Source organism: Variovorax sp. J31P207, assembly GCF_030316965.1.
Taxonomy (GTDB): Bacteria; Pseudomonadota; Gammaproteobacteria; order Burkholderiales; family Burkholderiaceae_C; genus Variovorax; species Variovorax ginsengisoli_B.
Genome location: NZ_JASZYN010000003.1, coordinates 55989 through 111970, shown reverse-complemented (window position 1 = coordinate 111970; position 55982 = coordinate 55989). Strand labels below are relative to the sequence as shown.

Sequence of the window (55982 nt, the reverse complement as noted above, 5' to 3'; positions counted from 1 at the left end):
TCATGTAGAACGAGCCGCCGACACCCACCAGCAGCAGCAGCACGCCGAGCCAGCGGCCAGCGCGGTCGAGCAGGCCGCGCGCGTTCCACGCGGGCAGCGCGCGCCGCAACCCCTCGGCCAGGCGGGCCAGCAACGCCTGCCAGCCGACCACCGACACCAGCGCGATCAGCGGCACCGATGCGGCCAGGTAGCGCGGATAGCGCGAGGTCAGGGCCCAGACGCCCAGCGAGTAGAGGCTGAACACGGCCGCCGCGCGCACCGCCGGCGAGCGCTTCCATGCCAGCGCGAACGGCACGAACAGCACGCCCCACAGGAAGCCGTTCGGCCACGCGGCATGGGCGCGCACGTCGTCGAACTGGTTCTTGTAGTCGGCCGCGTTCCAGTTGGTGAAGCCGAACAGGCGCGCGCCGATCGGATTGAACGGGTCGCCGGTCATGACCGCGTTGCGCGCATACCAGTAGATGCAGGGGACCAGGAAGCAAACCAGCGCCAGCGCCCAGACCTTGAGCCGGCGCTCGCGCCGCACCACGAACACGGCCACCAGCGGCAGCACCGTCAGGGCCTGGTACTTGGAGCCCGCCGCGACGCCGAGGAAGAAGGCGGCCAGCGCCAGCCAGCGCGGCCCGCGCGCCGGATCGTCGGACTCGCGCCACCACCACAGGGCGGTGCAGGCGGCGAGCACGAAGAGGGCGACGCTGATGTCGATCAGCGCGCTTTCGTAGTCGCCGATGCCAAGCCAGATCGCGGCCGCGACCAGCCCGGTCAGGCGGCTCGCATGCTGCGCGCCCAGCCGGTAGACCATCGCCACCGACAGCCAGCCCGCGAGGGCGCTCAGCAGGTGCGGCAGGACATCGTCGCCGACCGCCAGCGCGCCGGCATGGATCAGGTTGTAGTTGTACGGAAACCAGGGATAGCGCAGCCACTCGTGGACGCCGAGCCGCCCGCTCTGCGCCACTTCGCGCGCATAGGGCAGGTGGTACATCAGCTCGTCGAACGCGGCCGGCGGCGCCAGCGGTTCGACCAGGGCCGGCAGCGCGGTCAGCACGAAGGCCAGCAGCGCCAGCTTCTCGACGAAACCGAACGGCTCGGACGGCAGCCGCGGGCCGCGTTCGCGCCGCCAGGCCGGCCACTGCAGCACGGCCGCCAGCAGGCCGAGCGCCACCGTGCCGACGACGGCGCCGCGGCCGAACAGCCCGGCGATCGCGATCGCCTGGAAGGCGCAGACATAGAGCCCGAGCCCGGCCGCTGCCGCCATCGCGGCTTCGAGCGCGGCGTCGCGCCGCCCCGGCGCGCCGATGCGCGCCAGCAGCGCACGCCCGAACCCCCAGCAGGCGACCGCGAAGACCGCCATCGCCGCGTAGTGGGCGGCCCCGAACATCAGCTTTTGAATAGGAACTCCCGCTGGCCGGCGGTGCTCGCGACGGCGCTTCGTGTCACAGGTTCGGCGCCAGCAGGCGTTCGAGTTCGGCCTCGCTCTGGTGGCGGCGCGCTGCCTGGTCCTGCAGCTGGTCGTGGCCGATCTTGCCGACGTTGAAGTAGGTCGAGTCGGGGTGGCTCAGGTAGAAGCCGCTGACGCTGGCGGCCGGCATCATCGCCAGGCTTTCGGTCACGCTCATGCCGATCTCGGCACAGTTCAGCAGGTCGAACATCGGGCCCTTGACGCTGTGGTCGGGGCAGGCCGGGTAGCCGGGCGCGGGCCGGATGCCGCGGTACTTCTCGTCGATCATGTCGGCATTGCTGAGCGTCTCGTCGGGCGCGTAGCCCCACAGGTCGGTCCGCACGCGGTGGTGCATCGCCTCGGCGAAGGCCTCGGCCAGCCGGTCGGCCAGCGACTTCAGCATGATCGCCGAGTAGTCGTCGAGGTCGTCGATGAAGTACTTCTCTTTCTTCTCGATGCCGATGCCCGCGGTGACCGCGAACATGCCCACGTAGTCCTTGAGGCCGCTCTCGCGCGGCGCCACGAAGTCCGCCAGGCAGCGGCTCGGCCGGGTCACGCCGTCGATCACCTGCTTCTCGGCCTGCTGGCGCATGCCCCACCAGGTGAGCGCGGCCTCGCTGCGCGACTCGTCGGTGTAGAGCACGATGTCGTCGTCGCGCTCGGTGTTGGCGGGCCAGAAGCCGATCACGCCGCTGGCCGTGAGCCAGCGGCCTTCGATCAGGCGCTTGAGCATGCGCTGGCCGTCGGCGTAGACCCGCACCGCCTCGGTGCCGACCACCTCGTCCTTGAGAATGGCGGGGAACGGCCCCGCCAGGTCCCAGGTCTGGAAGAAGGGCCCCCAGTCGATGTACTTGGCGAGTTCGGTCAGATCGAAGTTCCTGAACACGCGCCGTCCGATGAACTTGGGCACCGGCGGCACATAGCCGGCCCAGTCGACCGGCGTCTTGTTGGCACGCGCCTTGGCCAGCGGCCACAAGGTCACTTGCTTCTTGTTGGCGTGCTGGTGGCGCACCTTGTCGTAGTCGGCGTTGAGCTCGTCGATGTAGCTCGCCGCCTGGTCCGACAGCAGCGACTGCGCCACGCTCACGCTGCGCGAGGCATCGGGCACGTAGACCACCGGGCCTTCGTAGTGCGGCGCGATCTTCACGGCCGTGTGGACCCGGCTGGTGGTGGCGCCGCCGATCATGAGCGGAATCTTCTTGATGCGGAAGTGCTCGTCCTTCTGCATCTCGCCGGCGACGTACTGCATCTCCTCGAGGCTCGGAGTGATCAGGCCCGAGAGCCCGACGATGTCGGCGCCCTCGACCTTGGCGCGCGCCAGGATCTCGTGGCAGGGCACCATCACGCCCATGTTCACGACCTCGAAGTTGTTGCACTGGAGCACGACCGTGACGATGTTCTTGCCGATGTCGTGGACGTCGCCCTTGACCGTCGCGATGACGATCTTGCCCTTGGTGCGGACGTCGCGGCCGGCGGCCTCGTCCTGACGCTTTTCTTCCTCGATGTAGGGAATGAGGTGTGCCACCGCGGACTTCATCACGCGGGCCGACTTCACCACCTGCGGCAGGAACATCTTGCCCTGGCCGAACAGGTCGCCGACGATGTTCATGCCGGCCATCAGCGGGCCTTCGATCACGTGCAGCGGACGCCCGCCGGTGGCCAGGATCTGCTGGTAGGCCTCTTCCGTGTCTTCCACGATGAAGTCGGTGATGCCGTGCACCATGGCGTGCGACAGGCGCTGGTTCACGTGCACCGGATGCTCGGGCGTGCCGCGCCATTCGAGCTTCTTGCTCTCGTCCTTGGCGCCGCTCTTGGCGGTCTCGGCGACCTCCACCAGGCGCTCGCCGGCATCGGGGCGGCGGTTGAGCACCACGTCCTCCACCCGCTCGCGCAGCTCGGGCTCGAGGTCGTCGTAGACGCCGACCATGCCGGCGTTGACGATGCCCATGTCCATGCCGGCCTTGATCGCGTGATACAGGAACACGGTGTGGATGGCCTCGCGCACCGGGTCGTTGCCGCGGAAGCTGAAGCTCACGTTCGACACCCCGCCCGACACCTTGGCGCCGGGCAGGTTCTGCTTGATCCAACGCACCGCGTTGATGAAGTCGACCGCGTAGTTGTTGTGCTCCTCGATGCCGGTGGCGATCGCGAAGATGTTCGGGTCGAAGATGATGTCCTCGGGCGGGAAGCCGATCTCGTCGACCAGGATGCGGTAGGCGCGCTCGCAGATCTCGATCTTGCGCTCGTAGGTGTCGGCCTGGCCCTTCTCGTCGAAGGCCATCACGACCGCCGCGGCGCCGTAGCGGCGCAGCAGCCGGGCCTGGTGGCGGAACTGGTCCTCGCCCTCTTTCATGCTGATCGAGTTGACGATTCCCTTGCCCTGGATGCAGCGCAGGCCGGCCTCGATCACGTCCCACTTCGAGCTGTCGACCATGATCGGCACCCGCGCGATGTCGGGCTCGCTCGCGATCAGGTTCAGGAAGCGCACCATCGCGGCCTTGCTGTCGAGCATGGCCTCGTCCATGTTGATGTCGATGACCTGGGCGCCGTTCTCGACCTGCTGGCGCGCCACCGCCAGCGCTTCCTCGAACTGGCCGTTCAGGATCATCCGCGCGAAGGCCTTGGAGCCGGTGACGTTGGTGCGCTCGCCGATGTTGACGAACAGCGCGCCGTCGCCGATCTGCACCGGCTCGAGGCCGGACAGCTTCATCGGGGGCGGAATCTGGGACGCGGAAGAATCGATTGGCATGGGGCTCACCTGTGGAAACGGGGTCAGGCGAGCGTCGTTGCACTCCAGTGCCTGGAAGCCCAAGCCTGACGCGGCCGGCCAGACGGCCGGCGGCGCTGCAACGCTCCTTGGGAGCCGCGGATTTTACGCTGGCTGGACGGCGCCGGCGGCCGATGCCGGCAAGCCGAAGATGGCGTCGAAGGCCCAGTTGAAGATGAAGGTGTAGACCAGGAAGAAAACCACCAGGCCGAGGTCCATCACCAGCGCCTCCCAGAGACTGACGCCGAGCCACCAGGCGAACACCGGCACCAGGAAGGCGACCAGGCCGCCTTCGAAGCCGATCGCGTGGGCGATCCGGCGGCGCAGGCTGCGGCCGCGCACCGCCTGGCCGGACTCCCAGCGCTCGAACAGGGCGTTGAACGACAGGTTCCAGAGCACGGCGATGACCGAGGCGATGACCGCCAGCACGCCCGAATGGCCCAGCCCCTGGCCGGACATGAGTGCCAGGCCCGCGCTCGCCGCGACGATGGCGATGCCCTCGTAGAGGCTGATGTAGACGACGCGGCGCTTGAGCCCTTGCATGAAATCGATCCTGTGTTGGTTGGCGTTGGGATGGACTTTATGTTGTTTTATCTGATATAAAAAGTCATCTTCTTTCAGTTTTAATGATAGATCGGGGCGGCCGTGGGATTTTCCAGCGACAGCGTGGCGGTGTTTCTCGCGGTGGTCGATCACGGCTCCTTCTCGGCAGCGGCGCGGGCGCTGGGCCGGGTGCCCTCGGCGGTCAGCATGGCGATTGCCAGTCTCGAAGCCGAGCTCGACCTCAGCTTGTTCGACCGCAGCGGCCGCGAGCCGCAGCCGACCGCGTCCGCGCGATCGCTGGAGCCGCAGGCGCGACTGCTGGCGGCGCAACTCAAGCAGCTTCAGGTCCAGGCGCTGGCGCTGACCCAGGGGCTGGAGAACCGGCTGACGCTGGCCATTGCGCCCGAGTTGCTGGCCGCGCCCTGGAGCGGGCCGCTGGCCGCTCTGGCGGCCGAATACCCGCTGCTGGAGGTCGAGGTGCTGGCGGCGCCGCAGGCCGATGCGCTGGCGCTGCTGCACAGCGGCCGGGCGCAGCTGGCCCTGGTGTTCGAGCGCCCCAGCCTCGACGGCCGCGAGGGTTTCCAGGAAGTGGCCAACGACACCATGGTGGCCGTGATGGCGCCCGACCATCCGGTGCTGGCCGCGGCGGGAGGACGGTTGCGCGAAGAACACCTGACGACCACGCGGCAGATCGTGGTCGCCGGACGCGACCTCGCCACCAGCGACCCGCGTTTCGTCTTCGCGCGCCATGTCTGGCGCACCGACAACGCGCTGGCCGCGCTGAGCCTGATCACCGCCGGCCTGGGCTGGGGCTGGCTGCCGCGCAACTTCGCGCGGCCGCACGTGGCGGCCGGCGCGCTGGTCGAGATTCCGTTCGAGAACCTGTCTAATGGGCTCGACCTGTGGGTCGATGTGGTGTGGTCGCGCGAGCGGCCGCTGGGCCTCGGGGCCCAGCGCTTCGTGGCGCTGATCGCCCGCAAGAAGGACTGAGGAAGGCGCCGGCTAGCGGTCGCGACCGCCGCCCCCGCCGCCCCCACCATGGCCGCCTCCGTGGCCACCGCCACCTCCGTGGCCGCCACCGCCGCCTCCGTGGCCCCCGCCATGGCCCCCGCCATGGCCATTGCCACCGCCATTCCCGCCGCCGCCATGGCCACCTCCATGGCCGCCTCCGCGGCCGTGGTCACCCCCGCCCTGCCCCGGCGGCCGGCCGCCGGTCTGGAAGCCGGGCGGACGCGCACCGGGCGGCGGGCGCCAACCGGGTGCCGGCGGCGGCCGGAAACCGGGTGATGGCGGCGGACCGAAGCCCGGCGCCGACGGCGGACGGAAGCCCGGCGGATGCGGCGCATAGCCCGGCCACGGATTGGGACGCCAGCCCGGCACCGGCGGTGGCGGCGGACGCCAGCCCGGGCCCGACGGCGGCGGCGGGCGGCCGCCCCACCAGCGCGGCTGGTTGTACCAGGGGCGGTCGCGGTAGTAGTTGGACCAGTAGCTGCCGATGGCGAAGGTCACCAGCGGCACGCCGATGATCGCGCCATAGGTCGCCAGCGGGACGCGCTGCTCCTGGTAGGCATATTCGAGGCTGGCCGCATAGGACCAGCCTCGAAGGCCGTCCGGCAGCACCACGTCGCACCAGCCGTAGCCGGCGGTGCAGCCCATCACCTGCAGCGACTGCCCCGGCCCCAAGGTGGCCACCAGCGGATAGCTGTCGCCAGGACCGGCACGCAGATTGACCGGCCCGCGGGTGAATGCCTGCTGGGCCGAGGCGGCCAACGGCACCGCCAGGGCGATGGCGGCCAGGCCGAACCATCGCATTGCCTTGTTGTTCATGAAGATTTCCTTTGCGGTCCAGGGTAGAGGGGGCGTCTGCCCGATGTCAATCAGCCACGGCCTTCAAACGAGAACGCCGCAGCGCGCGTGTTCGCGCACACGCGGAACGTCTGGAGACTTTCTTCATCCCGGCTTCACATGCGCCGGGCGCGGCGGCCTCAAGCGGCTTCGCTGTAGAAGGCCGCGCGATGCAGGCTGCGGCCGGCGAGCGGTGCCACCGCCTGGCCGATGGCCGCGATGTGCTCCGGCGTGGTGCCGCAGCAGCCGCCGACGATGTTGACCAGTCCCTCGGCCGCGAACTCGTGCAGCAGCCGCGAGGTGACGTCGGGGGTCTCGTCGAAGCCGGTCTCGCTCATCGGGTTGGGCAGGCCGGCGTTGGGGTAGCAGCTGATGAAGGTGTCGTCGGCGACGCGCGCCAGCTCCTGGATGTAGGGCCGCATCAGCGCCGCGCCCAGCGCGCAATTCAGGCCGATGGCCAGCGGCCGTGCATGGCGCACGCTGTGCCAGAAGGCGGTGACGGTCTGGCCGCTCAGGATCCGGCCCGAGGCGTCGGTCACGGTGCCGCTGATGATCAGCGGCAGCCGCTCGCCGCTGGCCTCGAAGTACTCGTCGATGGCGAACAGCGCCGCCTTGGCGTTCAGCGTGTCGAAGATGGTCTCGACCAGCAGCACGTCGGAGCCGCCTTCGACCAGGGCCTCGACCTGCTCGTAGTAGGAAGCCCGCAGCTCCTCGAAGCTGACGTTGCGCGCGCCGGGATCGTTGACGTCGGGGCTGATGCTGGCGGTCTTGGGCGTCGGGCCCAGCGCGCCGGCGACGAAGCGGGGCTTGTCGGGGGTGCTGAACTTGTCGCAGGCGGCGCGCGCCAGCTTCGCGGACTCGAGGTTCATCTCGCGCGCCAGCTCGGCCATCTTGTAATCCTCCTGCGCGACACGGGTGGCGCCGAAGGTGTTGGTCTCGACCAGGTCGGCGCCGGCCGCGAGATAGCCCTCGTGGATGTCGCGGATGACGTCGGGCCGGGTCAGCGAGAGCAGCTCGTTGTTGCCCTTGACGTCGCGCGGGAAGTCCTTGAAGCGCTCGCCGCGGTACTGCGCCTCGGTCAGCTTGAAGCGCTGGATCATGGTGCCCATCGCGCCATCGAGGATGGCGATGCGTTGGGCCAGGATGGCGGGAAGTTGCTGGGCGCGGGTGTAGACGACGGGCTTCATGACCCGATTGTAGAAAGCGCCGCCGCGCCCGCCGCGGCGTCGGGTCTTGTCAGGCCCGCGCGCCGGCGATCTCCGCCAGCGCGCCGAGGAAGCGCGCGTTCTCATCCGGCGTGCCGATCGACACCCGGATGAAGCTCTCGAAGCCGGGCTCCTTCCACGGCTTGACGATGATGCCGCGCGCCAGCAGCGCTTCATTGACCGGGCCGTTCGGACGCGCCAGGTCGATGAACAGGAAATTGGCCGCCGAAGGCGCGACGCGCAGCCCCGGCCAGGCCATCGCCCGCAGCGCCTCCGCCATCGCGTCGCGTCGCCGCACCGTTTCGGCCACCGCATGGACCATGTAGCCCTCGTCGCCCCACGCCGCCAGCGCGGCCGCCTGCGCCGCCAGGTTGACGTTGAAGGGCGTGCGCACCCGGTCCAGCAGCTGGACCAGCGCGGCATCCGATGCGATGCCGTAGCCAACCCGCAGGCCCGCCAGCCCCCAGGCCTTGGAAAACGTGCGCAGCACGATCCAGGGCCGCTGCTGCGCGCGCAGCGCGGCCAGCGCATCGGGAAAGCCGGGCGCGGTCCGCGCGTATTCGTAGTACGCCTCGTCGAGCACCAGCAGCGTGGCCGGCGGCATGGCGGCGAGCAGCCGGGCGAACTCGCCGGCATCGAACATGCAGCCCACCGGATTCGACGGGTTCGCCAGCATCACCAGCTTCGGGCCGCGCGCCAGGGCCTCGCACCAGGCGTCGATGTCGAAGCCGAGCGCGGGCGTCAGCGCCAGCGCTTCGACCTGCGCGCCCATCATGCGCGGGTAGATCTCGTGCAGGCCGAAGGCGGGCCGCTGCGTCAGCACCCGGTCGCCGGGCGACAGGAAGGCCTGGCACAGCATCTGGAGGATGTCCTCGGAGCCGTTGCCGATCACCACCTCCTCGGGCCGGGCGCCGCTTCGCTGTGCGATCGCGGCGCGCAGCGCGCTGCAGTTCGCATCGGGATAGGTCCCGACCTGCAGCGCCAGGTCGACCAGCGCACGCCCCACCGCGGGACTGGCGCCGAAGGGATTCTCGTTGCTGGCGAGCCGCGCGATCTCGCTGACGCCGTAGCGCGCACGCACCGCCTGCGACGACAGGCCGGCGTTGTAGGCGGGGAGCGCAGGCACCTCGGGACGTGCGAGTGCGTGAATGGCGGACATGTTCATAGATCGAATACCTTGCCGGGGTTGAGGAGGTCGAGCGGATCGAGCGCGCGCTTGATCGCGCGCATGGCGGCCATTTCGGCCGGCGTGCGGCTGGCATGCAGATAGGGCTTCTTGTGCAGGCCGATGCCGTGCTCCGCCGAGACACTGCCGCCGAAGGCCGCCACCTGGTCGTAGACGACGCGCTCGATGCCGGCCTCGTCGCCGCCGATCGAGCGTCCGTCGGTCGTGATGTGCAGGTTGCTGTCGCCGACATGGCCGAAGAAGATCGAGTGATGGCCCGGCCAGCGGGCGTCGAAGGCGCTGCGGCAGGCCGCGGCGAAGCGGCCGATCCCGGCCATCGGCAGGCTGACGTCGAAGTTGATCGGCGGCTGCATGTGGACCGGCAGCTCGGCCGTGGCTTCGCGGATCTTCCAGAAGGCGAGCGCCTGGGCCCGCGACTGGGCGATCGCCGCATCGACCGCCTGCCCGGCCTCCATCGCCTCGGCCAGCAGCTCTTCGAGCGCCTCGCCGAGCGCGGCCTCGTCGTTGCCGGTCAGCTCGACCAGCGCCGCGAAGGGGTGCGGCGCGTCGAAGGGCTCTCGCAGGCCTTGCCAACCAAGCGAGGTCTCGATGAAGTCGCGCCACATCAGCTCGAAGGCCGCCACGGCACCCGGGAAGCGCGACTGCAGGCGCCCGAGCAAGGCCAGCGAGGCATCGAAATCGGCCAGTGCCACCAGCGCCGTCGCCCGGGCGCGGGGTGCCGGATGCAGCCGCAGCACCGCCCGCGTGATGACCCCGAGCGTGCCTTCGGCGCCGATGAAGAACTGCTTGAGGTCGTAGCCCGTGTTGTTCTTCAGCATCGGCCGCAGCATCGGCAGCACGCTGCCGTCGGCCAGCACCGCCTCGAGGCCCAGCGTCTGCTCGCGCATCATGCCGAACTGCAGCACGCCGTTGCCGCCCGCGTTGGTCGAGAGGTTGCCGCCGATCTGGCAGGACCCGCGCGCGCCGAGGTCGACGCCGAACTGCAGCCCGTGCGCGGCCGCCGCCTCCTGGACCGCCTGCAGCGTGGCGCCGGCCTGCACGGTGATCGTGGCGGCCGCGAGGTCGACCGATTCGATGGCGTTCATCCGATCGAGCGAGAGCGCGATCGCATCCGCGCGCGGCACCGCCGCCCCGGCCAGCCCCGTGAGTCCGCCCTGCGGCACCACCGCCACCCGGTGGGCGCTGCAGACCCGCAGCACCGCAGCCACCTCCTCGGTGCTGCGCGGCCGCACCAGCGCCAGTGGCACCACCGGCGGCGCGCCGCTCCAGTCGCTGTGGTGGCGCACGGCGATCGCTTCGCCTGTCTGCACGAGGCCGGAGCCGATCGCGCCTTCGAGGGCGGCGAGGAATTCCATGCCGTTCAGTCGTGCTTGCGCTCGACGAAGTCCAGCACGGCTTCGAGCAGCCGCCGCACATGCGGCTGGACGCGCTGCGCCACTTCGGGCAGGTAGTCGAAGGGCAAGGCTTCCTGCATGTAGCTGCACTGCGTCATCTCGAGCTGCACCGCATGCACGCCCTGCCCCGGCTGGCCGTGGTGGCGCGTGATGTAGCCGCCCGTGAAGCGGCCGTTGAGCACCGCGCTGAAGCCGTTCGCCTCGTCGGCGATCTGCTTCAGCCGCTGCGCCAGCGCCGGATCGCAGCTCGCGCCGTTGGCGGTGCCGAGGTTCAGGTCGGGCAGCCTGCCATCGAAAAAGCGCGGCAGCACCGAGCGGATCGAGTGCGCGTCCCAGAGCGCGGCGATGCCGTGCTGCGCCTTGAGGCGCGCCAGTTCGTCCGCGAGCTGGCGGTGGTAGGGCTGCCAGATGGCTTCCCGGCGTTCGGCGACCTCGGCCTCGTCGGGCACATCGCCGGCGGCGTAGATCGGCGTGTCGTCGAAGGTGTCGACCGGGCACAGGCCGGTGACGCTCTGGCCCGGATAGAGGCTGGCGCCATCGGGTGGACGATTCAGGTCGACCACGTAGCGCGAGTGCGTGGCGACCAGCACCGAGGCGCCGAGTTCGTCCGCGAAGTCATAGAGGCGTTCGAGATGCCAGTCGGTGTCGGGCACCTGGCGGGCCTCGTCGGTGAGGCGCGCCGCGAGCTGCGGCGGCACGTGGGTGCCGACATGCGGCATCGAGATCAGCAAGGGGCGCTTGCCGGCGCGGAAGCGGAATGGCGGCTCGGTGGTGATGAAGCGCATGGGTCTCAATCCTTCAGAAGTTGGCTGCGCGCGGCGACGAAACCGGCCGCGGCATGGTCGTGCAGTGCATGCCGGCCGGCGGCGACGCGCGGCTGGCCGGCGACCCACACCGCATCGATCGCCGACGTGCGGTGGCTCGCGAAGACATGCGCCGAGAGCATGTCGGGCGCGTCGAGCCCTTGCAGTGCGAGGTGCGCGGCGTCGAGGACGACGAAGTCGGCCTGCTGGCCCGGCGCCAGGCCGCCGATCGCGCGGCCCGCGGCCTGCGCGCCGCCGTGCAAGGCGGCCAGCGTGAGCGCGGTCGCGACCTGCGGGTGCGCCGCATCGGCGCCGACATTGCGCTGGCGGGTGGCCAGGCGCTGGCTGTATTCGAGCAGCAGCAGCTCTTCGGCTGCGTTGACGCAGGCATGGCTGTCCGAGCCCACGCCCCAGGCGCCGCCATGGCCGCGCCAGGCCGCGAAGTCGAAGATGCCGTCGCCGAGGTTGGCCTCGGTCGTGGGGCAGAGGCCGGCGACCGCGCCGCGCGTGGCCGCCCGCTGGTACTCCTGCGCGTCCATGTGCGTGGCATGCACCAGGCACCAGCGCGCATCGACCGGCGCATGGTCGAGCAGCCAGGCGACCGGCCGCTGGCCGCTCCAGGCGATGCAGTCGTCGACCTCCTGCGTCTGCTCCGCGATGTGGATATGGATCGGCGCCGTGGCATCGAGCGCATCGAGGCCGGCGAGCGCCTCGCGCAGGGCATCGGGAGGCACCGCGCGCAGCGAATGCGGCGCCAGGCCCAGGCGCGCGCCCTGCGCATCGCAGGCCGGCTTCAGCGCGTCGAGCAGGCGCAGCATCGACTCGGTCGAGCGGATGAAGCGGCGCTGGCCCGGGTTCGGGGGCGTGCCGCCGAAGCCGCTGGTCTGGTAGAGCACCGGCAGCAGCGTGAAGCCGATGCCGGTGCGCTGCGCGGCGCGCAGCAGCGCCAGGCTCAGCGTGGCGTCGTCGGCATAGGGGCGGCCGTCGCCGTCGTGATGCACGTACTGGAACTCGCAGACGCTGGTGTAGCCGGCTTCGAGCATCTCGGCATAGAGCCAGGTCGCGACGGCTTCCATCTGCTCGGGCCCGAGGCGCGCGGCGAAGCGGTACATCAGTGTGCGCCAGCTCCAGAAGCTGTCCTGCTGCTCGGCGCGGTGCTCGGTGAGCCCCGCGAACGCGCGCTGGAAGGCGTGCGAATGCAGGTTCGGCATGCCCGGGATCAAGGGGCCTCGTACGGTGGGTGCAACCGGCGGCCGGGGCGCATCGGATTGCACCTGCGTCAGCCGGCCGCTGTCGTCCCATGCCAGCAGCACGTTCTTCGCCCATCCGGTCGGCAGCAGCGCATCGGCCGCGAACAGGGTGCGCGTCGTCATGCGGCCGCCCCCGCCGCGATGCGGCCCTGGCGCACCACGGTGCGCAGCGGCCGCTGGCCGAACCAGTACGCGAGCTCGGCCGCGTCCCGGACGTTCCACAGCACGAAGTTGGCCGGCTGGCCGATATGCAAGGCGCCGTGCGTGTGCTGCAGGCCCAGCGCGCGCGCCGCATGGCGGGTCACGCCGGCCAGCGCCTCGGGCACCGTGAGGCGGAACAGGGTGCAGGCCATGTTGGCCATCAGCAGCAGGCTCAGCGCCGGCGAGGTGCCCGGGTTGTGGTCGGTCGACACGGCCATCGGCACGCCGGCGGCGCGCAGCGCGGCTATCGGCGGCAGGTGCGTGTCACGCAGCGTGTAGTAGGCGCCGGGCAGCAGCACGGCCACCGTGCCGGCCGCGCGCATCGCTTCGATGCCTTCGGCCGACAGGTGCTCGATGTGGTCGCAGGACAGCGCGCCGTAGCGCGCCGCCAGCGCGGCGCCGCCCATGTCCGACAGCTGCTCGGCATGCAGCTTGACCGGCAGGCCGAGCGCCTGGGCGGCCTCGAAAACGCGCTCGGTCTCGGCCAGCGAGAAGGCGATGCGCTCGCAGAAGACGTCGACCGCATCGACCAGTCCCTCGGCCGCCAGCGCCGGCAGCATCTCGCGGCAGACCAGGTCGATGTAGTGGCCGCTGCGGCCCGCGTATTCGGGCGGCAGCGCATGGGCGCCGAGGAAGGTCGTGCGCACCGTCACGCCATAGGCCTCGCCGAGCCGCCGTGCGACACGCAATTGCTTGCGTTCGTGGTCGAGCGCGAGGCCGTAGCCCGACTTGATCTCGATCGCGCAGACGCCGTCGGCCAGCAGTTGCTCGAGCCGGGCCGCGGCCTGGGCGTACAGCGTGTCTTCATCGGCCTCGCGCGTGGCGCGCACCGACGACACGATGCCGCCACCGGCCTTCGCGACCTCTTCGTACGTGGCACCGGCCAGGCGCATCGCGAACTCGTTGGCGCGCTGGCCGCCATAGACCAGGTGCGTGTGGCAGTCGACCAGGCCCGGCGTGACGAGCGCGCCCTCGCCATCGAAGCGCGGCAGGCCGGCATGCACCGCGGGCAGCGACGCAGGCTCGCCGATCCATTCGATCCGGCCGTCGAGGACGACGATCGCCGCATCGGCGACGGCGTCCCGGTCGTCGGCGAGCGCTCCGGGCGCGAGCCGCAGGTGCTGCCAGACACCGTCGGCGGAAAGAGACGCGGAATGAGTCATGGTGTTGAGGTGGAAGGAGTGGGCGCTTCGAAGCGGACCGCGACCAGCGCGGCCTCGGCATCGAGCGGGGTCGCGTGCCAGCCGGCAGGGCCCTCGGCCCACCAGAGTCCCGCGCCGGATTCGAGGGTGGTCGTGTCCCCGCCCTGCAGCTGCCATCGGCCGCGCAGCGCGAGCAGCAGGCCGGCCGCTGCCGGTCCCACCTGGCTGTCGCCGGCCAGCACGCGCACCTCAGCGCGCAGGCGGCCGCGCCGCGTCATCACGTTGAAGTCCGTCGACGGGCCGCCGAGCAGCTCGCAGTCCAGCGCCATGTCGCCGGAAAAGGCGAACGGCGCGTGCGGCCGATCGAGCCGGTGGTCGATCCGGCCGTCGCCCGAGCGCAGCCGCACGCCGCTGCCGTCGAGCAGCATGATCACGCGGTCGACGCCGGCAAAGGCCGAGAACGGCCCGGCCTGGTCGATGGTCGCGATGCTCACCCGCCAGTCGAAACCGTCGATGCCGGCGCCTTGGGGCCAGGCGGCGATCTCGCGCGTCGTCCCGCCGCCGTTCTTCCACGGCGCGGCGGCCAGCGAGGCGGTGTCGAAGCGATGGATTCGCACGGCCTTGCCGGACTACTTGATCATCGGCAGGTTCAAGCCCTGCTTCTTCGCCGTCGCGATGGCGATGTCGTAGCCGGCATCGGCATGGCGCATGACGCCGGTGGCCGGGTCGTTCCACAGCACGCGCTCGATGCGCTTGGCAGCGGCGTCGGTGCCGTCGCAGACGATCACCACGCCCGAGTGCTGCGAGTAGCCCATGCCGACGCCGCCGCCGTGGTGCAGGCTGACCCAGGTCGCGCCGCCCGCGGTGTTCAGCAGCGCGTTGAGCAGCGGCCAGTCGGAGACCGCATCGCTGCCATCCTTCATGCTCTCGGTCTCGCGGTTCGGGCTCGCCACCGAGCCGGTGTCGAGGTGGTCGCGGCCGATCACGATCGGGCCCTTGAGCTCGCCCGACTTCACCATCTCGTTGAAGGCCAGCCCGGCCAGGTGCCGCTCACCCAGGCCGAGCCAGCAGATGCGCGCCGGCAGGCCCTGGAAGGCGATGCGCTCGCGCGCCATGTCGAGCCAGCGGTGGGTGTGCTTGTTGTCGGGGAACAGTTCCTTGATCTTGGCGTCGGTCTTGTAGATGTCTTCCGGGTCGCCCGAGAGCGCGACCCAGCGGAACGGGCCCTTGCCCTCGCAGAACAGCGGCCGGATGTAGGCCGGCACGAAGCCCGGGAAGTCGAAGGCGTTCTTGACGCCCTCGTCGAAGGCGACCTGGCGGATGTTGTTGCCGTAGTCGACCGTCGGGATGCCCATGGCCTGGAAGTCGAGCATCGCCTGCACGTGCACGGCGCAGGACTTGGCCGCCGCGCGGCGCAATGTCGGATGCTGCGTGGCGTCGGCCTTGGCGGCCTCCCATTGCGCCAGCGTCCAGCCGATCGGCAGGTAGCCGCTCGCGAGGTCGTGGGCCGAGGTCTGGTCGGTCACGAGGTCGGGCTTGAGGCCGCCGGCCTTGGCGCGCTTGACCAGTTCCGGCAGGATCTCGGCGGCGTTGCCGAGCAGGCCGATCGAGACCGCTTCCTTCGCGGCCGTGTGCTGCTTGATCAGCGCGATCGCGTCGTCGATGTCCTTGGCCTGCTTGTCGAGGTAGCGCGTGCGCAGGCGGAAGTCGATGCTGGCCTGCTGGCATTCGATGTTGAGCGATACGGCGCCGGCCAGGGTCGCGGCCAGCGGCTGCGCGCCACCCATGCCGCCGAGGCCGGCGGTCAGGATCCACTTGCCCGAGAGGTCGTTGCCGTAGTGCTGGCGGCCGGCCTCGACGAAGGTCTCGAAGGTGCCCTGCACGATGCCCTGGCTGCCGATGTAGATCCAGCTGCCAGCCGTCATCTGGCCGTACATCATCAGGCCCTTGCGGTCGAGCTCGCTGAAGTGCTCCCAGGTGGCCCACTTGGGCACCAGGTTCGAATTGGCGATCAGCACGCGCGGCGCGTTCTCGTGGGTCTTGAACACGCCCACCGGCTTGCCGGACTGCACCAGCAGCGTCTCGTCGTCGTTCAGTTGCTTGAGCGATTCGAGGATCTGGTCGAACGAGGCCCAGTCGCGCGCGGCGCGGCCGATGCCGCCGTACACGACCAGGTCTTGCGGCCGCTCGGCCACCTCGGGGTCGAGGTTGTTTTGCAGCATGCGGAACGGCGCCTCGGTGAGCCAGCTCTTGCAGCTCAGCGTGCTGCCGCGCGGCGATCGGATGACGCGGCTCGCGTCATGGCGGGGATCGGTGGCGGCGGCGAGGAATTTGTCGGGTGCGTTCATGGCGGGATGTCCTTTCGATGTCGGAACGTGATCGTTGATTCAGGCGTGGCTGGGCAGGATAGATCGCACGGCCTGGGGCCAGTTCTCCTGGCGCGCCCAGGTGCGCATGGCTTCGATGGTCGGAGCGAGATAGATGTCCTGGTCGATGAAGGGAACCCGCTCGCGGATGGCAGCGAATTCGGCTTCGATCAAGGGCGAGCTCTTCGGCCCCCTCTTCAGTTCGATCCCTTGCGCGGCGGCCATGGCCTCGATGCCGACGACCACCGCGGTGTTGTCGACCATCTCGCCGAGCCGGCGGCCGGCGAAGGTTGCCATCGACACGTGGTCTTCCTGGTTGGCCGAGGTCGGCAGGCTGTCGACGCTGGCCGGATGGGCCAGCGACTTGTTCTCGGAGGCCAGCGCCGCCGCCGTCACCTGGGCGATCATGAAGCCGGAGTTGACGCCGCCGTCGCGCACCAGGAAGGGCGGCAGGCCCGACAGGCCGCTGTCGAGCAGCAGCGCCATGCGGCGCTCGGAGATGGCGCCGATCTCGGCCACCGACAGCGCGATGATGTCGGCCGCGAAGGCCACCGGCTCGGCATGGAAGTTGCCGCCCGAGATCACGTCGCCGTTGTCGAACACCAGCGGGTTGTCGGAGGCCGCATTGGCCTCGATGCGCAGCACGCGCGCCGCATGGGCGAGGTTGTCGAGGCAGGCGCCCATCACCTGCGGCACGCAGCGGATCGAGTACGGGTCCTGCACCCGGCCGCAATCGGCGTGCGAGGGCACGATCTGGCTGCCTTCGAGCAGCGCGCGCACCGCGCCCGCCACCGCGATCTGGCCCGGCTGGCCGCGCGCGGCATGGATGCGGGCGTCGAAGGGCTTGATCGAGCCCTGGATCGCCTCGAGCGACAGCGCACCCGCCATCAGGCCGGCCGCGAAGACGTCCTCGGCGCCGAACAGGCCGGCCAGCGCCAGCGCGGTCGAGACCTGCGTGCCGTTGAGCAGCGCCAGGCCTTCCTTGGGGCCGAGCACGAAGGGCGCGAGGCCGATGCGGCGCAGCGCGTCGGCGCCGCCGATGACTTCGCCGTCGGGCGCAGTGACTTCGCCCTCGCCGATCAGCACGCAGGCCAGGTGCGCCAGCGGCGCCAGGTCGCCCGAGGCGCCGACCGATCCCTTTGAAGGAATGCGCGGCAGCAGGCCGGCGTTCGACAGCGCCAGCAGCGCATCGACGATCTCGGGCCGGACGCCGGAATGGCCGCGCGCCAGGCTCACGGCCTTGGTCGCGAGCACCAGCCGCACCACGCCGGCCGCCAGCGGCTCGCCGGTGCCGGCGCTGTGCGACAGCACCAGGTTGCGCTGCAACTCGGCCAGCCGCTCGGGCGGAATGATGGTCTGGGCCAGCTTGCCGAAGCCGGTGTTGATGCCGTAGACCACTTCGCCGGCATCGACGATGCGCTTGACCGTGGCCTGCGCCGCGAGCAGGCCGGCGCGCGCCGCCGGATCGAGCGCGAGCTGGACGCCACCCGCATGCACGCGGCGCAGGGTGGCGAGATCGACATCGCCGGGCGCGAGGACGATCGGCGCGTGGGCGGAAGGGGTGGCGTTCATGGATTCTCCTGTCTATACAAGTAGGTGCGCGCGAAATCGAAGGCGGTGCGTGCGTTCAGCCGAAGGAAGGGTTGCCGTCGGCCCGGAACCGGCTGCCAAGGCGATAGCGCGAAGCCGGGTGCAGGCAGCGCACCACCGTCACCGGCAGGGTGCGGGTCCAGGTGCGGCGCGTCAGCAGCAAGCAGGGGTCGGTCACCGGCATCGCCAGCCGTTCGGCCTGCTCGGGCGTCGGCAGCACGGCGTCGACCACATGCTCGATCTGGTCGAAGGGCACATTGCGCACCAGGTACTCGCTCGGCGGGACCAGCGAGAAATCCTGGTCGAGGAAGTCGGGCACCACGCGCGGGTTCACGTAGCGGTCTTCCAGCTGCACCGGGATTTCGTTCTCCATGTGCAGGCAGACCGTGTGGAACACCGACTCGCCGGGCCGCAAGTCGAGCCAGACCGCGACGTCGGGCGAGGCGGCGATGCGCTCGGCCGTGAGGAACTCGCAGTGGTAGTCGTGCCCGCGGTCGCGGATCTCGCTGGCGATGTTGGCGATCTGCAGCAGGGTCGACTGCGGCTTGTCCTCGGCGACGAAGCTGCCGACACCCGCCACGCGCACGATGCGCCCCTGCTCGACCAGCTCCCGCAGCGCGCGGTTGACCGTCATGCGGGCCACGCCGAACTGCGCCACCAGCTCGCTCTCGGACGGCAGGCGGTGGCCGGCGCTCCAGGAGCCGTCCTGGATCTTGTGCGTGATGAAGGCCTTGATCTGCTCGTACAGCGCCAGCGCGGGCGACGTCGAGGCCGCCGCGCGCGCAGGCGCGGTGCGGTGGGCGTCGGAGGCTTTGCGGAGGCTGGCGGCTGTCATGCGGACTTTCTAGGGGCTTGAGATCAATGCTCGGCGGCGGCCATCGATTCGGCGCGGATCTCTTCGGTGAGCCGTGCCTTGATGTCCATGAACTCGGGCGAGGTCTTGATTGTGTAGTGGCGCGGATGGCCGAAGTCGACCGGGATCTCGGTCTTGATTCGGCCGGGCCGGGCGCTGAACACGGCCACGCGGTTGGCCATGAAGATCGCCTCGTCGATGTCGTGCGTGACGAACAGCACCGTCTTGCGGGCCGACTCCCAGATGCCCAGCAGCAGTTCCTGCATCAGCACGCGGGTCTGGTTGTCGAGCGCGCCGAAGGGCTCGTCGAGCAGCAGCATCTTGGGGTCGTTGGCCAGCGCGCGGGCGATGGCGGTGCGCTGCTGCATGCCGCCGGAGAGCTGCTTGGGGAAATGGTTCTCGAAGCCGCGCAGGCCGACCTTGGCGATGAAGAAATCGCTGCGCTCCTTCTGGTCGGCCTCGCTCATGCCGCGCTCCCGCAGGCCGAAGCGGATGTTCTGCGCGATCGTGAGCCAGGGGAACAGCGTGTAGCTCTGGAACACCACGCCGCGGTCGGCGCCCGGGCCCTCGACGGTCTGGCCGTCGAGCAGCACCCGGCCTTCGGTCGGGTAGTCGAGGCCGGCGACGATGCGCAGCAGGGTGGACTTGCCGCAGCCCGACGGGCCGAGGATGGTGACGAAGTCGTTCTCGCGCACTTCGAAGTCGATCGGCAGCAGCGCCTGCGTGGCCTGGCCGCGCGTGCCGGTGAAGGTGCGGGACACGCCGCGAATCGAAAGCTGGTTCATCAGATCGTGCTCCAGGCGAAGAGACGGCGGTTGAGCGCCTTGAAAGCGAAGTCGGAAATGAGCCCGATCACGCCGATGACGATGATCCCGAAGATGATCTGGCCGGTGTTCAGCAGCGCCTGGCTGTCGGTGATCATGTGGCCGATGCCGGACGACGAGCCGATCAGCTCGGCCACGATCACGTAGGTCCAGGCCCAGCCCAGCACCAGGCGCAGCGTCTCGGCGATGCCCGGCGCGGCACCGGGGATCAGCACCCGCAGCACGATGCCGCGGCTGTTGGCGCCCAGCGTGTAGGCCGCCTCGACCAGGTCGCGCCGCGCGCTGCCCACCGTGACCGCCACCATCAGCGTGATCTGGAACACCGAGCCGATGAAGATCACCAGCAGCTTCTGGGTCTCGCCGATGCCGGCCCAGAGGATCAGCAGCGGAATGAAGGCCGAGGCCGGCAGGTAGCGGCAGAACGAGACGAAGGGCTCGAAGAAGGCCTCGACGCTCTTCCAGGTGCCCATCGCGATGCCCAGCGGCACGGCCACGATGGTCGCCAGCACGAAGCCGCCGAACACGCGCCAGACGGTCATGCCGATGTCGTGGCTGAAGTTGAACTCGGTGAAGAGCAGCACGGCTTCCTTGACCATCGTGACCGGGCTGGCCAGGAAGGTCGGCGACACGAAGCCGCCGAGCGTGAAGAAGCCCCAGACCGCCACGAACAGGACGAAGAAGCCAGCGCCCAGCAGCCAGCGCGCCCGTGCGCCGACCGGTTCGAGCGGCGCCAGCGCGCGGCGCCGGCGCGGCGCCTGGGGGGCGGCCGGCGCGGCCGAGGCCGCCGGCGTGGAGGAGTGCATGACAGGCGTCGCGCTCATGATGGTCCGTGCCTCTTACTTGACGAAGCTGGTGTCGAAGGTGGCGGCCAGGTCGTCTGGCGCCTTGCGGATCACGCCGGACTCCAGCAGGATGACCTGCGCGTCCTTCATGAACGGGAGGATGTCGTTGGCGAAGAACTTCTGGTTTGCCGCCTTGTCCGACCAGCGCAGGTTGGCCGACGACTTGGCGAACTGCTCGCCGCTCTGCTTGACCGCCGTGCCCATGATCTCGTTCGCCTTGGCCGGGTCGGCCTTGATCATGTCGAGGGCCTCGAAGTACGAATTGGCCAGCGCCTGGGCCGCCTTGGCGTTGGACTTGAGCCAGGTCGGGGCGCAGCCGACGGTGTCCATCACCATCGGGTAGTCGAGCGTGGTGGCCAGGATCTTGCCGGCGGCGGGGTTGGCGCGGACGGTCGAGAGATACGGCTCGTAGGTCATCGCGCCGTCGTTCTGGCCGGCCACGAAGGCCTGGGCGGCGGGCTGCGGCTCGAGCGACACCAGCTTCACGTCCTTCATGCTCATGCCGTTCTTGTTGAGCATCCAGGCCAGGCCGAAGTACGGCGCGGTGCCGGGCGCGCTGACGCCGATCGCCTTGCCCTTCAAGTCGGCGAAGCTCTTGACGTCGTTGCGCACGGCCAGGCCGTCGGCGCCGTAGGACTTGTCCATCTGGAAGATCTGGACGATCGGCACGCCGTTGGCGTTCCAGGCCACGTGCGTCTCGACCGTGGTGGCCGCGCACTGGATCGCGCCCGATGCCAGCGCCAGGTGGCGGTCCTTCTGCGGGATCATGCGCAGGTCGACATCCAGGCCGTTCTTCTTGAAGATGCCGGCCTTGTCGGCCAGCGTCAGCGGCGCGAAGCCGGTCCAGCCCGACATGCCCAGCGTGATCTTGGTGTCTTCGGCGTGGGCGCTCGCCGCCATGCCCGCGATGCATGCACCAGCCGCCAGCAGCGAGGCGATTTTTCCGACCGTCTTGACCATTCAGGTTCTCCTGTTGCGTTTCAAAAATTTCGGCCAGCCGGGCAGGAAAGAGGTTTCGTAGTCCAGCAGGGAAGCCGAGTTTCATTCCCCGCGCTGCACCTGTATATACAGGTTAACCCGGAATTCGGGTCGATGGCAAGTGGCGCTTTGCACTTCCGCAGTGCGCGAAAGCGGTTTCATGCACCCAAAGTTGTCTAGACAGGGGCAGGCGCGGCGAATATGGCCTTCGATTGCAAGCGACGTGCCAGGCGAGCGCGAGGCTCAGCCTGTCAATGCATCCGCCTGTTTCGCCACGCCGGCATGCGCCACCTCGGCAAAAGCCGCAGCCAGTGGCGACGCGTAGCTGCCCGGCGGCGGATGCGCCAGCGCCACCGACTGCAGCGCGAGCTGGCCGCGCAGCCGCCGGCAGGCGATGCGCTTGCCGTCGTAGGCTTGATCGCGCACCGGACGGGTGGTCAGAAGCGAGACGCCGAGGCCGTTGGCGACCAGCGAGCGCACCATTTCCAGCGATGCGCTCTCGTGCGCGATCCGCGGCACGACGCCGGCATCCCGAAACAGCGAAAGGAAGTACTCGCGGCTGTGCGGCAGGTTGATCAGCACCAGGGGCTCGCGCGCGAGGTCGGCGATGCGCAGGGTGCCGGCCGCGGCCAGTCGATGCCCCCAGGGCAGCAGCGCGTAGGGGCGAAGCTGCGTCAGGGGCTCGAGCCGCACCCCGCGCGCCAGGCCGAGGTCGTACATCAGCGCGACATCGAGCGCGCCGCGTTCGAGCATGCGCGTGAGCGTCTCGGTGTCGCCCTCGACCAGTTGCACTTCGATGGCCGGAAATGCCTTGGCCATGCGCGCCAGCATGTCGGGCAGCCAACGCGGCGCCAGTGTGCTCAGGCAGCCCACGCGCAGCAGGCCGGCGAGCGCGCCCGAGCGTGGCGCGGCCAGCGTGCGGGCCTGCTCGAGCAGCGCATGCGCCTCGCGGTGCCGCAGCGCGCCGGCGCCGGTGAGTTCGAGCCCGCGCGCATGCAGCCGGACGAACAGCCGCTCGCCCCACAGCGCTTCCAGGTCCGCGATGGCCTTGGAGATCGAGGGCTGCGACACGCTGAGCGCATCGGCGGCCCGCGCGGCCCCGCCATGGCGTGCGGCGGCGACGAAGTACTCGAGCTGGCGAAGGTTCAGGTGAATCATCTTTTTCGATCCAAAGTATCAAGGATGAGTATTTTCAATTGATTCAAAAGCGATCGACCATGGCGGCCCACGGTCACGAAAGCAACCCGCCATGACGCCATCCACCCGTCCGCTCGACGGCATCCGCATCCTCGATTTCACTCGCGTGCTCGCGGGCCCGCTGTCCACCGCGCTGTTGGCCGACCTGGGGGCCGAGGTGATCAAGATCGAGCCGCCACAGGGCGACGACTACCGCGCCATCGGCCCGATGAAGAACGGCCAGAGCGCACTCTTCACGGTGATGAACCGCAACAAGAAGAGCATGGTGCTCGACCTGAAGCATCCCGATGCGGTGCGCCTGGTCCACGAGATGGCGGCCCGCGCCGACGTGGTGGTCGAGAACTTCCGCCCCGGCGTCGCCGAGCGGCTGGGCATCGGCGCGGAGGCGCTGGCGCGGCAGAACCCGAAGCTGGTCTACATCAGCGTCTCGGGCTTCGGCCAGACCGGCCCCTACGCGCACCGCCCGGCCTACGACATCATCGTGCAGGCCATGAGCGGCCTGATGGAAGCCACCGGCGACCCCGACGGCGCACCGACGCTGGTCGGCGAGGCGGTGTCGGACGTGGTCGCCGGCCTGTTCGCCTCCTGGGCCACGCTGGCCGCGCTGCTGCAGACCCAGCGCACCGGCCGCGGCCAGCACGTCGACGTCGCGATGTTCGACACCACGCTGAGCTTCCTCGCCACCTCGATGGCCCGCTTCCTGTTCACGGGCCGCCCGGCGCGGCGCGTGGGCAACCGGCATCCGCTGTCGGCGCCGTTCGGCGTCTATCGCGCGCAGGACGGCCACTTCGCGCTGGCGGTGCTCAACAAGAAACTGTTCGACGCGCTGGCGGCGGCGATGGCGATGCCCGGGCTCGCGAACGACTCGCGCTTCACCAGCGACGAGCTGCGCTCCGCGCAGGAGCCAGCCTTGCGCGCCCTGATCGAAGGCTGGGCCGCCGCGCATCCGGTCGATGAGGTCGTGCGCCGGCTCGAGGCCGCGGGCGTGCCCGCCGCGCCGATCTGGAACATCGCACAGGCCCTCGAATCGCCCCAGGCCCAGGCGCGCGAACTGCTGCGCGGCGTGCACGACGATCGGCTGCCGGGCCTCCGGCTGCCGACCCAGCCGGTGCGCTTCAACGGCGCCGCGTCGAACCGGGCCGAACGCGCGCCGGCGTTGGGCGAACACACGGACGACCTGCTCGCGCACCTACTCGGCTGCGGCCTCGACAAGCTCGCCGAGCTGCGCCTGGCCGGAGCCTTCGGCCCCACCGCCATCCCCTCCCCCATCTGAAGGAAGACCCATGACACGACTCGGCGTCACCGAAGAAGACCAGGCCCTGGCCGATGCGGTCGCCCGCTACGCGACCGAGGCCATCGCCCCGCTGGCCAGCGACATCGATGCGCACGAGCGCTCGGCCACTTGCCACGTGCCGGGGCTCGCGGCCCTCGGCGTGATGGGCATGAATCTGCCCGAGCGCTGGGGCGGCCCCGGCGTGACGCCGACCGCGATGCTGCTGTCGCTGGTCGAGATCTCGCGTGCCTGCGCCGCGACCTCCTCGATGATCGGCGCCCACTACCTGGGCACCGATGCGGTGCTGATCGGCGGCGACGACGACCAGCGCGGCCGCTACCTGCCGCGCGCGGCCAGCGGCGAGTGGCTGGCCGGCTTCGCACTGACCGAGCCGCGCGGCGGCTCGCATCCCGCCGACCTGCGCACGCGCGCCGTCCGGGACGGCGACCGCTACCGCATCGACGGCGTCAAGCACTTCATCTCGAACGCGGCCGAAGCGAAGTTCCTGGTGGTGTTCGCCAAGACCGATGCCACGGCCGGCGCCCGCGGCGTCAGCGCCTTCATCGTCGACACCGACCGCCCGGGCGTGAAAGTCTCGGCGCCCGAGAAGCTCATGGGCATCCGCGGCGGCCACGCCTTCGAGGTCGCCTTCGAGTCGGTCGAGGTGCCGCTCGCCAACCGCCTCGGCGACGAGGGCAGCGGCTTCAAGACCGCCATGAAGGTGCTGGACAACAGCCGCCTCGACGTCGCCGCGACTTCGCTCGGCATCGCCGAAGCCGCGCTGGCGGCAGCGCTGGACTGGGCGCGCGAGCGCCAGGTCGGCGGCGAGCCGCTGGCCGGCAAGCAGGGCATCCAGTGGATGCTGGCCGACATGAAGCTGCGGCTCGAGGCGGCCTGGGGCCTGACGATGCAGGCCCTGGCGCTGCGCACGGCGGGCCAGCCGTTCACGCTGCAGTCGGCGATGGCCAAGCTCTACGCCTCCGAGATGGTGGCCTTCGTCGCCGACACCGCACTGCAGATCTATGGCGGCTACGGCTTCACGCGCGAGATGCCGCTCGAGCGCTACGTGCGGGATGCCCGCATCCTGCGCATCTACGAGGGCTCGTCGGAGATCCAGCGAAACATCATCGCGCGCATCGTGCTGGGCTGACTGGCGGCTTGTCCGCCATCCACCTCCACCCCATAATTGACCTTTACGTAAACGTCAATTCCACCCGTGATGCCAACCACCGCCTTCGTCCCCCCGGACCCGCACTTCGCGCAGCGCGTGCGCCAGAGCTTCGAGCGCCAGGGCGCCATGGCCACCATCGGCGCACGGCTGGGCGAGATCGCGCCGGGCCGGGTGGCGATCGAACTCGACTGGGCCGCCGGCCTGACCCAGCAGCACGGCTTCCTGCATGCCGGTATGGTGGCCACCGCGCTCGATTCGGCCTGCGGCTACGCCGGCTTCACGCTGATGCCGGCCGACGCCGCGGTGCTGACCATCGAATACAAGATCAACCTGCTCGCACCCGCCAAGGGCCAGACCTTCCGCATGGTCGGCAGCGTGGTCAAGCCCGGACGCACGGTGACGGTCTGCGAGGGCCATGCCTACGCCCTGGATGAGGGCCGCGAGAAGCTGGTCGCCACCATGGGCTGCACGCTGATGGCGGTTTTCGGCCGCGAAAACATCCGCAGCTGACAGCCGGGCGGCGCCACCAAGCGACAATGAGGGCCGGCCCGCCGCCGCGTCGCTGGCGGGCCGGCCCTCATCCAACGCCGAACCGTGTCCGCCTTGCCCCTCGCCTCCTCCGACTCCGCGCCTTCGTCCGGCGCCGACGATCCGCAGTCGATCCTCCACGAGATCTTCGGCTACGCGCAGTTCCGCGGCCCGCAGCAGTCGATCGTCGACCACGTCGTGGCCGGCGGCGACGCCCTGGTGCTGATGCCCACCGGCGGCGGCAAGTCGCTGTGCTACCAGATCCCCGCCATCGCGCGCCAGCGCGCCGGCCACGGCGTGACCGTGGTCGTGTCGCCGCTGATCGCCTTGATGCACGACCAGGTCGGCGCCCTGCACGAGGCCGGCGTCGATGCCGCCTTCCTCAATTCCACGCTCGACTGGGAGCAGACCCAGGACGTCGAGCGCCGCATGCTGCGCGGCGAGATCACCTTGCTGTACGCGGCGCCCGAGCGCGTCAACACGCCGCGCTTCCTGTCGCAGCTCGATTCGCTCAAAGAGCGCGGCAAGCTGGCGCTGTTCGCCATCGACGAGGCCCATTGCGTGAGCCAGTGGGGCCACGACTTCCGGCCCGAGTACCGCGCGCTCACGGTGCTGCACGAGCGCTATGCCGGCGTGCCGCGGATCGCGCTCACCGCCACCGCCGATGCGCTCACGCGCGCCGACATCGTCGAGCGGCTGCAGCTCGAGGAAGCGCGCCAGTTCGTCTCCAGCTTCGACCGGCCGAACATCCGCTACACCATCGTCGAGAAAAAGGAAGCCACCACCCAGCTGCTGCGCTTCATCGAGCGCGAGCACGAGGGCGATGCGGGCGTGGTCTATTGCCAGTCGCGCAAGCGGGTCGAGGACGTAGCCCAGACCCTGGTCGACGCCGGCATCAACGCCCTGCCCTACCACGCCGGGCTCGACGCCGCGGTGCGCCAGAAGCACCAGGACCGCTTTCTGCGCGACGAAGGCATCGTGATGGTCGCGACCATCGCCTTCGGCATGGGCATCGACAAGCCCGACGTGCGCTTCGTGGCCCACCTCGACATGCCGAAGAACATCGAGGGCTACTACCAGGAGACCGGCCGCGCCGGCCGCGACGGCGCACCCGCCGACGCCTGGATGGCCTACGGCCTGCAAGACGTCGTCAACCAGCGCCGCATGATCGACGAGAGCCCGGCCGGCGAGGAGTTCAAGCAGGTGATGCGCGGCAAGCTCGATGCGCTGCTGTCGCTGGCCGAGGCCAGCGATTGCCGGCGGGTGCGGCTGCTCGGCTATTTCGGCGAGAAGAGCGTTCCCTGCGGCAATTGCGACAACTGCATCACGCCGCCGCAGGTGTGGGACGGCACCGATGCGGCGCGCAAGCTGCTCTCCACCATCTACCGGGTGCAGCAGCAGAGCGGCATCAGCTTCGGTGCCGGCCACATCATGGACATCCTGCGCGGCAAGGCCACCGAAAAGGTCAAGCAGTTCGGGCACGAGCGGGTCAGCACCTTCGGCATCGGCGACGAATTCAGCGAGGCGCAGCTGCGCGGCGTGCTGCGCCAGCTGATCGCCACCGGCGCGCTCTCGGTCGACGCCCAGGCGTACAACACCCTGCAGCTGACAGACGGCTCGCGGGCCGTGCTCAAGGGCGAGGTCCAGGTGATGCTGCGCGAATCGGTCTCGTCGCCGGCCGAGCGCAAGTCGCGGCGCGAAAAGACTGCGCGCGGCGCGCCCTCGCCGGCCGCCGCCACGCTCGACGCAGCCGGCCAGGCCCGCTTCGCGGCGCTCAAGGCCTGGCGCGCCGAGGTCGCGAAGGAGCACAACCTGCCGGCCTACGTGATCTTCCACGACGCCACGCTGGCCGCGATCGCCGAGCGCGCGCCCGCGACGCTCGAAGACCTGCAGGGCATCAGCGGCATCGGCACCAAGAAGCTCGAGGCCTACGGCACCGACGTCCTGCGCGTCTGCGCGGCGTTCTAGGGGCGTGAAATGATCCGGTTCTCGCGCAGCGGCGAGCGGATCAGATAGGGCGTTTCGGTCGCCTCCGCCTTGCCGAGTGCGCCACCGCCCCGGGCCTGCGGCGCGGCCGGGCAAGCGCCCGTGCTGCGCAGGGTCAGCGCGGCGGCGAGCCGGCTCTCGGCGCTGTCGCCCAGCGCATGGCCGAAGTCGTCCGCCACCGCGCAGGTCGGCACGAAGCCGTCGCCATAGTCGCCGAAGCCCTGCTGGTTCACGCCCTGGAACTGGATCGCGAAATAGGTCGTGCCGCAGTTGTCCTGCGGATAGAAGCCGTAGGGCTTGCCACAGGTGCCGCCACCGATCAGGTTCACCGTGATCCCGACCCCGCGCAAGCCGTTGACGACCGATTCGCTGGCCGAACAGGTGTCGGGGCCCGCCAGCACGGTGACGCGCGACAGGCCCAGTTGCGGCAGCGGCAGGCCGGCCGACACCGAGAAGCCGCGCGCGGTCGCATGGAAGGGCACGGTGGCCTGCGCCGCCGTGATCCGGAACGGATTCTTGATGTTGAACTGCAGCGCCTCGAAGACCGTGCCGCGGGTGGCCGCCGGCGTGGCGACCATGTAGGCCAGTTCGCTGGCGATGTCGAGAAAGCCGCCGCCGTTGTAGCGCATGTCGATCACGAGGTCGCTGACCGACGCCGCCTTGAACTGATGGATCGCCGCGATCAGCTGCGCTTCGGCGCCGGCCGTGTGGTCGTTGAACAGCATGTAGCCGACCGGCCCGCTGTCGGTGGCGATGGTCTTCACGTTCTGCACCGAGGTGCGGATGACCGCGGCCGCCGTCAGGCTCACGCTGCGCAGGCTGCCGTCGGGCGCCTGCAGCTTGAAGCCGTGCGTTTCGCCGACGCGCGTGGGCGACAGCGCGGCGTTGAGTGCCGTCACGTCCGCGCCCGCCACCACATCGATGCCGTCGATCTCGACCAGCTTGAGGCCGCGATCGAAGCCCGCCTGCGCCGCCGGCGAGCCGGGCTCGGTGAAGGCCACGCGGATGTCGCGCGGTGGCGCGGCGCTCAGGAAGGCGAGTTCGAGTCCGTAGCCGACCAGCACGCCGTCTTGCGACAGGCCCCGGTATTGCGCAGTGTCGGCGGTGAAGTGGAAGCGGTCCTTGGGCCTGCCCGAGGGGGTCGACAGCGGTGTCTTGAGGACGTTGAAATAGGCGAGCGGGGTCGTGTATTCGCCGGCCACCAGCGTGGTGGGGACTTCGGCGTACCAGAGATAGGTCTCGTCGATCCAGGCCCGCAGCCAGCGCTTCTCGGTGGTCGCCGAGCCGGGCTGGTCGGGAAAAGCCGCGCCGGTGTCCGGGTCGATGCCGCCACGCGGCGCGGCGCACTGGCCCTGCACGCTGGACGAGGGGACGATCGGGTCGTCGCCCGGCGCCAGGGCGGCCGGCGCGGCCAGCGGCAATGCTGCGCCGCCACCGCCGCCGCCCCCGCCGCAGGCGCCGAGCAGACCCAGCAGCACCAGTGCGGCAGCGCCCAAGGCACGGCGCGCCGCGCCCATTCTCCGGGCGGTCCGGACAGCCCTCATCGATCGCTCTCCCTCGCGCGCGGCGACACGCGCTTTTCTTGTGTGGAACCTTACTGGACGAAGCCGATGCCGCGGGACTCGCGCACCTCGGGCTTGATCCGGTGCTCGGCATCGAGCTGGTCGAGAAACTCGTCGGCCGAGAAGGCCACCGCCAGGATGTCGGTCTGGCGCTTGACGGCCGCGAAGTCGCCCGGACACAGCTGCGGCAGCCTGGCGAGCCGCAACTTGATCTCGTGGGTCAGCTGGGCCGCATCGCCGGCCAGCGCCTCGGTGACGAACATCCGTTCGCGCTGCTCGCCGGTCAGCGGCATGAACTTGATCTTGAAGGTGAAGCGGCGCAGCGCCGCCTGGTCGAGCCGGTCGAGCAGGTTGGTGGTGCAGACGAAGATGCCGTCGAAGCGCTCCATGCCCTGCAGCATCTCGTTGACCTCGGTCACTTCGTAGGTGCGCTGGGCGCCGCGGCGGTCCTGCAGGAAGCTGTCGGCCTCGTCGAGCAGCAGCACCGCCTTCTCGGCCTCGGCCTCCTTGAACATGGCGGCCATGTTCTGCTCGGTCTCGCCCACGTACTTGCTCATCAGGTCGCTGGCCTGCTTGATGATCAGCGGCCGGCCGATCGCCTTGGCGATGTGCTCCGCCAGGGCGGTCTTGCCGGTGCCGGGCGCGCCGTAGAAGCACAGCGTGCCGTGGCCGCGCGCCTTCAGGGCCTCGACGATGCGCGGGATCTCGAAGCGGGTCTCGACGTTGAGCATGTCGAGGTCGTAGGTCGTGACGCTGCGGCGCGCGCCCAGGGCATCGGGCGTGCCGAGCGCGAGATCGGCGTTCTTGAGCTGGCGCTCGATCAGCTTCTCGACCGAGCCGCCCTCGGTCATGGCGAGCTCGGCGAAGCGCACCGCGGTGCGGATCTGCGCCGGTGTCAGGCCCTTGCGCCCGGCCAGCTTGGCGGTGAAGGCCTCGGACACCGAGACGCCTTCGAGCGTCTTGCGCACCAGCTGCTCGCGGGCGCCGGGCGGCGGCGACTTGAGCTCGAGGTGGTAGGCGAAGCGGCGCCGAAAGGCCGGGTCGATCTGCTCGATGCGGTTGGTGACCCACAAGGTCGGCACCGCGTTCGATTCGAGGATCTGGTTGACCCAGGCCTTGCCGCTCACGCTGCCGCTGGCCGGCGAGGGAATCTGCTCGGCGCGCGCCATCAGCTGCGCGGCCTCGGTGCTGATGGGCGGGAACACATCCTCGACCTCGTCGAACAGCAGCGCCGACTGCTCGCTGCCCTTGAGGAACACTTGCGCGATCTGCAGCGAACGGTAGCGGTCGCGGCCCGACAGCGAGTTGCCGTCGCGGTCTGCGTATTCGACCTCGAACAGCTCCAGCCCCGCGGCCTGCGCGACCACCTTGGCGAGTTCGGTCTTGCCGGTGCCGGGCGGGCCGTAGAGCAGCACGTTGACGCCAGGCTCCTTGCGCGCCACCGCCGCCCGCAGCAAGGTGACCAGCATCCGGGCCTCGTCCTCGACGAAGGAGAAATCGTGCACCGAGAGACTGCTCTTGGCGGACGGGCGCGTGAACACGGCCATCAGCTCGTTGCGGTCGCGGTACTCGCGCATCAGCACCGGCGGCAGCTTCTCGCTGACCTTCATGAGGTCGGCCAGGTCGGTGATGTTGTGCTCGGAGATGAGGTTCTCGACCAGCCCGATGCGCTCGAGCCGCGAGCCCGCACGCAGCGCCTCGCCGACTTCGCTCGCATTGACGCCGGCCACCTCGGCGATCGCGGCGTAGGCCTCCGGCGCGTTGTTGACCTTGAACTCGACCAGCAGCGAACGCAGGTCGCGCTGGTAGCGCGCCAGGGTGCCGTAGAGCAGCAGCGCGCGCTCGGCCTTGTTGAGCTGCAGCAGGCCGGCCAGCGCATCGATGTTTTTCTCGACCAGGGTCGACTGCTTGCGCAGCGCATGGGTGAGCCAGTCGCGCGTGACCGACAGCACCGACAGCAGGTCCTTGGGCTGGTCCTTGGCGTATTCGTCCAGGTAGAAGAACAGCGTGCCCTCTTCGTAGGGGCCGCGCCAGACGCCGTGGCGGTCGAGCAGCGTGCGGCCGTCGAAACCCTCGACCCCCTTCCAGACCTCGTTGCCGACGCACCGCCGGCCAAGGAACTCGCGCAGCCGATGCAGCACCGGCAGCGGCCAGACCAGGTGACGGCCGGTGAGCGACAGCAGGCCGTTGAGGTCCCGGCGCACGTTGAAGCGCGGGCCCTGCTTGGCCGCGAGCGTGAGCACGAAGTGCGAACACATGAGTTCGAGCACCGGTGCTTCCTTGAGTCCGGGCGACGGCAGTGCATGGCCGCGGGAAGCCGCAGCCACTGCATCAACACCGGAACGCTTGACCATCTGGCAACCTCCCGCGAGGGGATGTGTGAATCTGGAAGCGACCATAACGCAGAGTATTGGCTTCGGGAAGCCTGCGGACACGAAATACCAGGATGTTGCGATTCCGTCCACAATGGCGCCGATGGTTGGAATCGAAGACATTGAACGCGCGGCCCTCCGTCTCCACGGGCAGTTGCTCGAAACGCCCTGCGTCGAATCGCGGACCCTGTCCGAGATCGTCGGCGCCCAGGTCTTCCTGAAGTTCGAGAACCTGCAGTTCACCGCCTCGTTCAAGGAGCGCGGAGCCTGTAACAAACTGGTCGACCTGGCCGAAGGCGGCACCCGTGGCGTGATCGCCATGTCGGCCGGAAACCACGCGCAGGGCGTGGCCTACCACGCGCAGCGCCTCGGACTGCGGGCCCTGATCGTCATGCCGCGCTTCACGCCGGGCGTGAAGATCGAACGCACGCGCGGATTCGGCGCCGAAGTGGTGCTGCATGGCGACACCCTCGAGGCGGCCCGCGCGCATGCGCTGGCGCTGGCCGAACGCGAGGGACTGGCCTTCGTCCATCCCTACGACGACGAGGCGATCATCGCCGGCCAGGGCACGGTGGCGCTCGAGATGCTCGATGCGGTCCCCGACCTGGACGTGCTGGTGGTCTCGGTCGGCGGCGGCGGCCTGGCCGCCGGCATGGCGCTGGCCGCCAAGGCGCGCAAGCCGGGCATCCGCATCGTGGGCGTCCAGACCTCGCGCTTCCCGGCCATGGTGAACGCGGTGCAGGGCACCCACCATCCCCAGGGGACCAGCACGATCGCCGAAGGCATCGCCGTGGGCACGCCCGGCGTGCTGACGCGCGAGATCATCGCCCGGGAGGTCGACGAGCTGCTGCTGGTCGACGAGGGCGACATCGAGCAGGCGGTGCTGATGCTGCTCGAGATCGAGAAGACGCTGGTCGAGGGCGCGGGCGCCGCCGGACTGGCCGCGCTGATCCGCCATCCCGACCGCTTCCGGGGCCAGCGCGTCGGCCTGGTGCTGTCGGGCGGCAACATCGACCCGCTGCTGCTGGCGGCGATCATCGAGCGCGGCATGGTGCGCGCCGGCCGGCTCGCGCGCGTGCGGGTCAGCGCCCGCGACGTGCCGGGCTCCCTGGCCCATATCACGGCCACTGTCGCCGAAGCGGGCGCCAACATCGACGAAGTCCACCATCAGCGCGCCTTCACCATGCTGGCGGCGCAGAACGTCGATGTCGAACTGGTGCTGCAGACCCGGGGGCGGGAACATCTGGCGGCCGTGCTGGCGGCCCTGACGGCGGCCGGGTTCGAGGCCGTCGAGCAGCGCTGAGAACGGTCGCCTCCGCGACCCGAAAAAGGTCTGGCAACCCCCTAGACCGCGGCCTGCTGCCCAGCCGGTAAAATGGCCCCAGTCGTGAGAATACAAGGAACCCAGATGTCCAACCCCACCCCCATCGAACCCGGCCACGCCGCCGCCGTCGAACCAGACGCGGTCGAATCGATCGTCCCTCTCATGCCCCTGGTGCTGCCGCTGGTGGGCGGGGTCCTGATGCTCCTGCTGGCCTCCATCGCCATCTACATGGCCTGAACCCGGCGGCGCCACCGCGCGGCATTGCGTGCCGCCAGCGGGGCGCCCTGCCGCAGCCGGGCCGGTCGCCACCGCGCCGACCTGTGCCCCCGGTCCACACGGTCTTCCATCCAGCCCCTCCCCAGACGGAAGCGTTTTCTCCAACGGATCTCGATCGCCCCGCGGTGTCGCGTCCCGTTCGAAAAAACGATTTTCAACTTAGGAGATAGACGATGAACGCACCGCTGAAGGGTCTTGCCATGCAGGCGCCCTCCTACGTCAAGAACGCGAAGCTGATCGCGTGGGTGGCCGAGATGGCCGCCCTGTGCAAGCCCGAGCGCATCCACTGGTGCGACGGCAGCCAGGAAGAATACGACCGCCTCTGCCAGCAGATGGTCGACGCCGGCACCTTCAAGAAGCTGAACCCGGCCAAGCGCCCCAACTCCTTCCTCGCCACCTCCGACCCGAGCGACGTCGCCCGCGTCGAAGACCGCACCTTCATCTGCTCGGCACGCAAGGAAGACGCCGGCCCGACCAACAACTGGATGGCACCGGCCGAGATGCGCGCCACGCTCCAGCCCCTGTTCGACGGCTGCATGAAGGGCCGCACGATGTATGTCGTGCCGTTCAGCATGGGCCCGCTGGGCTCGCCCATCGCCCACATCGGCATCGAGCTGTCCGACAGCCCGTACGTGGCGGTCAACATGAAGATCATGACCCGCATGGGCCGTGCGGTGTTCGACGTGCTGGGCGACGACGGCGAGTTCGTGCCCTGCGTCCACACGGTCGGCGCGCCGCTGGAAGCCGGCCAGAAAGACGTCGCCTGGCCCTGCAACAAGACCAAGTACATCGTCCACTATCCCGAGACGCGCGAAATCTGGAGCTACGGCTCGGGCTACGGCGGCAACGCCCTGCTCGGCAAGAAGTGCTTCGCACTGCGCATCGCCTCCAACATGGGCCGCGACGAAGGCTGGCTGGCCGAGCACATGCTGATCCTCGGCGTGACCAATCCGCAGGGCAAGAAATACCACGTGGCCGCCGCCTTCCCGAGCGCCTGCGGCAAGACCAACTTCGCCATGCTGATCCCGCCGGCCGGCTTCGAGGGCTGGAAGGTCACGACCATCGGCGACGACATCGCCTGGATCAAGCCCGGCACCGACGGCAAGCTGCACGCGATCAATCCCGAAGCCGGCTACTTCGGCGTCGCGCCCGGCACCAACATGCAGACCAACCCGAACTGCATGGCCAGCCTCGACCGCGACGTGATCTTCACCAACGTCGCGCTGACCGACGACGGCGACGTCTGGTGGGAAGGCATGAGCGAAGCCCCGGCCCACGCGATCGACTGGCAAGGCAAGGACTGGACGCCCGCGATCGCCAAGGAGACCGGCGCCAAGGCCGCGCACCCGAACGCCCGCTTCACGGTCGCCGCCATCAACAACCCGGCGCTGGACGCCGCCTGGGACGACCCCAAGGGCGTCGCCATCGATGCCTTCATCTTCGGCGGCCGCCGCTCCACCACGGTGCCGCTGGTGACCGAGGCCCGCAACTGGGTCGAAGGCGTCTACATGGCGGCCACCATGGGCTCCGAGACCACCGCCGCGGCCGCCGGCCAGCAGGGCGTGGTGCGGCGCGATCCGTTCGCGATGCTGCCCTTCGCCGGCTACAACATGAGCGACTACTTCCAGCACTGGCTCGACCTCGGCAAGAAGCTCGAGGCCTCGGGCGCCAGGCTGCCGAAGATCTACACCACCAACTGGTTCCGCAAGGGCGAGGACGGCAAGTTCGTCTGGCCGGGCTACGGCGAGAACATGCGCGTGCTCAAGTGGATGATCGACCGCATCGAGCAGAAGGCCGAGGGCAGCGAGCACGTGTTCGGCGTCAGCCCGCGCTACGAAGACCTCAACTGGACCGGGCTGGACTTCAGCGCCAAGCAGTTCGACACCGTCACCAGCATCGACAAGGCCGCCTGGCAGGCCGAGCTGAAGCTGCACGCCGAGCTGTTCGAGCAGTTGTCGCACCACCTGCCGAAGGAACTGCCCGCCACCAAGGCGGCGATCGAGCAGCGCCTCGCGGCCTGACCCGGCACCAACGAAAAAAAGCCGCCCTCGGGCGGCTTTTTTGCGGGCGGGCCCGAAGGCCCGCGGTGCAAGATCAGTAGTACTGGCCGAGGTTCACGCGGCGCAGGGCGTCGTGCAAGGTCGGGGCCGGCGCATCCACCGCTTGCTGGTGGGTGGCGATGACGTTGAGCTCGTTCATGATGCGCGGGTCGTGCTTGGCGTAGGCCAGGAAGCGCTCGTCGGCGCGGGCGGCGGCGCGGCGCTTGGCCACGTTCCGGGCCGCGGCGATGGCGCGGACCGCCAGCGAACGCGCCGTGCCCGCGAAGAAGGCCAGGCCGATGAAGGCCACGGCCCACAGCACCAGCCAGGCCACCATCAGGCCGCCTTCCTGGGTGATCGACACCAGCCGGTCGGCGACGACCAGCAGCGACGAGACGATCGCAGCCAGCAGCAGGGCTGCCAGCCCACGCGCGCCGTCGAAACCGCGGCGGGCTGCGCGGACCTGTTCGATCGCCGCCTCGGCGCGAACGATGCCGGGATGGGTGGCGGGCTTTTCAACGTGGATGAAGCTGGTCATGGTGTTCCTCCTGAAAGGACGGGTGGCCGAAGCCGATGCCCTGATATTAGGGGTTACCCTAATGTTTTGCTACTTTATCCTGATGATGTTTATCATTCACAGGACTTATGGACGTCAACTTTCGCACGCTCGACCTGAACCTTCTTCGCGTCTTCGACGAAGTGATGGCGGAGCGCAACCTCACGCGCGCGGCCCGCAACCTAGCGATCACCCAGCCGGCGGTCAGCAATGCGCTGCGGCGGCTGCGCGAGGTGCTGGGCGATGAACTGGTGCGGCGCGCCGGCGCGGGGGTCGAGCCCACGCCGCGGGCCCTGGCGCTCTGGCCGACGGTGCGCGACGCGCTGCGGCAGCTCCAGCACACGCTGGCACCGGGCGAGTTCGACGCCGGCATCGCCGACACGACCTTCCTGCTGGCGATGGCCGACGCGACCGCCGCCGAGCTGATGCCCGGGCTGATCCGGATCGTCGAGAACGAGGCGCGCGCCGTGTCGCTGCGGGTGTTGCCGCTGACCACCCGCGATCCGCGCCGGATGCTGGAGCAGGAGGAGGTCGACGTCGCGATCGGCTATTTCCCGGCCGTGGTCGCCAGCCTGGCGGCCCGCGGGCAGTCCGGGGTCGGCGAGCCCTTCGAGACCCAGCGGCTGTATGTCGGGCAGTATGTGTGCGTGATGCGCCAGGGGCACCCGCTGGCCGACGCGCCGCTGGCGCTCGACAGCTTCTGTGACGCGCGCCACCTGCTGGTCAGCTTCTCGGGGCGGCCCTACGGCTTCATCGACCAGACCCTCGGCGCGCTGGGGCGCGAGCGGCGCATCGTGGTGACGGTGAACCAGTTCTTCACGGCCGGGCGGGTGGTGGCCAATTCGGACCTGCTGACCGTGATGCCGCGGCACTTCGCGCGGGTGACCGGGATCGACGACCACCTGGTGCTGCGCGAGCTGCCCTTCGACCAGCCCCTGGTGCACGTGGATGCGCTCTGGCATCGGCGGGCCCAGCACGCGCATGCGCACGGCTGGCTGCGGCAGGCGCTGCTGCGCTCGGCGCAAGCCGCGTTCGCGGGTCCTTAGCGGACGACGCTGAGCCAGGCGCTGGCGGCGGCGCGCAGTTCCTGCGCGTGATGAGCGTCGAGGCCGGCGCGGCTGTCAGCGTTCTGCATCAGGATGGCGGCCGGGCTGGCATCGACAGCCTGGAGGGTCGGACGGAAAAAACGGGCCACGAGGGCAAGAAGGTGAAACATGATGGTGCGCTGCCCAAGCGGGCGGCGCCGAGTGGCGATGAATCAAGAATAAGGGTTTTCCCCAATTCTTCAAGCTAGATGCCATGCACAAAACGCATAACCTCATCCGCTAGACTGCACCCGTACCCATGAAGCTCCAGCTGCTCTCGGACCTCCATATCGAGGTTCACCCGCATCTCCAGGTCGCCCCGGCGGCCGGCGCCGACCTGCTGGTGCTGGCGGGCGACATCGGCTCCTACCAGGCCGGGTCATCGCTGGCCGAGCCCGATTTCGGCCTGGCCCGCTTCTCGCCACGCCATGGCTGGCCGGCGCCGGTGATCTATGTCCCCGGCAACCACGAGTACGACAACGCCGATTTCGATGCCGTCCACCAGCGGCTGCGCGAGACCTGCGAGGCGCTGGACATCCTCTGGCTGGAGCGTGAGACCCTGGTCATCGACGGCGTGCGCTTCGTCGGCACCACGCTGTGGGCCGATTTCGATGCCCTGGTCGAGCCCGGCGACGGCCTGGCCGAGGCGCTCAAGAAGCGCGGCAAGGCGATGCGCGCCGCCAACTTCTACCTGCAGAAGGCGGCCACCACGCGCGGCGGCGAGATCTTTCTCGCCGATGCCTTGAGGGAGCACTCACTCACATGCCAGGCGTGGCTGCGAGAGGCACTCGCCCAGCCGTTCGACGGCACGACCGTGGCGATCACGCACTTTGCGCCGTCCCTGGCGAGCGCCGATCCCCGCTATGGCCTGAGCCCGGGCACCGCGGGCTTCTGCAACAACCTGGACGAATTGCTGCCGCAAGCCGACCTGTGGCTGCACGGGCACCTGCACTGCCAGTTCGACTACCTGAAGGGCGGCTGCCGCGTGGTCGCCAACCCACTGGGCTACCTGGGCAAGGGGGAGCAGGACAACTTCGACCCGGCGCTGCTGGTCGAGGTGCCGCGCCCCCGGCAGGCCCGCGCATCCGCTGCCGGGCGCTAGGCGTGCTCAACGGCCTGTGGCTCGGCTTCTTCCTGACCGCGGCGGCCGCGGCGCTCGGCCGCTGGCTGCTGGGCGGCGACCACAGCGTGTTCGCCTCGATGGTCGAGAGCCTGTTCGCGATGGCCAGGCTGTCGGTCGAGGTGATGGTGCTGCTGTTCGGCACGCTGACCCTGTGGCTCGGCTTCCTGCGCATCGCCGAGGCCGCGGGCATCGTCGACCGGCTGGCGCGGCTGCTCGGCCCGCTGTTCCGCAGGCTGATGCCCGAGGTGCCGGCCGGGCACCCGGCACTCGGCCTGATCACGCTCAACTTCGCCGCCAACGCACTCGGCCTCGACAACGCCGCCACGCCGATCGGACTCAAGGCGATGCGCGAGCTGCAGACCTTGAACCCGAGCACGACCAGCGCGAGCAACGCGCAGATCCTGTTCCTGGTGCTCAACGCCTCGTCGCTGACCTTGCTGCCGGTGACGATCTTCATGTACCGGGCGCAGCAGGGCGCGCCGGATCCCACACTGGTGTTCCTGCCGATCCTGCTGGCGACCAGCGCCTCGACGCTGGTCGGGCTGCTGTCGGTGGCGTTCATGCAGCGCCTGAGGCTGTGGGACCCGGTGGTGCTGGCCTACCTGCTGCCGGGCGCGCTGCTGCTCGGCGGCTTCATGGCCCTGCTGGCGACCCTGTCGGCCGCGGCGCTGGCCGCGCTGTCCTCGCTGCTGGGCAACCTGGTGCTGTTCGGGCTCATCGTCTTCTTCCTGGCGGTCGGCGCGCTGCGGCGGGTGAAGGTCTACGAGTGCTTCATCGAAGGCGCCAAGGAAGGCTTCGACGTCGCCAGGAACCTGCTGCCCTACCTGGTCGCGATGCTGAGCGCGGTCGGCGTGCTGCGCGCCTCGGGGGCGCTCGACCTGGCGCTCGAGGGCATCCGCTGGGTGGTCGCGCGCACCGGCTGGGACACCCGCTTCGTCGACGCCTTGCCGACCGCGCTGGTCAAGCCCTTCTCGGGCAGCGCGGCGCGCGCGATGCTGATCGAGACCATGCAGAGCCAGGGCGTCGACAGCTTCGCGGCCAAGGTCGCAGCCACCATCCAGGGCAGCACCGAGACCACGTTCTATGTACTGGCGGTGTACTTCGGCGCGGTCGGCATCCAGCGGGCGCGCCACGCGGTCGGCTGCGCGCTGCTGGCGGAACTGGCTGGCGTGGTGGCCGCGATCGCGGTCGGCTACTGGTTCTTCGGCTGAGCGTTCCGGCCGGCCCCAGCGACCGCGCGGCCGATCGGCCAAAATGGACCTCCAACTGCCCCCCTCTTCCGTGACCGCTCCCGCCCAGGCGCAACCGCCCTCCTTCTCCATCGACGAGTTCCGCGCATCGCTCGGCATGTTCGCCACCGGCGTGACCATCGTCACGGCGCGGGCCGCGAACGGCGCCCTGGTGGGCCTGACCGCCAACTCCTTCAATTCGGTCTCGCTCGATCCGCCGCTGGTGCTGTGGAGCCTGGCGCGCAGCGCGGCCTCGATGGCGGCGCTGAGCACCGGCTCGCACTATGCGATCAACATCCTGGCGGCCAACCAGAAGAGCCTGGCGGAGCGCTTCGCGGCCAAGGACATCGACCGCTGGGCCGATGTCGCCTTCACCGAGGGCGTCGGCGGGGCGCCGGTGCTGGTGGGCGCCGCGGCCAGCTTCGAGTGCTTCAACCGCAGCCGCTACGACGAGGGCGACCACGTGATCTTCGTCGGCGAGGTCGAGCGCTGCATGCACAGCGCAGGCGCCTCGCCGCTGCTGTTCCACGGCGGGCGCTTCTACACGGAGCATCCGCTTTGAGGGCCACGCCGGCGGTGCTGCTGGCGGTGGCCTGCGCGGTCGAACCCGTGGCGGCCCAGGAGCCGCCCAAGCCCGCCAAGCAGAACTGGTTCGACGACCCCTTCTTCCAGGTGGCGTCGGGCATGCGCAGCTGCCCGGTGCCCGAAGGCCCGTTGCTGACCGCCGAGGAGCGGCGCGCGCAGATGCACTCGCGCCTCGAACGCGGCACCAGCTGCTGGCTGGCCGGCCGCTGCGCCGACAGCAACGCCTACCGCTACGACAAGCCGCTGGCACCCAAGGTGCAGGCGGCGCTGGCCGCCGTGCCGGGTGTGCGGCGCGCCAGCGTCTGGGTCGTGATCCAGCGGCGCTGGGTCTACCTGCAGGGCTGCGTGCCCTCGCGCAGCATGGCCGCCGCGCTGGACCGCGCTGCGCGCAGCGTGCCCGACGTGGAAGTGGTGCTGCCCGAGCTGATGGTCGGCACGAACGGCCACCCGCCCTATGCGCTCGCATCTCCCTGACACCGCCCCGCCGGCCGCCGGCCGCATCACAAGAAGAACAGAAATCCCCGGAATGATCGAACGCAAGGAACACCTCGACACCCGCGCCACCGCCCTGCTGATCGCCTGCTGCGCGTTCTGGGGACTGCAGCAGATCCTGATCAAGACCACCGTCGGCGAAGTGCCGCCGCTGTGGCAGGCCTCGATCCGCATGACGGGCGCGGTGGTGCTGCTGTGGGCCTGGTGCGTGCGCCGCGGCGTGCCGCTGTTCGCGCGCGACGGGACGCTGCCCGGCGGCCTGCTGGCCGGGGCGCTGTTCGCGGGCGAATTCACCTGCATCTACCTCGGGCTGCAGCTCACGACCGCCTCGCGGCTCACGGTGTTCCTCTACACCTCGCCCTTCGTGGTGGCGGTGCTGCTGCCGCGCTGGGTGCCGGCCGAACGGCTGCGGGGCCTGCAATGGGTGGGGCTGGCGATCGCCTTCGCGGGCGTGGTGGTGGCCTTCAGCGAGAGCTTCGGCCACAGCACCTCGGCGCAGCTGCGCGGCGATGCCCTGGCGCTGACCGCCGGCGTGCTGTGGGGCCTGACCACGCTGACGATCCGCGCCACCCGGCTGGCCACCGCCAGCGCCGAGAAGACGCTGTTCTATCAAATCGCGGTGACCGCGGCGGTCTCGCCGCTGCTGTCGCTGCTGCTCGGCGAGCGCTGGGGCTTTGCGTACTCGGGCTACGCCTGGTTCTCGATCGGCCTGCAGACCGTGATCGGCGCCTTCGCCAGCTACCTGGCCTGGATGTGGCTGCTGCGGCACTATCCGGCCACGCGGATCTCATCCTTCACCTTCCTGACGCCGCTGTTCGCGCTGGTGTTCGGCGTCGTGCTGCTGGCCGAACCGCTGACCTTGCAGCTGGTGCTGGCGCTTTGCGGCGTGGCGCTCGGCATCGTGCTCGTGAACCGGCGCCCGGGAGCCAGGCCATGAACTTCCAGCCCGTGCTCGATGCCATCGTGGCCGAGGTCCGCCCGCTGCTCGGCGCCGAGGGCCAGGTGGCGAGCTACATCCCGGCGCTGGCGCGGGTGCCGGCACGGCAGTTCGGCATCGCCCTCAGGACCTGCGAGGGCCAGGAGGCCGCGGCCGGCGATGCCGACACGCCTTTTTCGATCCAGAGCATCTCGAAGCTGTTCACGCTGACCTTGGCGATGCGCCGGCTCGGCGATGCGCTCTGGGAGCGCATCGGCCGCGAGCCGTCGGGCAACCCTTTCAATTCGCTGGTCCAGCTCGAGAACGAGCAGGGCAAGCCGCGCAACCCGTTCATCAATGCCGGCGCCATCGCGGTGGCCGACCGGCTGGTGAGCCTGGGGCGTGCCGAGGCCGAGCTGATCGCGCTGATGTCGAACCTCTGCGGCGAAGCGATCGCCTACGACGAGGAGGTCGCCGCCTCGGAAGCCGTGACCGGCTTCCGCAACGTCGCGCTGGCGAACTTCATGAAGAGCTTCGGCAAGATCGACAACGACGTGCGCGAGGTGCTGAGCCTGTACTTCCACCAGTGCGCGATCCGGATGAGCTGCCGGCAGCTGGCCCGCGCCGCCGGCTTCCTGTGCCGCGACGGCGCCCACCCGATCGATGGCGAACCCGAGATCACGACCGAGCGCCATGCACGGCGCATCAACGCGCTGATGCTCACCTGCGGCACCTACGACGCCGCCGGCGACGTCGCCTTCTCGATCGGCCTGCCCTGCAAGAGCGGCGTCGGCGGCGGCATCGTCGCCGTGGTGCCCGACAAGCTGACGCTGTGCGTCTGGTCGCCGGCCCTCGACGGCAACGGCAACTCGCTGCTCGGGCTGAAGGCGCTCGAGCTGTTCACGGCCCGCACCGGCCTTTCCATTTTTTGAATGCTCTCATGACAGACACTGCCGCCCCGATCCAGGAAGCCACCCTCTGGAGCGACGCGCTCTGGACCGCCCGCGTGATCAAGAACGAGGACGACGACGGCTGGGCCGTCGCGATGACCCGCCAGGGCGACCCGGAGCCCGCGCTGGTCGGCCCCTGGACCATGGGCCGCGACAAGAAGAACCCGAAGCCGCTCGACGCGCCGGCCTTCCACACGCTGGTGAAGACCGCCAACGAGGTGCTGCGCCGCCACGAGCAGCAGCTGCATGCGCGCTTGAACAAGCACGTCAGCGTGGGCGCCGGCTCCGAGCGCATCCGCGTGTCGCTGCAGATCGTGCCCGACGAGGACAATCCGCACGCGATGCTGCGGGCGCACGACGAATCCGGCAGCGAACTCGCCGAGCTGCGCGTGAAGCCGGACTTCAGGCTCAACGCCGCCAGCGCCGAGGCCTGGATCGAGAGCGGCTTCGAGAAGCCCCGCTGAAGCCGCGGGCCATCGGCGTTCTGGTCTACGCTACGCCATGTCCCTCCTTCCCGCCCTCCTGCTGTTCCTCCACCTGCTCGCCGCCGCCTTCTGGGTCGGCGGCATGGCGACGATGCACTTCGCGGTCCGCCCTGCCGCGGTCGCGCGCCTCGAGCCGCCGCTGCGGCTGCCGTTCATGGCGGCGGCGCTGTCGCGCTTCTTCGTCGGCGTCTCGACCGCCATCGGCGTGCTGCTGGCGAGCGGATTGCTGCTGGTCTGGGCCGCCGGCGGCTTCGCGCGGGTGCACTGGAGCGTGCATGCGATGTTCACGCTCGGGCTGGTGATGATGGCGCTGTTCCTGCACCTGCGCTTCGCACCCTATCCGCGGCTGCTGCGCGCGGTGGCGGCCGGCCAGTGGCCGGTGGCGGCCGCGAACCTGAACCTGATCCGCAAGCTGGTCGCCACCAACCTGGCGCTGGGCGTGCTCGTGTTCGCGCTGGCGGTGGTCGGGCGGGCGCTCTGAGCGGCAACGTCGCGCACGCGCTGCCTAACGCTGGCTGAACCGCTCCAGGATCTGGAGCACGCTTTCGGTCGCTCCGTCGAGCGTCGCGCGCGGCCGGTGCGCGATGCCCAGATGCCGGGTCAGCTTCGGGCGGAGCGGCAACACCTGCAGCCGCTCGTTGAAGTCCGCGCCCACCGGCTGGTGCAACGGCAGCACCGCCGCACCGTAGCCCGCCGCCACCAGGGCGAGCATCGCCGCGTCGAAGTTGAGCTCGATGCGCGGGCGCGGCGATTCGCCGATGGCAGCGAACCATTCCATCGTCAGCCGGTACATGTGCGTGGTCGCCTCATTGAAGATCAAGGGCTTCTCTGCCAGCCAACGCGGCGTGGCCCGCTTCGGCGCCGCCCATTTCTTCGGCACGAAAGCCATCATCGGCTGGCTGCGCCAGCGCGTGACCGTCAGGTCACGCATCGGTGGCTGCGGAATCGCCACCAGACCGATGTCCAGCGTGCCCATCGCGAGGCGCGACATGGCCTCGGACGAGCCGAGGATGCAGACCTCGACGTCGATGCCGGGATGGTCGCGCTCCAGCTCCTCGAGCACCTGCGGCAACAGTTCGACCACGATGCCGGTCGAGGTGCCCAGCCGGACGCGGCCCGTTCGCCCTTCGGCCTGGCGCCGCACGGCGTCCACGGCGTCGTCGGCGTCGCGCAGCAGGCGCCGCGCGCGCTCGACCAGTGCAGCACCCGCAGCGGTCGGCGTGACCCGGCGGCTGCCCCGCACCACCAGCCGGGCGCCCAGGCGCGATTCGAGTTCGCTGATGTGCAGGCTGACCGTGGGTTGCGCGAGGTGGAGGGCCCGGGCGGCGGCCGAGAAGCTGCCGAGGTCGGCGATGGACACCAGGGTGCGGAGTTGGTCGAGATTGAGTTGCCGCATCAGGAAAGCTGATTGGAAGTGACAGGATTCTCAACTTCCACAATAGCACGGGAGCTTGCAAGATGGCCTTCCATTCAAGGAGCCACTGCCATGCCGTCGACCCAGTCCGCCCTCGTCATCCGCTTGCTCGATGGGGTGCGCGCGCTGCGTCGCTGCTGGCTGGACCAGCGCCACCTGCGCGCGATGAGCGAGCTCGACCTGCGCGACCTGGGCGTGGGCCGCAGCGAGATTCCGTGGCTGCTCAGCGATGCTGCGGCGCCGCCGCATGCGCCACGCAGCCGTGCGCGGTGTGCTGCGGATGCTCGGCCAGCAAGGCGGCCGTGACGCCGTTGGTCCAGCCGAAGCCGTCCTGCAGCGGGTACTCGCCGCCGGCGCCGCCCGCGGTGTCGTCGCGCTCGACCCGACGCAGGGCGTATTTCTCGACCAGCTTGCCTTCGCGCTCGTAGAGCGCGGCAACGGTCGCGAGCCAGCGCCTGGCGATGGTGCGCGACAGCGCCTCGTGGCCGTAGTCGGCCAGCCCGCGGACCGCCATCCACTGCAGCGCCGCCCAGCCGTTGGGGCGGTCCCATTGCTGGTCGCTGCCGCACTCGGTGGTCGACAGCCCGCCGTGCGCCAGCAGCCGCTGCGACACGGTCTCGGCCAGCGCCTCGGCCTGGGCAGCGGTCGCGAGGCCGACGAACAGCGGCACCACGCTGGCCGCGGTCAGGCAGCTGCGGCGCACGCCCCGCCGCCAGTCGTGGTCGAAGAAGGCGCCCTGCTGCGGGTCCCAGAAGCACTCGCCGATCGCATCCCGGCGCGCCTCGGCCTGCTGCGAATAGGCCAGCGCGGCGGCGGCGTCGCCGGCCTGCCCGCTCAAGGTGGCGAGCGTGCATTCGAGCTGGTGCAAGAAGGCGTTGAGGTCGACCGGCAGGATGTCGGTGGTGCACAGCGTGGCCAGCGAGGCGGCCGTGGCGGCGCGCACATGGGCGCAGGGCTGCGCGTCGCCCGGGGGCGGCGGCTCGCGCATCCAGCGGGTGCTGAAGTCCCAGCCCGACTCGCAGGCCGCGCGGATGTCGCGGTAGATCAGGGCCGGCTCACGATCGCAGGCCTGCGCCGTGGCCACGTCTTCGATCCACGACTCCTCGCGCGGCGTGTCGCGCTCGTCCCAATAGCGATTGAGCAGGGCGCCGCCGGCGAGCCGCACCACGCGCCGGCTCGCATCGCCCGGGGCCAGGCCCTCGCTGCCGGCCATCCACCAGGCATGCTCGCGCCGCAGCTGCGGCAGGAAGTCGAGTGCGTCGACCGCCCCTTGCTGCTGCGCGAGTTCGACCATCAGCGCGAACACCGGTGGCTGCGAGCGCCCGAGGTAGTAGCTGCGGGTGCCGTTCGGCACATGGCCGTGGGTGTCGATCAGGTAGGCGAAGTTCTCGACCATGCCGCGCACCAGCGGCCGGTGGTGTTCGCCGGACAGGCCCAGCAGGGTGAAATAGGAATCCCAGTAGTAGAGCTCGCGGAAGCGTCCGCCCGGAACCACATACGGATGCGGCAGCTGCAGCAGCGAGGAGCGCGGCGGATGCACCTGCGGATGCCGCGTCAGCACCGGCCACAGGTCGGCGATGTGGGCCGCGATCGGCTGCCCCGGCACCGAGACGTAGTCGCTGGGCGCCGGCTCGACCAGCTCGAAGTTCGCCTGCACGAAGGCCGCGAGATCGAAGCCGGGTTCGCCGCACTGCGCACGGTAGGCGGCCAGGACGGCTTCCGGCTCGGCGCGCGGCGCGCAATCGACGAAGGTCTTGCTGTCGGCGAACACGCGGCCCGACTGGACCGCAACGAAAAGCTCCTGGTAGCGGTCGGCCGGCGTCAGCGTGTCGGGCGCGGGCGCTGCCGCGGCGCGCGTCGAGCGCTTCGCGGTCGAAGCGCCCGGCGCGTTCACACCACGCCCGCCGCCCGCAGCGCCGCGCGCCTGGCTTCGTCGATGCCGAACTCGGCCAACACCTCGTCGGTGTGCTGGCCCAGCGCCGGCGGCGCCCGGCGCAGCACCGGGGGCGTGGACTGCAGCCGCAGCGGGCTGGCGACGCCGACGATCTGTTCGATACCGTCGCCGGCATCGCGCGGCAGGGTCACGGCCAGGCCGCGCGCCTTGACCTGGTCGTCCTCGAAGGCCTGGGCGATGTCGTTGATCGGGCCGCAGGGCACGGCCTTGTCTTCGAGCAGCGCGATCCACTGCGCCGTGCTGCGGGTGCGGGTCACGGCTTCCATTTGGGGGATCAGCACTTCGCGATGCCTGACGCGCAGCGTGTTGGTGGCGAAGCGCGGGTCGGCAGCCCACTCGGGATGGCCAGCGGCTTCGCAGAAGCGCGTGAACTGGCCGTTGTTGCCGATCGCCAGCAGCATCGCGCCGTCGGCGGTGCGGAAGTCCTGGTAGGGCGCCAGGCTCGGATGGCTGTTGCCCTGGCGCTGCGGCGCCACGCCGGTATTGAGGAAGGCGCTGGCCTGGTTGGCCAGAATCGCCATGCCGACGTCGAGCAGCGCCATGTCGATGTGCTGGCCTTCCCCGGTGCGGTGACGCACCTCGATGGCGGCCAGGATCGCGGTGCTGGCGTAGACGCCGGTGAACAGGTCGGTGAGCGCGACGCCGACCCGCAGCGGCCCGCCGCCGGGCACCTCGTCCGGCCGGCCGGTGATGCTCATCATGCCGGTGGTGGCCTGGATCATCAGGTCGTAGCCGGCGCGCATGGCATGCGGGCCGTCGTGGCCGAAGCCGGTCACGCTGCAGTAGATGAGGCGCGGGTTGGCGGCGCGCAGGCTCTCGTGGTCGAGGCCGTATTGCTTGAGGCCGCCGGTCTTGAAGTTCTCGACCAGGATGTCGCTCTCGGCCGCCATGCGCTTGAGCAGCGCCTGGCCGTCGGGCGTCGCCATGTCGATCGTGACCGAGCGCTTGTTGCGGTTGCAGGCCGTGAAGTAGGTGGCCTGGTGGGTGTCGTTGCCGTCCGCGTCCTTCAGGAAGGGCGGGCCCCAGCCGCGGGTGTCGTCGCCGACCCCCGGCCGCTCGATCTTGATCACGTCGGCGCCCAGGTCGGCCAGGATCTGGGTGCACCACGGACCCGCGAGCACGCGGGACAGGTCGAGCACCTTGAGGCCCGCGAGGGCACCTTGCGTGGCGGCGGGGGCTGACATCAGTTGGCGAAGGCGGCGATGCCGGTCTGCGCGCGGCCCAGGATGAGCGCGTGGATGTCGTGCGTGCCTTCGTAGGTGTTGACCACCTCGAGGTTGACCAGGTGCCGGGCCACGCCGAACTCGTCGCTGATGCCGTTGCCGCCCATCATGTCGCGCGCCAGGCGGGCGATGTCGAGCGCCTTGCCACAGGAGTTGCGCTTCAGCAGCGAGGTGACCTCGACCGAAGCCGTGCCTTCGTCCTTCATGCGGCCCAGGCGCAGGCAGCCCTGCAGGCCCAGCGTGATCTCGGTCTGCATGTCGGCCAGCTTCTTCTGGATCAGCTGGTTGGCGGCCAGCGGGCGGCCGAACTGCTTGCGATCGAGCGTGTACTGGCGGGCGCGGTGCCAGCAGTCTTCGGCGGCGCCGAGCGCACCCCAGGAGATGCCGTAGCGGGCGCTGTTGAGGCAGGTGAACGGGCCCTTCAGGCCCCGCACTTCGGGGAAGGCGTTTTCTTCCGGGCAGAACACGTTGTCCATCACAATCTCGCCGGTGATCGAGGCGCGCAGGCCGACCTTGCCGTGGATCGCCGGGGCGCTCAGGCCCTTGGCGCCCTTTTCGAGCACGAAGCCGCGGATCGGGCCGACCGTGCCGCTTTCGCTGACTTCCTTGGCCCAGACCACGAAGACGTCGGCGATCGGGCTGTTGCTGATCCACATCTTGGCGCCGCTGAGCGCGTAGCCGCCGGGCACCTTCTTGGCGCGCGTGACCATGCTGCCGGGGTCGGAGCCGTGGTCGGGTTCGGTCAGGCCGAAGCAGCCGATCCATTCGCCGGTGGCCAGCTTGGGCAGGTACTTCTGCTTTTGCGCCTCGGTGCCGAATTCGTTGATCGGCACCATCACCAGCGAGCTCTGCACGCTGGCCATCGAGCGGTAGCCGGAGTCGACGCGCTCGACTTCGCGGGCGATCAGGCCGTAGCAGACGTAGTTGAGGCCGGGGCCGCCGTACTGCTCGGGAATGGTCGGGCCCAGCAGGCCCAGGGCGCCCATCTCGCGGAAGATGGCCGGGTCGGTTTCACCGGTGCGGAAGCCTTCGATCACGCGCGGGGCGAGGCGCTCCTGGCAGTAGGCGTTGGCGGCATCGCGCACCATGCGCTCGTCGTCCGTGAGTTGCTGGTCGAGCAGGAGGGGGTCGTCCCATTGAAATGCGGCGTGGGCCATCTGAAAGTCTCCGATGAGGGGGTGCTGGAAGTCGGCCCTGATCGTAAGCGCCGGGGAGAGGGAGCGCAAACGACGATTCCACACCCAGTTATGAGTTTGACGCACTTCAAAGCACAATGTGCCGGCGCGTCGCCGCTTGTGCGACGCGCGAGTCAACTATGTAGCCCCCGCATACCATGCGCCGAAAGATCCCTTCCACCCAGGCCCTCATCTGCTTCGAGGCCGCCGCCCGCCACGAAAGCTACACGCGGGCGGCGCAGGAACTGGCGCTGACGCAGAGCGCGGTGTCGCGCCAGATCACGGCGTTGGAGGACTTCCTCGGCATGGCGCTGTTCCGCCGCACCCGCCACGGCGTGGCGCTGACCCCGGCCGGCGCCGACTATGCGCGCCAGATCGCGCGCCAGCTCGACACCATGGAGCGCGACACCCTCGACGCCATGGCCCGGCAGGGGCTGGGCGGCTCGCTGCAGCTGGCCGCGGTGCCGACCTTCGCCACCCGCTGGCTGATCCCGCGGCTGCCGGACTTCGCGGCCCGGCATCCCGACATCACGGTCCACATCGAGACCCGCACCCGCCCCTTCCTGTTCAACGAGACGCCCTTCGATGCGGCGCTCTACACCGGCACGCCGGCGCAGGCGGCCAACTGGGCCGGCACGCGCTCGACCGCACTGCTCAGCGAGGACGTGCTGCCGGTCTGCAGCCCGGCCTTGATCGCACCGCGCGGCCAGCTGTCGCCCGCGGCCATCGCCCGGCTGCCGCTGCTGCAGCAGAGCACCCGCCCCGACGGCTGGCGCCAGTGGTTCGATGCCCAGCAGGTCGAGGCGCCGCGGGCGCGCAGCGGCCCGCGCTACGAGCTGTTCTCGATGCTCGCGGAAGCGGCGGCGCACGGCCTGGGCGTGGCGCTGATGCCGCGCCTGCTGATCGAGGCCGAGCTCGATCGCGGCGAGCTGGTCGTGGCCTGCGACCGGCCGCTGCGCGGCGAACGCAGTTATTTCCTGGTGACGCCGGCGGCCCAGGACGAACGGCCGGCGCTGACGCTGTTTCGCGACTGGCTGCTCGCGCAGGCGGGCGCCGACGCCAACTAGACGCTCGATGCCGTGCGCTTGGCGCCCCGCCCGGGCTTCGCAGCGGGAGGCGGCGGCTGCGGCCGATGCGCCGCCGCCATCGCCTCCAGCCCGGCCATCGCGTAGCGGATGAAATCGTCGGCCAGTCCGCCGCTCTCCTTGGCGACCGCGGGAAGCACCCTGGCCGGCACCTCCTTCGGCGCCACCAGGATCACCAGGCAGGGCAGCAGCGCGAACATCAGGCCGCGCTGGACGGCGGGGTGTTCGGGCGGCAGGCCCAGGACCTCCCCGATCAGGCCCAGCAGCACCCGGGACTTGGGCCGGATCGCCTTGTCGATCAGCACCGAGACCGCGGCCGTCGGCGTCATGATCTCGCGCAGCACGACCCGGAAACCCCAGGGCGCCGAGCCCTGCGACGCGAAGCCGATCAGGCGGGCCAGCAGCAGGCGCAGCTTCTGTGCCGGCTCGCCCGGGCCGTGGGTCAGGGCCAGCAGGTCGTCCAGCGCCATTACCTGGCGGTGGGCCTCGAGCAGCACCGCCTCGTACAGGGCCTCGCGGCTGCCGAAGTGGTAGTTGACCGACGCCATCGGGGTACCGGCGCGCTCGCAGATCTCCTTGCTGGTGCCGTCGGCGAAGCCGCGTTCGGCGAACACCTGGCCAGCCGTTTCGAGCAGCAGGGCGCGGGTGGCGTCGCCATCGGGGCGCGGCGTGCGCGCGGCGGATTTCTTCTTGGCGGGGGCGGACATGTCCTTCAAACTTGAGTTTGAATTTAAATTCGGATTCTCGCGGCAAGTCTACTTCAGCCGCCGCCGCGCTTCGTGGATGATCCCGCGCATGACATTGGATTTCCTGGATTTCGACTACAGCGAAGACACCGAGGGGGTCGGCGTGTTCGACGCCATGGCGAGCACCGGCCCCCAGCAGGTCGCGGCCGTGGAGGCCGAGGTGGTGCAGGTGCTGGACTGGGCGCACGCCGGCTTCGGCGCGCCGCGCGGGCCGGTCGGCGACGGCGGCGACTGGGACTACGACCTGCAGGGCATGCAGGAAAGCAGCCAGCCGCAGTCGATGGTGTTCGACCCGGTCGAGCGCCGGCTGCGCGTGCAGCCCGGCGCGGCGGGCGTCGTGCGGCACACGGTCAGCCTGTCGATCAGCGGGACCGAGGCCTTCTGCGCCGCCTTCCGCGAAGCCTTCGAGCTCGGCTAACCTTCGCCCATGACCACCCGCCCGCCGCTCCCCCCCTTCACGCGCGACAGCGCGATCCAGAAAGTCCGCCTCGCGGAGGACGGCTGGAACTCGCGCGAACCGGCACGCGTGGCCCAGGCCTACAGCGAGGACACGCGTTGGCGCAACCGGGCCGAGTTCGTGGCCGGGCGGGCCGAGGCCGAGGCCTTCCTCGCGCGCAAGTGGGCACGCGAACTCGACTACCGGCTGATCAAGGAACTCTGGGCCTTCGAGGGCGCGCGGATCGCCGTCCGTTTCGCTTACGAATGGCACGACGATTCCGGCCAATGGTTCCGCAGCTACGGCAACGAGAACTGGGAATTCAACGACGACGGCCTGATGCGCGTGCGGCATGCCAGCATCAACGACCTGCCGATCAGGGACGACCAGCGCAAGTTCTTCTGGCCGCTGGGCCGGCGCCCGGACGACCATCCGGGACTGAGCGATCTCGGCCTCTGAGCCTGCCACAATGGCCGATGCAGGGCCATGTTAGCGCCTCCATCCCATCCCGCCTTGAACGACTCCAACGCTCCGCCACGCCCGAGCCGCCGCAGCAGCGGCGGCATCACGCTCGACGATGTTTCCAAGCTCGCCGGCGTGTCCGCGATCACGGTCTCGCGGGCGCTGAACACGCCGGAGCTCGTGTCTCCCAAGACCCGCGAGAAGGTCCGGCTGGCCGTCGAGCGCACGGGCTACGTGCCGAATCTGCTGGCCGGCGGCCTGGCCTCGAACCGCAGCCGGCTGGTGGCCGCGCTGGTGCCGACGATCGCCGGGCCGGTGTTCCTGGAGACCATCCAGGCCCTGACCGAAGCCCTGGCCGAGGCCGGCTACCAGCTGATGCTGGGCCAGGCCGGCTACCACAACTCGCGCGAGGACGCGCTGATCGACGCCATCGTCGGACGCCGGCCGGACGGCATCGTGCTGACCGGCATCATGCGCTCGGCCGAGGGCCGCCGGCGCCTGCTGGCCTCGGGCATCCCGGTGGTCGAGACCTGGGACCTGACGCCGACGCCGGTCGACATGCTGGTCGGCTTTTCTCATGAGAAAGTGGGCGCTGACATAGCGCAATACATCCATCGCAAGGGCTATCGCCATCCAGCGGTGGTCACGGGCGACGACCAGCGGGCGAACCTGCGCCGGGCCGGCTTCGAGCAGGCCTGGCAGGCGCTGGGCGGCGCCGCGCCCCGGGTGCAGACCGTCCCCGCGCCGACCACGCTGGGCAGCGGCCGCGCTGCCCTGAGCGAGTTGCTGGCGACGGATCCGGCGGTCGACGTGCTGGTCTGCAGCTCGGACGCGCTGGCCCACGGCGTGATCACCGAGGCCCAGGCGCGCGGCCTGCGGGTGCCCGAGGACGTCGCCGCCATGGGCTTCGGCGACCTCGGCTTCGCGCGCCATACCCATCCCGCGATCTCGACGGTGCGGATCGACGGCACCGCCATCGGCCGCCAGGCGGCGCGCTTCATCATCGACCGTGCCGAAGGCCGCGCCGTCGAGCACAAGGTGCTCGACCTCGGCTTCTCGCTGATCGAGCGCGACAGCGCCTGAGCCAGGCCGCTGGCCGCTTCGGACCGGCCTGACCCAGCGCCCCCCGCCGCGCAAATACCCTGTTGACGCGAAGCCGTTCCGCGCCTTAAGATGAAATGACAGCGCTAACATTTCAAGAGGCAATCCCGATGAGCGAACCGCAATCCCCCACGCCGGCCGACCCGGGCGACGGCCGCAAGAAGCCCGAACAGCTGCGCTCGCACCGCTGGTACGGCACCAAGGACCTGCGCAGCTTCGGCCACCGCTCGCGCACCGCCCAGATGGGCCTCTCGCGCGACGACTACCTGGGCAAGCCGGTGATCGCGATCCTCAACACCTGGAGCGACATGAACTCCTGCCACACCCACTTCCGGCAGCGCGCCGAAGAGGTGAAGCGCGGTGTCTGGCAGGCCGGCGGCTTCCCGGTGGAGATCCCGGCCATGAGCCTGGGCGAGGCGTTCCAGAAGCCGACCACCATGCTGTATCGCAACCTGCTCGCGATGGAGGCCGAGGAGCTGCTGCGCTCCTACCCGGCCGACGGCTGCGTGCTGATGGGCGGCTGCGACAAGACCACGCCCGGCCTGGTGATGGGCGCGCTGGCCATGAATCTGCCGACGATCTTCGTGCCCGCCGGGCCGATGCTTCGCGGCGACTACAAGGGCCAGTTCCTGGGCTCGGGCTCAGACACCTGGAAGTACTGGGCCGAGCTGCGCGCCGGCAACATCAGCGAGCAGGACTGGCAGGACGTCGAGGACGGCATCGCGCGCTCGCCCGGCACCTGCATGACCATGGGCACGGCCAGCACCATGACCAGCGCCACCGAGGTGCTGGGGCTCACGCTGCCCGGCGCGTCGTCGATCCCGGCGGCCGATTCGCGCCACTCGATGATGGCCACCCACACCGGCCGCCGCATCGTCGAGATGGTCTGGGAGGACCTGAAGCCGCTCGACCTGCTGACCGCGGCCTCGTTCGACAACGCCGTGACCGCGGTGCTGGGCCTGGGTGGCTCGACCAACGCGATCGTCCACCTGATCGCGATGGCGCGGCGCGCCGGCGTGGCGCTCGACCTCGCGCGCTTCGACGCCCTGGCGCGCAGCACGCCGGTGATCGCCAACCTGCGGCCCGGGGGCAAGTACCTGATGGAAGACTTCTTCTACGCCGGTGGCCTGCGCGCCTTCCTGCGCCAGATGGGCGATCTGATCGACGGCAGCCAGCGCACCTGCAACGGCCGCACGCTGGGGCAGAACATCGAAGGCGCCGAGGTCTACAACGCGGACGTGATCCGACCGCGCGGCGACGCCCTGCTCGAGAGCGGCGGGCTGGCCGTGCTGCACGGCAACCTGGCGCCGAACGGCGCGGTGATCAAGCCGGCGGCGATGGAGCCGCAGCTGCGCCGCCACACCGGCCCGGCGCTGGTGTTCCGCAACTACGACGACCTGGCGGCGCGCATCGACGACCCCGAGCTGCCGGTCACCCGCGACAGCGTGATCGTGCTGCAGAGCGCCGGCCCGCAGGGCGCGCCCGGCATGCCCGAGTGGGGCCAGCTGCCGATCCCGCAGAAGCTGCTGAAGGAAGGCGTGCGCGACATGGTGCGCATCAGCGACGCCCGCATGAGCGGCACCAGCTACGGCGCCTGCGTGCTGCACGTCACGCCCGAATCGCACGTCGGCGGCCCGCTGGCGCTGGTGCGCGACGGCGACCTGGTGACGCTGGACATCGAGGCCCGCCGCATCGACATGGAGGTGAGCGACGCCGAGCTCGCGCGCCGCCGCGCCGATTGGCAGAAGCCGCTCCCGAAATTCAGCCGCGGCTACGGCGTGATGTTCCTGAAGCACGTGCAGCAGGCCGACACCGGCTGCGACTTCGACTTCCTGGCGCCCGACTACCGCGCCGACGCGGCCGATGGGCAGCCCGAGGGAGAGCCCGAGATCCACTGATCGAAGCGCGACCGGTCCAGCCGGCGCGAGCGGCCAGCGATGCCGCGCCCCTTTTTTTAATCCTGGAGCGAGACAACATGAACCCTGCCATTCCCCGCCCACCCGCCAGGGCGCGGCGGCTCTGCGCCCTGGCGCTGCTGCTGGCCTGCGCCGCCCTGGCGCAGGCGCAGACGGCACCCGCCGCCGAGCCCTACCCGAGCCGCACCGTGACCATCGTCGTGCCCTTCCCGGCCGGCGGCGGCACTGACCTCGGCGCCCGCCTGCTGGCCCAGAAGCTGGCGCAGAAATGGGGCCAGGGCGTGGTGGTCGACAACCGCGCCGGCGCGGCCGGCCTGGTCGGCGCCGACATGGTGGCCAAGGCCAGGCCCGACGGCTATACGCTGCTGATCGGCAACGTCGGCACCCAGTCCATCAACCCGTCGCTCTACAAGAAGATGCCCTACGACCCCGACCGAGCCTTCGCGCCGGTGTCGCTGGTGGCCGACCTGCCCTTCGTGATGATGGTGAGCCCGACGCTGCCGGCGAAAGACGTCAAGGAGTTCGTCGCCCTGGCCAGGGAGACGCCCGACAAGCTCATGTTCGCCAGCTCGGGCAGCGGCGGCTCGCCGCACCTCACGGGCGAGATCTTCGCGGCCGCGGCCGGGGTGCGCATGACGCACGTGCCCTACAAGGGCGGCACGCCGGCCATGACCGACCTGATGGGCGGCCACGTGGACGTGCTGTTCGCCTCGATCCTCGAGTCGGCCAGCTACATCAAGGCCGGCAAGCTGCGCGGCCTGGCCGTGACCGGCAGCGCCCGCTCGCCGGCGCTGCCGGAGCTGCCGACGCTGGCCGAGGCAGGCGTTCCCAATGCGGTCTCGGGCTCGTGGATCGGGTTGCTGGCGCCGGCCGGCACGCCGCAGGCGGTGATCGACAAGCTGGCGGCCGACGTCAAGAGCGTGCTCGCGGTCGACGCCACCCGCCAGACCCTGGTCGAGCAGGGCGCGGTGCCGCGCGGCACCGGGCCGGATGAGCTCAAGGCGCTGATCGAAGCCGACCGCGCGCGCTACGGCCGCGTGATCCGCGACAAGAACATCGGGGTCGAGTGAGCATGGCACCCATCTCCATCCCACGCCGAACCGCGCTCCAGGTGCTCGGCGCCGCCGGCCTGGCGGCCGCACTCCCTGCCGTCGCCCGCGCGCAGTCCGCCGACGCCTGGCCGAGTCGCCCGATCACCTACGTGGTGCCCTTCACGCCCGGCGGCTCGACCGACGTGATCGGCCGCCTGATCGCCCAGAAGCTGGCCGAGGCCCTGGGCCAGCCGGTGGTGGTCGACAACAAGCCCGGCGCCGCCGGTGCGGTCGGCGCCAGCTACGTGGCCAAGGCCAAGGCCGACGGCTACACGCTCTTCGGCGGCACCATCAGCACGCATGCGATCAACGCCAGCCTCTACAAGAATCTGCCCTACGACCCGGTGAAGGACTTCGAGCCGATCTCGCTCGTGGCCTTCCTGCCGAACGTGCTGATCGTCGACCCGAACCTGGGCGTGCGCTCGGTGGCCGAGCTGATCGCGCTGCTGCGGAAGGACCCCGCAAAGCGCAGCTTCGCCTCGTCGGGTGCCGGCACCTCCACCCACCTGGCGGGCGAGATGCTGGCCGACATGATCGGCGTCAAGCTGACCCACATCCCCTACAAGGGCACGCCGCCCGCGATGCTGGATGTCTCTTCCGGCCAGGTGACTTTCATGTTCGACCAGATCACGGCCGCCTTGCCGCTGGTGCAGGCCGGCAAGCTCAAGCTGCTGGCGGTCACCACTTCAAAGCGCATGGCACTGGCGCCCGAATTGCCGACCATGGCGGAGGCCGGCGTGCCGGGCTTCGAGATGGCGTCCTGGCAGGCGGTCTATGCGCCGAAGAACCTGCCGCCGGCGATCTCGCAGCGCCTCGCGGGCGAGATCACACGCATCCTCCAGCAGCCCGAGGTGCGCGACAAGCTCACCAACCAGCTCGGCATGGAGGTGGTGGCCGGTTCGCCCGCCCAGCTGGCGGCGCTGATGCAGAAGGAAATCCCGCGCTGGGGCGAGCTGGTGCGCAAGTCCGGCGCCACCGCCAACTGACCCCCTCCGACCCGACG

At 70.0% G+C, this 55982-nt stretch carries 51 protein-coding genes and 1 riboswitch (1 of these 52 only partly in view); of the genes, 24 read left to right on the top strand and 27 right to left on the bottom strand.

All coding sequences use genetic code 11. The annotated features are described in order from the left end of the window. The 3 genes from QTI68_RS11605 to QTI68_RS11595 form a co-directional block, all read right to left on the bottom strand. Nucleotides 1–1378 carry the 5' portion of a phospholipid carrier-dependent glycosyltransferase gene (locus QTI68_RS11605; protein WP_286521699.1) on the bottom strand. It extends 389 nt beyond the left edge of the window, so the window shows 1378 of its 1767 coding nt (coding positions 1–1378); the start codon lies at nt 1376–1378; its stop codon lies off the left edge, out of view. 55 nt (nt 1379–1433) lie between these two features. Next, nucleotides 1434–4187, bottom strand: a complete 2754-nt coding sequence (gene metH / locus QTI68_RS11600; RefSeq protein WP_286521698.1) for a methionine synthase — start codon at nt 4185–4187, stop codon at nt 1434–1436. A gap of 22 nt (nt 4188–4209) precedes the next feature. Continuing rightward, a riboswitch (S-adenosyl-L-homocysteine riboswitch) is annotated at nt 4210–4302 on the bottom strand. Between the two features lie 8 nt (nt 4303–4310). Next, nucleotides 4311–4748, bottom strand: coding sequence for a PACE efflux transporter (locus QTI68_RS11595; protein ID WP_286521697.1), 438 nt, complete (start codon nt 4746–4748; stop codon nt 4311–4313). Between the two features lie 102 nt (nt 4749–4850). Between QTI68_RS11595 and QTI68_RS11590 the strand changes: the two genes are divergently transcribed. Beyond that, a complete protein-coding gene (locus tag QTI68_RS11590; RefSeq protein ID WP_286521696.1) occupies nt 4851–5738 on the top strand; it encodes a LysR family transcriptional regulator in 888 nt (295 codons plus the stop codon). 12 nt (nt 5739–5750) lie between these two features. Here QTI68_RS11590 and QTI68_RS11585 read toward each other — a convergent pair whose 3' ends face one another. From QTI68_RS11585 to QTI68_RS11515, 15 genes are all read right to left on the bottom strand, one after another. Beyond that, nucleotides 5751–6575, bottom strand: coding sequence for an SH3 domain-containing protein (locus QTI68_RS11585; RefSeq protein ID WP_286521695.1), 825 nt, complete (start codon nt 6573–6575; stop codon nt 5751–5753). 158 nt (nt 6576–6733) lie between these two features. After that, nucleotides 6734–7780, bottom strand: coding sequence for a homocysteine S-methyltransferase family protein (locus QTI68_RS11580; RefSeq protein WP_286521694.1), 1047 nt, complete (start codon nt 7778–7780; stop codon nt 6734–6736). 49 nt (nt 7781–7829) lie between these two features. Beyond that, nucleotides 7830–8963 carry a histidinol-phosphate transaminase gene (locus QTI68_RS11575; protein ID WP_286521693.1) on the bottom strand — a complete coding sequence of 378 codons (1134 nt, stop codon included), beginning with the start codon at nt 8961–8963 and terminating at the stop codon, nt 7830–7832. Next, nucleotides 8960–10339: an FAD-binding oxidoreductase gene (locus QTI68_RS11570; RefSeq protein WP_286521692.1), complete on the bottom strand. Its 1380-nt coding sequence runs from the start codon at nt 10337–10339 to the stop codon at nt 8960–8962. Before QTI68_RS11570 ends, QTI68_RS11575 begins: the two co-directional genes overlap by 4 nt. 5 nt (nt 10340–10344) lie before the next feature. Then, nucleotides 10345–11163, bottom strand: coding sequence for an N-formylglutamate deformylase (gene hutG, locus QTI68_RS11565; RefSeq protein WP_286521691.1), 819 nt, complete (start codon nt 11161–11163; stop codon nt 10345–10347). Between the two features lie 5 nt (nt 11164–11168). Beyond that, nucleotides 11169–12554 (bottom strand): formimidoylglutamate deiminase, encoded by a 1386-nt coding sequence (locus QTI68_RS11560; protein WP_286521690.1) that lies wholly within the window; start codon nt 12552–12554, stop codon nt 11169–11171. Beyond that, on the bottom strand, nt 12551–13795 hold the full coding sequence (gene hutI / locus QTI68_RS11555; protein ID WP_286521689.1) for an imidazolonepropionase: 1245 nt from the start codon (nt 13793–13795) through the stop codon (nt 12551–12553). The genes QTI68_RS11560 and hutI overlap by 4 nt, the downstream gene beginning before the upstream one ends. Continuing rightward, a complete protein-coding gene (locus tag QTI68_RS11550; RefSeq protein WP_286521688.1) occupies nt 13792–14391 on the bottom strand; it encodes a HutD/Ves family protein in 600 nt (199 codons plus the stop codon). Before QTI68_RS11550 ends, hutI begins: the two co-directional genes overlap by 4 nt. Nucleotides 14392–14403: 12 nt before the next feature. Further along, complete coding sequence (gene hutU / locus QTI68_RS11545; protein ID WP_286521687.1) at nt 14404–16122, bottom strand: urocanate hydratase; 1719 nt, start codon at nt 16120–16122, stop codon at nt 14404–14406. Between the two features lie 39 nt (nt 16123–16161). Next, complete coding sequence (hutH, locus tag QTI68_RS11540; protein ID WP_286521686.1) at nt 16162–17712, bottom strand: histidine ammonia-lyase; 1551 nt, start codon at nt 17710–17712, stop codon at nt 16162–16164. A gap of 55 nt (nt 17713–17767) precedes the next feature. Then, nucleotides 17768–18565: a histidine utilization transcriptional repressor HutC gene (gene hutC, locus QTI68_RS11535; protein WP_286521685.1), complete on the bottom strand. Its 798-nt coding sequence runs from the start codon at nt 18563–18565 to the stop codon at nt 17768–17770. A 23-nt stretch (nt 18566–18588) separates the two neighbouring features. Then, nucleotides 18589–19368, bottom strand: a complete 780-nt coding sequence (locus QTI68_RS11530; RefSeq protein ID WP_286521684.1) for an ABC transporter ATP-binding protein — start codon at nt 19366–19368, stop codon at nt 18589–18591. After that, nucleotides 19368–20210, bottom strand: coding sequence for an ABC transporter permease (locus QTI68_RS11525; protein WP_286522257.1), 843 nt, complete (start codon nt 20208–20210; stop codon nt 19368–19370). Before QTI68_RS11525 ends, QTI68_RS11530 begins: the two co-directional genes overlap by 1 nt. 33 nt (nt 20211–20243) lie before the next feature. Next, nucleotides 20244–21209 carry an ABC transporter substrate-binding protein gene (locus QTI68_RS11520; RefSeq protein ID WP_286521683.1) on the bottom strand — a complete coding sequence of 322 codons (966 nt, stop codon included), beginning with the start codon at nt 21207–21209 and terminating at the stop codon, nt 20244–20246. A gap of 261 nt (nt 21210–21470) precedes the next feature. Further along, nucleotides 21471–22385 (bottom strand): LysR family transcriptional regulator, encoded by a 915-nt coding sequence (locus QTI68_RS11515; RefSeq protein ID WP_286521682.1) that lies wholly within the window; start codon nt 22383–22385, stop codon nt 21471–21473. A 91-nt stretch (nt 22386–22476) separates the two neighbouring features. Here QTI68_RS11515 and QTI68_RS11510 point away from each other — a divergent pair, with 91 nt between their 5' ends. From QTI68_RS11510 to recQ, 4 genes are all read left to right on the top strand, one after another. Beyond that, on the top strand, nt 22477–23697 hold the full coding sequence (locus QTI68_RS11510) for a CaiB/BaiF CoA transferase family protein (RefSeq protein WP_286521681.1): 1221 nt from the start codon (nt 22477–22479) through the stop codon (nt 23695–23697). 10 nt (nt 23698–23707) lie between these two features. After that, a complete protein-coding gene (locus QTI68_RS11505; RefSeq protein ID WP_286521680.1) occupies nt 23708–24847 on the top strand; it encodes an acyl-CoA dehydrogenase family protein in 1140 nt (379 codons plus the stop codon). Nucleotides 24848–24916: 69 nt separating this feature from the next. Then, entirely contained in the window at nt 24917–25378 is a 462-nt protein-coding gene (locus QTI68_RS11500) for a PaaI family thioesterase (RefSeq protein ID WP_286522256.1), read from the top strand. A 93-nt stretch (nt 25379–25471) separates the two neighbouring features. Then, on the top strand, nt 25472–27364 hold the full coding sequence (gene recQ, locus QTI68_RS11495) for a DNA helicase RecQ (protein ID WP_286522255.1): 1893 nt from the start codon (nt 25472–25474) through the stop codon (nt 27362–27364). Here the strand turns inward: recQ and QTI68_RS11490 are convergent. Together QTI68_RS11490 and QTI68_RS11485 are read right to left on the bottom strand one after the other, a co-directional pair. Beyond that, nucleotides 27361–28926, bottom strand: a complete 1566-nt coding sequence (locus QTI68_RS11490) for a S41 family peptidase (protein WP_286521679.1) — start codon at nt 28924–28926, stop codon at nt 27361–27363. The two genes, recQ and QTI68_RS11490, sit on opposite strands and share 4 nt — an antisense overlap. Before the next feature lie 50 nt (nt 28927–28976). Further along, a complete protein-coding gene (locus QTI68_RS11485; RefSeq protein WP_286521678.1) occupies nt 28977–31298 on the bottom strand; it encodes an ATP-binding protein in 2322 nt (773 codons plus the stop codon). A 121-nt stretch (nt 31299–31419) separates the two neighbouring features. Here QTI68_RS11485 and QTI68_RS11480 point away from each other — a divergent pair, with 121 nt between their 5' ends. From QTI68_RS11480 to QTI68_RS11470, 3 genes are all read left to right on the top strand, one after another. Further along, nucleotides 31420–32619: a threonine ammonia-lyase gene (locus tag QTI68_RS11480; protein ID WP_286521677.1), complete on the top strand. Its 1200-nt coding sequence runs from the start codon at nt 31420–31422 to the stop codon at nt 32617–32619. Nucleotides 32620–32724: 105 nt separating this feature from the next. Further along, nucleotides 32725–32877 carry a hypothetical protein gene (locus QTI68_RS11475; RefSeq protein ID WP_286521676.1) on the top strand — a complete coding sequence of 51 codons (153 nt, stop codon included), beginning with the start codon at nt 32725–32727 and terminating at the stop codon, nt 32875–32877. A 212-nt stretch (nt 32878–33089) separates the two neighbouring features. Beyond that, a complete protein-coding gene (locus tag QTI68_RS11470; RefSeq protein WP_286521675.1) occupies nt 33090–34937 on the top strand; it encodes a phosphoenolpyruvate carboxykinase (GTP) in 1848 nt (615 codons plus the stop codon). Nucleotides 34938–35010: 73 nt separating this feature from the next. Here QTI68_RS11470 and QTI68_RS11465 read toward each other — a convergent pair whose 3' ends face one another. Further along, nucleotides 35011–35493 (bottom strand): hypothetical protein, encoded by a 483-nt coding sequence (locus tag QTI68_RS11465; RefSeq protein WP_286521674.1) that lies wholly within the window; start codon nt 35491–35493, stop codon nt 35011–35013. A 107-nt stretch (nt 35494–35600) separates the two neighbouring features. Between QTI68_RS11465 and QTI68_RS11460 the strand changes: the two genes are divergently transcribed. After that, nucleotides 35601–36557 carry a LysR family transcriptional regulator gene (locus QTI68_RS11460; protein WP_286521673.1) on the top strand — a complete coding sequence of 319 codons (957 nt, stop codon included), beginning with the start codon at nt 35601–35603 and terminating at the stop codon, nt 36555–36557. Here QTI68_RS11460 and QTI68_RS11455 read toward each other — a convergent pair. Beyond that, nucleotides 36554–36727, bottom strand: coding sequence for a hypothetical protein (locus QTI68_RS11455; RefSeq protein ID WP_286521672.1), 174 nt, complete (start codon nt 36725–36727; stop codon nt 36554–36556). The two genes, QTI68_RS11460 and QTI68_RS11455, sit on opposite strands and share 4 nt — an antisense overlap. Before the next feature lie 128 nt (nt 36728–36855). Between QTI68_RS11455 and QTI68_RS11450 the strand changes: the two genes are divergently transcribed. Genes QTI68_RS11450 through QTI68_RS11415 form a run of 8 tightly spaced genes read left to right on the top strand, consistent with a single transcriptional unit; the run spans nt 36856 to nt 42857 of the window. Beyond that, a complete protein-coding gene (locus tag QTI68_RS11450; protein WP_286521671.1) occupies nt 36856–37698 on the top strand; it encodes a metallophosphoesterase in 843 nt (280 codons plus the stop codon). Nucleotides 37699–37700: 2 nt separating this feature from the next. Then, complete coding sequence (locus QTI68_RS11445) at nt 37701–38930, top strand: spore maturation protein (protein WP_286521670.1); 1230 nt, start codon at nt 37701–37703, stop codon at nt 38928–38930. 43 nt (nt 38931–38973) lie between these two features. After that, on the top strand, nt 38974–39510 hold the full coding sequence (locus QTI68_RS11440; protein ID WP_286521669.1) for a flavin reductase family protein: 537 nt from the start codon (nt 38974–38976) through the stop codon (nt 39508–39510). After that, complete coding sequence (locus tag QTI68_RS11435) at nt 39507–40007, top strand: BON domain-containing protein (RefSeq protein WP_286521668.1); 501 nt, start codon at nt 39507–39509, stop codon at nt 40005–40007. The genes QTI68_RS11440 and QTI68_RS11435 overlap by 4 nt, the downstream gene beginning before the upstream one ends. 52 nt (nt 40008–40059) lie before the next feature. Next, the gene (locus QTI68_RS11430; protein WP_286521667.1) at nt 40060–40962 is read left to right on the top strand and encodes a DMT family transporter; all 903 of its coding nucleotides are present in this window, start codon (nt 40060–40062) and stop codon (nt 40960–40962) included. Next, entirely contained in the window at nt 40959–41873 is a 915-nt protein-coding gene (locus tag QTI68_RS11425; protein ID WP_286521666.1) for a glutaminase, read from the top strand. The genes QTI68_RS11430 and QTI68_RS11425 overlap by 4 nt, the downstream gene beginning before the upstream one ends. Nucleotides 41874–41881: 8 nt before the next feature. Then, the gene (locus QTI68_RS11420; protein ID WP_286521665.1) at nt 41882–42355 is read left to right on the top strand and encodes a hypothetical protein; all 474 of its coding nucleotides are present in this window, start codon (nt 41882–41884) and stop codon (nt 42353–42355) included. 37 nt (nt 42356–42392) lie between these two features. Further along, on the top strand, nt 42393–42857 hold the full coding sequence (locus QTI68_RS11415) for a CopD family protein (RefSeq protein WP_286521664.1): 465 nt from the start codon (nt 42393–42395) through the stop codon (nt 42855–42857). Nucleotides 42858–42881: 24 nt separating this feature from the next. Here QTI68_RS11415 and QTI68_RS11410 read toward each other — a convergent pair whose 3' ends face one another. The 4 genes from QTI68_RS11410 to QTI68_RS11395 all read right to left on the bottom strand — a co-directional run bounded on the left by QTI68_RS11410 (nt 42882) and on the right by QTI68_RS11395 (nt 48124). Further along, a complete protein-coding gene (locus tag QTI68_RS11410) occupies nt 42882–43772 on the bottom strand; it encodes a LysR family transcriptional regulator (protein ID WP_286521663.1) in 891 nt (296 codons plus the stop codon). A gap of 241 nt (nt 43773–44013) precedes the next feature. Next, nucleotides 44014–45684, bottom strand: a complete 1671-nt coding sequence (gene treF / locus QTI68_RS11405; protein WP_286521662.1) for an alpha,alpha-trehalase TreF — start codon at nt 45682–45684, stop codon at nt 44014–44016. Next, nucleotides 45681–46928 carry a CaiB/BaiF CoA transferase family protein gene (locus QTI68_RS11400; protein ID WP_286521661.1) on the bottom strand — a complete coding sequence of 416 codons (1248 nt, stop codon included), beginning with the start codon at nt 46926–46928 and terminating at the stop codon, nt 45681–45683. Before QTI68_RS11400 ends, treF begins: the two co-directional genes overlap by 4 nt. Beyond that, a complete protein-coding gene (locus QTI68_RS11395; RefSeq protein ID WP_286521660.1) occupies nt 46928–48124 on the bottom strand; it encodes an acyl-CoA dehydrogenase in 1197 nt (398 codons plus the stop codon). The genes QTI68_RS11400 and QTI68_RS11395 overlap by 1 nt, the downstream gene beginning before the upstream one ends. Nucleotides 48125–48300: 176 nt before the next feature. Between QTI68_RS11395 and QTI68_RS11390 the strand changes: the two genes are divergently transcribed. Then, nucleotides 48301–49209: a LysR family transcriptional regulator gene (locus QTI68_RS11390; protein WP_286521659.1), complete on the top strand. Its 909-nt coding sequence runs from the start codon at nt 48301–48303 to the stop codon at nt 49207–49209. Here the strand turns inward: QTI68_RS11390 and QTI68_RS11385 are convergent. Next, a complete protein-coding gene (locus QTI68_RS11385; protein ID WP_286521658.1) occupies nt 49206–49934 on the bottom strand; it encodes a TetR/AcrR family transcriptional regulator in 729 nt (242 codons plus the stop codon). The two genes, QTI68_RS11390 and QTI68_RS11385, sit on opposite strands and share 4 nt — an antisense overlap. 88 nt (nt 49935–50022) lie before the next feature. Between QTI68_RS11385 and QTI68_RS11380 the strand changes: the two genes are divergently transcribed. The 6 genes from QTI68_RS11380 (at nt 50023) to QTI68_RS11355 (ending at nt 55965) form a co-directional block, all read left to right on the top strand. Continuing rightward, on the top strand, nt 50023–50391 hold the full coding sequence (locus tag QTI68_RS11380; RefSeq protein WP_286521657.1) for a hypothetical protein: 369 nt from the start codon (nt 50023–50025) through the stop codon (nt 50389–50391). Between the two features lie 9 nt (nt 50392–50400). Then, complete coding sequence (locus tag QTI68_RS11375) at nt 50401–50868, top strand: nuclear transport factor 2 family protein (RefSeq protein WP_286521656.1); 468 nt, start codon at nt 50401–50403, stop codon at nt 50866–50868. A gap of 27 nt (nt 50869–50895) precedes the next feature. Continuing rightward, nucleotides 50896–51954, top strand: coding sequence for a LacI family DNA-binding transcriptional regulator (locus tag QTI68_RS11370; RefSeq protein ID WP_286521655.1), 1059 nt, complete (start codon nt 50896–50898; stop codon nt 51952–51954). A gap of 128 nt (nt 51955–52082) precedes the next feature. Next, complete coding sequence (araD, locus tag QTI68_RS11365; RefSeq protein ID WP_286521654.1) at nt 52083–53870, top strand: L-arabinonate dehydratase; 1788 nt, start codon at nt 52083–52085, stop codon at nt 53868–53870. Nucleotides 53871–53947: 77 nt separating this feature from the next. Continuing rightward, the gene (locus QTI68_RS11360; RefSeq protein WP_286521653.1) at nt 53948–54958 is read left to right on the top strand and encodes a Bug family tripartite tricarboxylate transporter substrate binding protein; all 1011 of its coding nucleotides are present in this window, start codon (nt 53948–53950) and stop codon (nt 54956–54958) included. Nucleotides 54959–54960: 2 nt separating this feature from the next. Continuing rightward, complete coding sequence (locus tag QTI68_RS11355; RefSeq protein ID WP_286521652.1) at nt 54961–55965, top strand: Bug family tripartite tricarboxylate transporter substrate binding protein; 1005 nt, start codon at nt 54961–54963, stop codon at nt 55963–55965. Nucleotides 55966–55982: the final 17 nt, after the last annotated feature.

Bases quoted from the DNA above. Each gene is read 5' to 3' on its own strand.
- metH (WP_286521698.1), bottom strand. From the start codon at position 4,187: ATGCCAATCGATTCTTCCGCGTCCCAGATTCCGCCCCCGATGAAGCTG.
- QTI68_RS11595 (WP_286521697.1), bottom strand. From the start codon at position 4,748: ATGCAAGGGCTCAAGCGCCGCGTCGTCTACATCAGCCTCTACGAGGGC.
- QTI68_RS11585 (WP_286521695.1), bottom strand. From the start codon at position 6,575: ATGAACAACAAGGCAATGCGATGGTTCGGCCTGGCCGCCATCGCCCTG.
- QTI68_RS11580 (WP_286521694.1), bottom strand. From the start codon at position 7,780: ATGAAGCCCGTCGTCTACACCCGCGCCCAGCAACTTCCCGCCATCCTG.
- QTI68_RS11575 (WP_286521693.1), bottom strand. From the start codon at position 8,963: ATGAACATGTCCGCCATTCACGCACTCGCACGTCCCGAGGTGCCTGCG.
- QTI68_RS11570 (WP_286521692.1), bottom strand. From the start codon at position 10,339: ATGGAATTCCTCGCCGCCCTCGAAGGCGCGATCGGCTCCGGCCTCGTG.
- hutG (WP_286521691.1), bottom strand. From the start codon at position 11,163: ATGCGCTTCATCACCACCGAGCCGCCATTCCGCTTCCGCGCCGGCAAG.
- QTI68_RS11560 (WP_286521690.1), bottom strand. From the start codon at position 12,554: ATGACGACGCGCACCCTGTTCGCGGCCGATGCGCTGCTGCCGACCGGA.
- hutI (WP_286521689.1), bottom strand. From the start codon at position 13,795: ATGACTCATTCCGCGTCTCTTTCCGCCGACGGTGTCTGGCAGCACCTG.
- hutU (WP_286521687.1), bottom strand. From the start codon at position 16,122: ATGAACGCACCCGACAAATTCCTCGCCGCCGCCACCGATCCCCGCCAT.
- hutH (WP_286521686.1), bottom strand. From the start codon at position 17,712: ATGAACGCCACCCCTTCCGCCCACGCGCCGATCGTCCTCGCGCCCGGC.
- hutC (WP_286521685.1), bottom strand. From the start codon at position 18,565: ATGACAGCCGCCAGCCTCCGCAAAGCCTCCGACGCCCACCGCACCGCG.
- QTI68_RS11530 (WP_286521684.1), bottom strand. From the start codon at position 19,368: ATGAACCAGCTTTCGATTCGCGGCGTGTCCCGCACCTTCACCGGCACG.
- QTI68_RS11525 (WP_286522257.1), bottom strand. From the start codon at position 20,210: ATGCACTCCTCCACGCCGGCGGCCTCGGCCGCGCCGGCCGCCCCCCAG.
- QTI68_RS11520 (WP_286521683.1), bottom strand. From the start codon at position 21,209: ATGGTCAAGACGGTCGGAAAAATCGCCTCGCTGCTGGCGGCTGGTGCA.
- QTI68_RS11515 (WP_286521682.1), bottom strand. From the start codon at position 22,385: ATGATTCACCTGAACCTTCGCCAGCTCGAGTACTTCGTCGCCGCCGCA.
- QTI68_RS11510 (WP_286521681.1), top strand. From the start codon at position 22,477: ATGACGCCATCCACCCGTCCGCTCGACGGCATCCGCATCCTCGATTTC.
- QTI68_RS11505 (WP_286521680.1), top strand. From the start codon at position 23,708: ATGACACGACTCGGCGTCACCGAAGAAGACCAGGCCCTGGCCGATGCG.
- QTI68_RS11500 (WP_286522256.1), top strand. From the start codon at position 24,917: ATGCCAACCACCGCCTTCGTCCCCCCGGACCCGCACTTCGCGCAGCGC.
- QTI68_RS11490 (WP_286521679.1), bottom strand. From the start codon at position 28,926: ATGAGGGCTGTCCGGACCGCCCGGAGAATGGGCGCGGCGCGCCGTGCC.
- QTI68_RS11485 (WP_286521678.1), bottom strand. From the start codon at position 31,298: ATGGTCAAGCGTTCCGGTGTTGATGCAGTGGCTGCGGCTTCCCGCGGC.
- QTI68_RS11480 (WP_286521677.1), top strand. From the start codon at position 31,420: ATGGTTGGAATCGAAGACATTGAACGCGCGGCCCTCCGTCTCCACGGG.
- QTI68_RS11475 (WP_286521676.1), top strand. From the start codon at position 32,725: ATGTCCAACCCCACCCCCATCGAACCCGGCCACGCCGCCGCCGTCGAA.
- QTI68_RS11470 (WP_286521675.1), top strand. From the start codon at position 33,090: ATGAACGCACCGCTGAAGGGTCTTGCCATGCAGGCGCCCTCCTACGTC.
- QTI68_RS11465 (WP_286521674.1), bottom strand. From the start codon at position 35,493: ATGACCAGCTTCATCCACGTTGAAAAGCCCGCCACCCATCCCGGCATC.
- QTI68_RS11460 (WP_286521673.1), top strand. From the start codon at position 35,601: ATGGACGTCAACTTTCGCACGCTCGACCTGAACCTTCTTCGCGTCTTC.
- QTI68_RS11455 (WP_286521672.1), bottom strand. From the start codon at position 36,727: ATGTTTCACCTTCTTGCCCTCGTGGCCCGTTTTTTCCGTCCGACCCTC.
- QTI68_RS11450 (WP_286521671.1), top strand. From the start codon at position 36,856: ATGAAGCTCCAGCTGCTCTCGGACCTCCATATCGAGGTTCACCCGCAT.
- QTI68_RS11440 (WP_286521669.1), top strand. From the start codon at position 38,974: ATGGACCTCCAACTGCCCCCCTCTTCCGTGACCGCTCCCGCCCAGGCG.
- QTI68_RS11430 (WP_286521667.1), top strand. From the start codon at position 40,060: ATGATCGAACGCAAGGAACACCTCGACACCCGCGCCACCGCCCTGCTG.
- QTI68_RS11425 (WP_286521666.1), top strand. From the start codon at position 40,959: ATGAACTTCCAGCCCGTGCTCGATGCCATCGTGGCCGAGGTCCGCCCG.
- QTI68_RS11420 (WP_286521665.1), top strand. From the start codon at position 41,882: ATGACAGACACTGCCGCCCCGATCCAGGAAGCCACCCTCTGGAGCGAC.
- QTI68_RS11415 (WP_286521664.1), top strand. From the start codon at position 42,393: ATGTCCCTCCTTCCCGCCCTCCTGCTGTTCCTCCACCTGCTCGCCGCC.
- QTI68_RS11410 (WP_286521663.1), bottom strand. From the start codon at position 43,772: ATGCGGCAACTCAATCTCGACCAACTCCGCACCCTGGTGTCCATCGCC.
- QTI68_RS11400 (WP_286521661.1), bottom strand. From the start codon at position 46,928: ATGTCAGCCCCCGCCGCCACGCAAGGTGCCCTCGCGGGCCTCAAGGTG.
- QTI68_RS11395 (WP_286521660.1), bottom strand. From the start codon at position 48,124: ATGGCCCACGCCGCATTTCAATGGGACGACCCCCTCCTGCTCGACCAG.
- QTI68_RS11390 (WP_286521659.1), top strand. From the start codon at position 48,301: ATGCGCCGAAAGATCCCTTCCACCCAGGCCCTCATCTGCTTCGAGGCC.
- QTI68_RS11385 (WP_286521658.1), bottom strand. From the start codon at position 49,934: ATGTCCGCCCCCGCCAAGAAGAAATCCGCCGCGCGCACGCCGCGCCCC.
- QTI68_RS11380 (WP_286521657.1), top strand. From the start codon at position 50,023: ATGACATTGGATTTCCTGGATTTCGACTACAGCGAAGACACCGAGGGG.
- QTI68_RS11375 (WP_286521656.1), top strand. From the start codon at position 50,401: ATGACCACCCGCCCGCCGCTCCCCCCCTTCACGCGCGACAGCGCGATC.
- QTI68_RS11370 (WP_286521655.1), top strand. From the start codon at position 50,896: ATGTTAGCGCCTCCATCCCATCCCGCCTTGAACGACTCCAACGCTCCG.
- araD (WP_286521654.1), top strand. From the start codon at position 52,083: ATGAGCGAACCGCAATCCCCCACGCCGGCCGACCCGGGCGACGGCCGC.
- QTI68_RS11360 (WP_286521653.1), top strand. From the start codon at position 53,948: ATGAACCCTGCCATTCCCCGCCCACCCGCCAGGGCGCGGCGGCTCTGC.
- QTI68_RS11355 (WP_286521652.1), top strand. From the start codon at position 54,961: ATGGCACCCATCTCCATCCCACGCCGAACCGCGCTCCAGGTGCTCGGC.